Here is a 56,460-nt window from a genome sequence, read left to right as displayed (position 1 = left end):
CGCCGACGATCCCCGCACCGCCGCCGTCGCACTGCACGTGGAGTCGGTGGCGGACGGTCCCCGGCTGGTCGCGAGCGTGCGCCGCCTCACCGCGACCCGGCCGGTCGTCGCCCTGGTCGTCGGCCGTCACGACGTCGGGGCCTTCGCCGAGTCCCACACCGGGGCGCTCGCGACCTCGTGGCGCACGACGCGCGCGGCCCTGGCCCAGGCGGGCGCGGTCCTCGTCGACGACGAACGCGAACTCGTCGACGCCGTCGGCGCGCTCGCGGTGACCCGGGGCCGTCCCCACGCCGTCCCGGGGGTCGGCGTCGTCACCGCCCAGGCGGGTCCCGGCCTGCTGCTCCTCGACGACCTGCGAGGTCGCGGGGTCCGGGTGCCCGAGCTCACTCCCGGCACCCGCGAGACCCTGGCCGGGCTGCTGCCGCCGCTGACCTTCCAGCGCAACCCGGTCGACACCGGCCGTCCCGGACCCGAGCTGGGAGCGGTGTTCGCCGCCGTCGGCGCCGATCCCGGCGTCGACGTCCTCGCGGGCTACGTCCTGCACGAACCGGACGCGGTCGACGTCGTCGCCGCGCTCACCAACGGCATGACCGCGGACGTCCCCGTCGTCCTCGGCCTGGCGGGCGTGGGCGAGGAGGTCGTCCGCGACCGCCGAGCCCTGCGCGAGTCGGGCGTCGCCGTGGTCGACGACGCCCGTGGCGTCGCCGCGGCCACCGCCGCGCTGCTGGCCGACGCCCGAGCGCGTACGGCCCGCCCCGCAGTCTCCACCCCGTGGGCGGCGCCGACCGGCCTGGCCGCCCGATATGACGAAAACGCGGGCAAGGACCTGCTCGAACAGCTGGGTGTGGCGACCATGCCACGCCACGCCTGCGCCGACCGGGCCGCGGCCCACGCCGCGTTCGACCTCGTCGGGGCTCCGGTGGCCGTGAAACTGCTGGACGCGGACGTCCTGCACAAGACCGAGATCGGAGGCGTGCACCTGGGCGTGTCCTCCCACGCCGACCTGGACGCCGCACTCGACGAGTTGGACGCGGCGGGCGCGCGGCGCTACCTGGTCGAGGCCATGGCGCCCGCCGGGATCGACCTGATGGTCGGCGCCCGACGCGACGTCGTCTTCGGACCCGTGGTGCTCGTGGGGCTGGGCGGCACCGTGGCCGAAGCCCTGGCCGACGTCGCCATCAGGCTCGCCCCGGTCTCCTCCGGCCAGGCAGCCGGCATGCCGTCCGAACTGGCCGGGCGGGCCCTGCTCTCCGGGTGGCGCGGCGGCCCCGTCCTCGACTCCGACGCCCTCGGCACGATCGTCTCCAGGCTCGGCGACCTGCTCGTCGCCAATCCGCTCATGGAGGAGATCGAGGTCAATCCGCTACGGCTCACGCCACAAGGTCTCATCGCGCTTGACGCCGTCATCCTCACCAGGAAGGCCGACGATGCCCACACCGATCACTGAGCACACCGTGCCCTGGCCCGAGGCCGACGTCACCCGCTTCACCGAGGAGGGCCTCTGGGCCGGGGCCGCGATCGGCACCCTGCTGCGGGAGGTCGCCGACCGCGACCCGGACGCCACGGCGCTGACCGACGGCACCGGGCTCCGCCTCACCTACGGCGAGCTGGCCGACCGCGCCGACGCCGCCGCCGTACGCCTGCGTGGCCTCGGCATCGCCCGGGGCGAGCGGATCGTCATGCAGCTGGGCAACTCGTGGGAGTTCGTCGTCCTCCTCCTGGCGTGCCTGCGCGCGGGCGTCGTGCCCGTGATGGCGCTGCCCGCCCACCGCCGGGCCGAACTCACCTATCTGGCCGTCCATTCCGAGGCCGTGGCGATCGCCGTCCCCGACCGGACCAAGGACTTCGACAACCAACGGCTCGCCCACGACCTCGCGGCCGACGTACGCGCCGCCACCGGGGCCGGATGGCGGGTGCTGGTCGCCGGGGACGACATCGAACCCGGAAGTGTGGACCTGCGGAGCCTGTGCGGCCCGCCGACCGACCGGACCGGCTTCGACATGCCCTCTCCCTCCTCCCGGGACGTGGCCCTCTTCCTCCTTTCCGGGGGCACGACCGGCATGCCCAAGCTCATCGCCCGCACCCACGACGACTACGCCTACAACGCCCGGGCCAGCGCCGAGGTCGCCGGGGTCACCTCGGAGTCGGTCTACCTGGTCAGCCTGCCCGCCGGGCACAACTTCCCGCTCGCCTGCCCGGGGATCCTGGGCGTACTGCTCGCCGGAGGGCGGGTGGTCATGCTGCCCTCGCCCGAGCCGGTACGGGCCTTCGCCACGATCGCGGCGGAAGGCGTCACGCACACCGCGGTGGTGCCCGCGGTCGCCGGCCGCTGGCTGGAGCGGGCGGCCGAGCACGGTGCCGGGCAACTCGCCAGTCTGCGGGTCATCCAGGTGGGCGGCGCCCGCCTCGCGGACGAGCTGGCGTACAAGGTGAAGCCCGTGCTCGGGGCGACGCTGCAGCAGGTGTTCGGCATGGCGGAGGGGCTGCTCAACTTCACCCGCCTTGACGACCCCGTCGAGACGGTGTGCACCACGCAGGGCCGTCCCCTGTCGCCTTTTGACGAGATCAGGATCGTGGACGAGCAGGACCGGGACCTGCCGGACGGTCAGGCCGGGCTCCTGCTCACCCGCGGGCCGTACACGCCTCGCGGGTACTACCGGGCGGCGGAGCACAACGCCCGCTCCTTCACCGACGACGGCTGGTTCCGTACGGGTGACATCTGCCTGCGCACGCCCGAGGGTGACCTCGTGGTGGCCGGTCGCGACAAGGACATGATCAACCGTGGCGGGGAGAAGATCTCCGCCGAGGAGATCGAGAACCTCGTGTACCAGCTCCCCTCGGTGAGCCAGGTCGCCGCCGTGGCCATGCCTGACCCCCTGCTGGGGGAACGCGTGTGCCTGTACGTCGTGCCGCGGGCCGGGGAGACGGTCACTCTGGAGGAGATCCGCGGGCAGATGGAGAGCGCGGAGGTCGCCCGCTTCAAGTTTCCCGAACGGCTCGTCGTCGTCGAGGAACTCGCCTGGACCAAGGTCGGGAAGATCGACAAGAAGGCCCTGAGAGCCGACATCGCCGACCGCCTCAAGGCGGAGCTTCCGGGCGGCGTCTGAGCGTCCGGTCGTCTCCGGGGCTTCTCGGTAACCCCTGAGCGGCCGGCCATCTGCGGAGCTTCTCGGTAACCGTAACCCCTGAGCGGCCGGCCGTCTCCGGCGTGCGGAACCCGGTCCGTGACGACGCGGTCCGGGGCCGGTTCGGCTTGTCAGGCGCGGTCGTGGAGGGTGACGTGGTAACCGTCGGGGTCCGCGAAGGTGAACGTCCGGCCGAAGGGGCCGTCGATCGGCGCGGAGACGACGGTGTGACCGTCGGCGACGAGAGCGTCGTGGATGGCCTGGACGTCGGTGGCGTGGAGCCAGATCGCGGCGCCGATGCCGGGCCGGGCGACGGACGCGAGATCGGTGCCGGGAACGACGTCGCGGAGCGCGAACGCGATCGGCTTCGTCTCGAAGACGACGGCGTGCGGCGGCCCGGCCTGCGAGCGGACGAGGCCGAGGTACCGCTCGTAGAACGCCCGTGAAGCGTCGAGGTCGCGCGCCTGGAGTGAGATGAAGTCGGGGCCGGTGACGGGCATGGTGGTGCTCCTTCTCTCCGTGTCAGATTCCTGACACGGAGCAATGTATGTCAGAATTCTGACATGAGTCAAAACGGCCCCGGCGTTGACCTGGACAAATCACTGGGCTACCTGCTGAAAGAGGCTTCGAGCGCCCTGCGCGTGGCCATGGAGGAGGTGCTGCGGCCACTCGGGATGAGCGTGACGCACTACTCCTGCCTCGAACTGCTGGCCCAACGACCGGGCCTGTCGAACTCCGAGCTCGCGCGGGGCGCGTTCGTGACACGGCAGTCGATGAACGTGCTGCTCCAGGCCCTGGAACGGGACGGCTACGTGACCAGGCCCGCGGAGGCTCCCGTCGGGAAGGTCCTTCCCACACGGCTCACCCCTCGCGGCCGGCGGAGCCTGGAGAAGGCGACCGTGGCGGTCCGGGCCGTCGAGGTCAGAATGCTGGCCGGCCTGACCGAGACCGAGCAGTCAGCCGCGTTCCTGATCCTGCGGAGCATGATCCACTCCCTACGCGACAGCGACGGCGACGCAGGTTGCGCCGACGGACGTGGTGCATGAGTTTCCCCGGCCAGATGACATGGCGCCGCGAATGAGGACGGCCATCGCATGATCCTTCGGGATGGCGCGCCTCGATGTGAGCGCACGCCGGAAAGGGGTCGGCTCGCGGCCGGGTTCTCCTTCACCACATGAACGGACAGGCGACACGGCACGGAGGCGTCGACGTCAGTCGCTCCTTCCCGGCCCCGGTCCCGTTGATCATTCTCGACCGAGGCCGGGCCGCGCCCCCCCTCAGGAGCAGAAGGCGGAGTCGATCATCTTGCTGAAGGCGGCCATGTCGGCCGGGGACTGCTTCTGGTTGACGGAGAGGGCCATCTTCGTGCGGCCGTCCAGGGTGGTGAAGGCGCTCGTGAGATAGCCCGGGATGCCTCCGTTGTGACCAATGATCTTCTGCCCGCACGAGGTGGACATGGAGATCAGGCCGAGGCCGTAGTCCCCCGGCTGGATCTTGATGGGAACGGTCTTCCTCATCTCGGTGAACTGGGCGGGCTTGAGGAGCTTGCCGGTGACCAGGCCGTTGAGGAAGGTCGTCAGGTCCGCCGTGGTCGTGATCATCGCTCCCCCGGCGCCGGCGATGCTCGGGTTGAGCCGGGTCACGTCCACGTACTCGCCGTTGCTCTTGTTGAGGTATCCGTGGGCGTGCGGCCCGGGGATGGTCGTGGAGTACGTCGGCGCCGAGGTGCCGCGCAGCCCCAGCGGCTTGATGACGCGCTCGGTGACCTCACTCTGCCAGCTGTGGCCGGTCACCGCCTTGATCAACATCCCAACCACCACATAGCCGGTGTTGGAGTAGGAGAACTTCGTGCCGGGCTCGAAGTCCAGCGGCCTGGTCAGCGCGGTCCTCACGATGCCCTCGTCGGTGAACCGGTTGAAGCGCAGCTTCAGGTAGGCGTCACCCGATGTCGGGAACTCCTTCATGCTGGTGTAGTCGGGTATCCCGGCGGTGTGCTGTAGGACCATCCGTACGGTGATGTCGTTCTCACGCGGCAACAGGCCGGGCAGATACTTGCCGATGGGGTCGTCCAGTCCGATCCGGCCTTCGCCGACCAGCTGCAGCACGGTCACCGAGGCGAAGGCCTTGGTGACGCTGCCCATACGGAACGACCCGTTGGTCGGTACGGGACGCCCGCCGTCGACCGTGGCCGTTCCCGAGCGCAGGACGCTCTGCCGGTCTCCCTCGCTGAGCCTGGCCTGCACTCCGACCGCGGTACCGGTACGCACCATCGCGTCCATCGACCTCTGGAGCGAGGCCGTGGTGCTCGGGGCGGGCTTCTGCCCGGCGTGCGCCGGGACGGAGAAGAGAGCCAGACCCGTGGTGGCGAGGGCGAGAGCGGCGGCGGCTTTGGACGGGGTGGTGCGCATGAGGAGGTTCTCCCGGTAGGTTCTCGCGCCACGTCGGCGCTGGTCACAACGCTAGGAGGGCAGACCTCGGCGAACGATCCCGCCAGGGAGACAGTAAGGGGGGAGGCGGACCGGTCCGCGACGGTAGGGACGTCCCTACCCGGGGGGGCCGCCGGGGCCCCCCCCCCCCCCGCCGCGCCCCCCTCCCGTGGGGGGGGGGCGCGCCCCCCCCCCGCCCGCGCCGGGGCGTCCCCCCGCCCGCCCCCGGCCCCGGCGGAGCCAGCGCGCCCTGCGGACCGGCAGGAGTGGGGCGGCCTTCTCACCGCCGCGTTCGCCGACCAGACCGCCCACGCCTCGTACGAGATCGCTCAGCGCGCGGTGCCGTACACCCATGGCCATCACCGTGGCGGCATCTCTGTCGATCCCGGTGGGGCGAGGCCCTCGCTTTCTCCTGTCCTTGGGCCGGTCACTCCGGTTTCCGCCGATGGCTGAGTCATCGGCGCCGGCCGTACGGACTCCGAGGATCCAATCTTCACGGTCCCGGCCAGTCCGGTGCGCCAGGAGATGCTGCGACTGCCGCACTATGAGGGCCCCAGCCCGTCCAGCAACTCGCCGGTCGGTCCGACATGGCCCGGCCCGGCTTCTCGGAGATCGCCCTCAGGCCATTCCAGACGGTTCAACCCAGGTCAGAGGGCATGTGTGGTCCCCTGAACGGCTCTGAACACCCTGTGCTGCGATCCGAAATACTGGTGACCATTGATTCCCTGACGCAGCGTGAAGATCAGCGGATGCGTGTCGAACGCCGACCGAGGATTGTGCTCCGGCCGGCGAAAAGGATGACGTCAGAGATCACCGGATATTCAACGGCGATGGGTGAAATCTCGCTTGCCGGGATCTGCGAGGCGGGAGACACTGCGGCATGCATCCCTACGAGCAGGACGATGAGTTCGACCAGGCCGTCGAGGAGTTGAGCGTCCGCGTCTACACGGCGTTGCGCGACGGTGGTCTCGATGCCGGGCCTCTCGTCGAGCTGGCCCGCCTGGTGGAGGAGTGGGACATGCCCACTTCCGTCACCCGGGAGCTCCTCGAACGCCCCGCCGCCGAGCTGACGGACGCCGGCCTGGCTCGGCTGGGCAAGGCCTTCCTCGACGACATCGGCTTCGCGCCGACCTTCGCCCTGAAACCGGACCTGCTGGTGCCGCTGGAGGAGGCGCTGAAGGTCGTGGAGCGCGACGTCCGCGCCGCGGGGATCACCGGGACGCTTCGGATGGTCGTCCCCGACCGGGACGCCATGGGGCTGGCACGGGTGGAGTTCCGGGGCATCTGCCACGGCAGCGGCCTCGGGCCCGGCGGGGACGCCCAACAGGTGCTCCAGTCTGTGGCCGACGCCACCCAGGACGTGGTCGTGGAGGCGACGTGGAAGATGTGGCCCGCCTGTCCGGTGCACGATCGGTGCCTGCTCGCCGAGTTGGAGAACGAGATCGCCGTGTGGCGCTGCACGAGCGGCGGAACGCACACCGCCGCACCGGTGGGCGAACTACCGCCCCAACGCCGTTAACGGCCCGCTGATCCGCTGGCTTTTCCCAACAAAGCATCCCCGTCGTAGCTTGCGGCCGTCGGCGTCGTGAGAGCAGACTGGTGGCTCAGCAGCCTGAGAGGGCTCGCGATCAACCACCCCTCGCGGCCCGGCCTTATTCTCATCACCCCTGAGGGTTCGTGACATGTCGACGGGGGCCAGCAGCACCAGGGTGGCGTCTGAGGTCCTTATCACCCTTGCGAGGGTTCGCAACTAGGCGAACGCAAGCATCTACGCCACCGGGTTGCGTCCTCATCGCCCCAGAAAGGAGCCGCAACCCGGCAGGCGAGGCACCGCCCAGGCAGACCCGCCGAGGCCTCATCACCCTGCGAGGGGTCGCAACCTGGTGCGACCATGATGCCGCTCGCCGCCGACGTTTCCATCAAGGTCATCCCCGATGATCCTCGGCCACGCGACCGCAGCCTTCACGAGCGATGTCCACCCCTCAGTGGCCGAGGAACGTAGGAACAGGCGACATGGGCGGCCGCCGCGTTCGTGCCATCAATGTGGCCGGAGGCCAGTGGTGATCTATGAAATGACGAAGGGAGCCCGTGATCTCTCACGAACTCCCTTGTCACAGCGGAGGCTCGGGGATTTGAACCCCGGATGGGCGGTAAACCCAAACCGCATTAGCAGTGCGGCGCCATAGACCTGACTAGGCGAAGCCTCCTGGTTGCCGAGTGGCTCAGCATAGAGTACCGGCCATCAGGCGAGGCAGCAAAGCGGTTCCCGCAGACGCCGTGTCGGGGAGGCGTGTACCGGTTATCCACTCCTGTGGATAACTTTGTGCACACCTGTGGACGATCAGCGATTCTCGCAGGCAGACACGGCTGTGAGTCTGGGGATTCCCGCCAGACGAGACGTCCGGTACCACCTGACGGAATATCAACTTCCCGGGAAAGCCGGAGGGTACTGCCCCGACCACACAGGCGGGCGCCGGACCCCAAGCCCAGCCGTGCCCAAAGGCCACAGGAGTGATCTCACCGGAAAATCCACAGGCTCCCTCCCGAACACCGGAAAGGAGCCTGTGGACAACGAATCCCGAACGCCGGGAGGGAACCTGTGGACGACGGCTATCGGGCGACGAAGGTCACGACTCCGGGCAGGCGGCGAGGACCACGACACCACGCGGGCCCATCGACCCTCCCATGACGATCGTCAGGCGGCGGGGTTGGCCTCGCCCTCGATCTCGATCTTGATCTTCTTGCCGACCAGGACGCCACCGGTCTCCAGGGTCTGGTTCCAGGTCAGGCCGAACTCCTCGCGGTCGATCTCGGTCGTGATGGAGAAGCCCCACACGGACTGGCCCCAGGGGTTGGTGCCCGCGCCGCCGTACTCGACGGTGAGCTCGACCGGCTTGGTGACGTCGCGGATGGTGAGGTCACCGAGGACGGTGAACTCGTCGCCGGAGTGGCCGACCACGCGCGTGCTGCGGAAGGTGATCTCGGGGAACTTCTCGGCGGCGAGGAAGTCGTCGCCACGCAGGTGGCCGTCGCGGTCGGCGACGCCGGTGCTGATGCTCTCGGCCTTGATCGTCAGCTCGGCGGAGGACTCAAGGGGGTTCTCGGCGACGGTGACGCTTCCGGCGAACTGGTCGAAGTGACCGCGGACCTTGCTCACCATCATGTGCTTGACCATGAAGCCGATCCGGGTGTGGGCGGCGTCGAGGTTGAAGGTACCCGCGGCGGGGAGCTGAAGGTTCTCCCAGGTCCGAGTGGTCATGACTACTCCTGAAGAGGTGCTTGCAGTGCGGATGTTTGCGTCAACAGATTTCTACATGAGGAATATTCCCCACGTCAACCATCATCGGTTAAAGTGGAACGGTGACCTCCTTTGACGACTCCCGGTTAACGGCCATGGGCCTGTTCGCGGAAGCCTTCGGCGGCCTGCTGGCGAAGACCCACACCTCCTTCGCCGAGGCGGGGCTCTCGGACATCGACTTCGAGACCCTCATCCGGTTGGCACGTTCCCCGGGCAGGCGCCTGCGCATGAGCGACCTGGCCGCGCAGACCAGCCTGTCCACCAGTGGGGTGACCCGGGTCGTGGACAGGCTGGAACGTGAGGGACTGGTCGCACGGCAGGCGTGCGCGACCGACCGCAGGGCCTCCTACGCCGTGATCACCCAGGCGGGCACGGACCGGCTCACCGCGGTGCTCCCCCGGCACCTGGCGGACATCGAGGAGTGGTTCACCGGCCTGCTCCCCCCCGAGCAGCTCGATGTCTTCCTCGACATGCTGCGGACGATCCGCGACGCCGTACGGCCGTGCGCGACGGCCGGGGCGGAGTCCGGGGAGCCTAGCGCTGGGGCTGCGGCTGTCGCTGCTCAGGAACCGTGAGATCGCCGCGTAGCCGCGCCATCGCCCTGGAGACCGTGCTCTTGACGGTGCCGACGCTGATGCCCAGCGCCCTGGCGATCTCCGGCTCGGTCATGTCCTCGTAGTAGCGCAGCACGACGGCGGTCCGCATCCTGGTCGGCAGCCGGTCGAGGGCCTGTTCGACCTGCTCGGGCAGATGGCCCGAGCCGCTGACGAGGACGGGCTCGGGGATCTCCTCGGCGGGATACTCCTCCAGCTTGCGCCGCCGCCACCAGGAGATGTTGATGTTGACCATCGCCCGGCGCACGTAGGCGTCGAGCGCCGCGCGGTCGTGGATGCGGCCCCAGGCCAGATAGGTCTTGAACAGGGCGGCCTGGAGCAGGTCCTCGGCGTCACTGGGATGCCCGGTGAGCTGACGGGCCGCGCGCAGCAGTGTCGGACCGCGAGCAACGACGTACTCGCGGAACTCCTCATGGATTCCGCCGCTCACCGCGATCACCAGCCTGTGGTCAGGTGTGCCTCGTGGCCAGAATCGCAGCCAGAGCCCCTAAACCGGCTGAACCGGAACCTATATTTCGTTCCGTCAACAGCAAAGAACGCCTCCCCCAGGCAGAGGTGTCCCAAGTCGGAGTCAGGTACTGGTTTGCCCTAGAACGGGGAATGACGCGTTCCACCGGGAGGGGGAATTTTGCTACCCCGCCACCCCACCGACAGGATTATTGGCCGAAGCGAACGGCGAGACTCCCGTGAGCGTGTGACGCTGACCGGGAGACCTTCGCGAAACATGGGAGTGACGATGCCGTATCGCAGCGCCGACCGCCGCCGCGTGCTGGCCGCCGCCGTGCTTGGCAGATCCCTCGACTCCCCCGGCTCCCCCGACGAGCGGGAGCCGGACCCCGAGGCCGACTCGGAGGAGGGGGAGCCCCTGCGTTCGATCACCGGCGAGATCCTGGACGTGAGCCCGCACCTGATCGTCGTGGAGACCCCCGAGGGGGAGGAGGAGCGGCTCGTCATCGCGCCGTGGGCGACCGCATGGCGCGGTGAGAACGTCTCCCCCGCTGACCTGCCGGTCGGCGCCCACGTGATCGTCAGGGCCCTGCAGGGCGGCCGGGTCGTCGACCGGATCTGGGCCGACATCACCCGCATCACCGGCGTGATCCAGTCCGTCGGCAGCGGCCGCAGGGACCTCACGGTCGAGCTGTACTGCGGGCCCCACCGGGGGCGGCGCACGATCGTCATCCCCTACGGCGCCTCGGGACGCCTGCGGGTACGGCACCCGCAGTTCGAGCCCGGCTACCTGTTCGACGCCATCGGAATCCGCGAGGACGGTGTCGCCCACGCCCGTCTGCCCGCGACCTCCCAGCCGCCCTACCGGTGGACCTCCGTGCCGAAACCGCCTCCCGGGTACGGCGCGCAGGCCCGTATCTCGGGCACCTCGACCTGGTCCGACACCTTCGACTGGGGTGAGCGGGGCGTGGCCTATCCCATGCTGGAACACGCCGACAGCGACTGCCAGGACGCCGGCGTGTCCTGTACGGCGCTGCCGTACCTCGCGCTGGGTTCCGCGCTCAGCGTGCGCAACGTGTGCGCCGGGCGGACCTCGGTGCTTCCGATCGTGGCCTGCGGCTGCCTGGCGGGCCGGTTCTGCGACCGCTGCCTGGAATGCGGCACCTCTCCCCGTGGCCGGATCGTGGAACTGTCGCCGGTCTCCTTCGTGGAGCTCGGCGGGGAGCTGACCAAGGGGTGTTTCAACGCCCGGGTCGGATTGGGGTGACACAGATGCTGACGATGATCGCCGCCGCGCAGCTTCCGGTGCTGAGCGCGCTGCTCGTCGCGGGAGCGCTCGCCAAGGTGTGGACGGCCAGAGGCGAGGCGGAGCCGGGCGTGCTGAGCAGGCTCGGTCCCGCGGTGCTGGTGGCCGACCGCTGGCGCGCGCCCGCCATGCTCGGCTGCGCGGCCGGTGAGGTGGTCCTGGTCGCCGGGCTGGTGACGACGGGCCATCCGGTGTTCCGCTGGGGTACGGCCGCGTTCTTCGCCGTGTCCACCTACGTGCTGTGGGAGCTGCGGCGGCGCCGTCCGGACGTGGGGTGTGGCTGTTTCGGCGAGGTCAGCGCGGTGCCGGTCGGGCTGCGCTCGCTGGGGCGCACCATGGTGCTGACCGCCATGTCCCTCGGGCTGGTCTGGACGCCGCGGATTCCGGGCTGGGCGCTGTTGTCCGGTATGAACTGGACGCAGGCGGTCGCCGCCCTGGGCGGGCTGCTGGTGCTCGCCGTACTGTCGCCGGAGATCGAGGAGGCGGCGGCGCGGCTGCGGTATCGCGCGCCGTGTGAGCAGCGCCCGCTCGACCCCGCGCACGCCCTCGGCCGGCTGCGGGCGAGCGCGACCTGGCGCTCACACGTGAAGCTGCTGTCGAGCACCGAGCCCGTGGACAGCTGGCGTGAGCTGTGCTGGCGGTTCTTCGTCTACGAGGGGCGCGGTCACACGGGTGAGCCGGTCGAGGTGGTCTTCGCGGTCTATCTGAGCGGGCGGCACCCGGCGGTGCGGGTGGCGATGGTCGGCTTCGACGGACAGCCGGTCGAGGAGATGTCTCTGCTGGAATCTATGCCCGTATCGGCTGGACGCTAGAGAGCTCTAGATCTTTCTAGCGGTTCCATACAGCTCTATACGGCTCTCTAGCTTCCCCACTAGAGAGCCGTATAGAGGGCTAGGGCCCCGTGTAGACCGTGACATCACTATATCGAACATGTGTTCAAACGGGCTGGGAACGCAGGAACTTTCCGAAGTGTGGCACCGTGAACGCGATGAATCCGCGCTCGGCGCTGTAGATCAGACCCTTCTTGATGAGGCTGTCACGGGCCGGGGAGAGGCTTGAGGGCTTACGGCCCAGCCCCTCGGCGACCTCCGCGGTGGCCACCGGCTCGTCCCCGATGGCGGCCATCGCGTGCATGTAGTCACGCTCGGCGGGTGTCGCCCGCTCGTATCGGCTGCCGAAGAAGCCGACCGCCAGCTCCTCCTCCGCCTCGGGCGCGGAGACCTTGATGTCGTCGGCGGTGATCGGGCTGCTCAGCGCCAGGTCCCAGGCCACCTTGCCGTAGGCCTGGACGAAGTAGGGGTAGCCGTCGGCCGCCTCGTAGAGGGCGTCGAGGGCCTCCTGGGTGAACTCGACCCCCTCGCTCTCGGCGGGGGCGATGAGCGCCAGGTCGGCCGCCTCTCGGTCGAGCCGGTCGATCCTGGCGTAGCGGAACAGCCGTTCGGAGTAGCTCTTGCTGGCCGACAGCACGCCGGGCAGGTGCGGCAGGCCCGCGCCGACCACGATCAGCGGGCCGCCGCTCTGGGACAGCTCGTGACAGGCGGCGCAGAGCGCGGAGACGTCCGGCGCCTGCACGTCCTGCATCTCGTCGATGAACAGGGCGATGCCGACCCCCAGGTCGGTGGCGACCCCGGCGGCGTCGACGAACAGCTCGGTGAGGTCGATCTCCAGGTCGCCCGAGTCGGCGCGGCCCCGGCTCGCGGGCACGTCGATGCCCGGCGACCAGTGCGAGGTGCCCTTGGCCGCGCTCGGGTCGCGCATCGCGAAGGCCTTGAGCACGCCGAGGAACTCCTCGATGCGCTCCGGCGCGCGGTGCCGGGGGGCGAGCTCACGGATGGCCAGGTGCAGCGCGGCGGCGACCGGGCGCCGGATCGACTGGTCGGGCCTGGCCTCGATCTTTCCCGTGCCCCACAGCCGCTGCATGGCCATGGACTTGAAGGTGTTCAGCAGGACGGTCTTGCCGACGCCGCGCAGGCCGGTGATGACCATGCTGCGCTCGGGACGGCCGCGGGCCACCCGCTCCAGGACGATCTCGAACTGCTGCAGCTCTCGGTCACGCCCGGCGAGCTCGGGAGGGCGCTGCCCCGCGCCGGGGGCGTACGGGTTGCGCACGGGGTCCACGGTCTCGGACTTTATGACGGGATATAGCGGCCGAGGTAGATTTCCGTAGAAAGGGCTACGGCGTGTCGCACGAGGCCGTGCGCAGGGGTGCGTCGCGGGGATATGGGGTGTCTCGGGCACCGCGAGCATCGCCATGACACACCCCCATCTGGGCAGACACCGCCCGAACCCGTGTTCGATCCGGTGCGACCGACTGTAGCGCCCCTTCGAACACCTGCGCGGGATTTTCGCCAAAAACCTCGGCCAAGGAACGTCAGGGCGCGGGCGACCGTACGGGGCGGTGGGGCGCGGCGGCTACCCTTTGTCACGTCAGGTGGCCGGACGACTACCACGGTCCGCCCGGCGTGCGGCGACGACAAGTGAGAGGCTCACGACTCGTGATGCGTAGTATCCAGGCGACGCTCGCGGTGGCCACCGCCTGTCTCACGACCGGTCTCGCGACGGCGTGCGGCACGACCACCGCCCAGCGGCCCGCCTCCGGTTCCCCCGTCTCCCAGACCTCCGCGGCCGACGAGACGGCCCAGAAGACGGTCCAGGAGACGGCACCCCCGGCTCCGGGCTCGACCCCGAGCCGTACGGCCCCGCCGAAGTTCTCGGCCACGGTCTCCAAGGTCACCCGTGAGCAGGTCAAACACTCCTGGCGGCCGGGTTGCCCCGTCCCCCTCGACGGCCTGCGGATGATCACGATGACCTACTGGGGCTTCGACGACAAACCCCACACCGGCAAGCTGGTCGTGAACAAGGACGCGACCGAGGCCATCACCAAGGTCTTCGGCCGTCTGTACGACTGGCGCTGGCCCATCTACAAGATGGAGCCCGTCGACGCCTACAAGGGCGACGACTTCGACTCCATCGACGCGAACAACACCTCGGCGTTCAACTGCCGCGCGGCGACCGGGTCGAGTCACTGGTCCCAGCACGCCTACGGCAGGGCCGTGGACATCAACCCCCGCGAGAACCCCTACGTCTCGGCCGACGGCTCGGTTGCGCACAAGAACGCCAGGAAGTTCGCCAAGCGCCCGGTGGACGCCCCCGGCGTGGTCAACCCCGGCGACCGGGTCGTCAAGGCCTTCGCCCGGGTCGGCTGGGGCTGGGGCGGCGACTGGTCCGGCATCAAGGACTACCAGCACTTCTCCGCGGGCGGAAACTGAGCGCCCGCCCCGCGATCAGAAGCGGCCGGAAGAGGCGGTGCGATGATGGGGGCATGGCGGCCAAGGACGGGGACGGGTGGGTCGAGTGCGCGCTCGGCCATCGGCACTGGGGGGTGTACGGCGCGGCCGGACTGCTGGCCGTGCATCATGACGACGCCGGCACCCCGCGTGTGCTGATGCAGGAACGTGCCGGGTGGAGCCATCACGGCGGCACGTGGGGCCTGCCCGGCGGCGCGCTCGACAGTCACGAGAACCCCGTGGCGGGCGCGTTCAGGGAGGCGGGCGAGGAGGCCGGGCTGGACGGCGACGACCTGCGGATCCAGGGCGTCTACGTCGACGATCACGGCGGCTGGTCCTTCCACACGGTGATCGCCGCGACTCCCCGGCTGCTGGACGCCCTGCCGGCCAACGACGAGAGCGTCGACCTGCGCTGGCTCACCCCCGACGAGATCCCCGACAGGCCGCTGCATCCCGGTTTCGCGGGAAGCTGGCCGGTGATCGGGCGGGCGCTCGGTCCCGTGCTGGTCGTGCTCGACGCCGCGAACATCGTCGGCGCCCGTGCCGAACACGGCTGGTGGCGTGACCGCGCGGGGGCCACCGCCAAGCTGGTCTCCGAGGTCGGCGCCCTGGCGGCCAGCGGGGTGCGCGCGCTGCCCGCCAGGACACCCACGCTGACCAGGTGGTTCCCCAGGTTCGCCGTGGTGGTCGAGGGGGCGGCCCGTGACGTCCCCGGGGTTCCCGGGGTCACGATGATCTCCGCGCCCGGCAGCGGTGACGACGCCGTGGTGCGGGCCGTACGGCAGGCGCCGGGGTGGGAGCACGTCCTGGTCGTCACCGCGGACCGGGGGCTGCGTGAGCGGGTCGTCGCGCTGGGCGCGGACGTGACCGGTCCCAGGTGGCTGTTGTCCCAGCTGTGATGGACCGTAGGGATCTGACACGATATGGATCATGTTTGGGTCCCGGAGTGGCTGGGATGACGAGGGGGTTCTGCCGCCTGACTCGTGGGGGCGGGGCACGTCGCGACTGCCGTGGGGGTTCGCGTTCGTCGTCGTCCTGTTGGTCGTGGGCAGGCTCACCCTCACTCCCCACCTGACCTCGCCCGCCCTGCGGACCTGGGCGACGGTGTTCGTCGCCGTGTGCGTGCAGGCGCTGCCGTTCCTGGTCTTCGGGGTGGCGCTGTCCGCGGCGATCACCGCGTTCGTCCCGGCGTCCTTCTGGACCAGGGCGCTGCCGAGGCGTCCTGCCGCCGCGGTGCCGGTCGCGGGCCTGGCGGGCGCGGTGCTGCCGGGGTGCGAGTGCGCCTCGGTGCCGGTGGCGTCCGGCCTGATGGCGCGGGGGGTGACGCCCGCCGCCGCGCTGGCCTTCCTGCTCGCCTCCCCGGCGATCAACCCGGTGGTGCTGGTCTCCACGGCCGTCGCCTTCCCCGGGCAGCCGATGATGGTCCTGTGCCGGTTCGGCGCGTCGCTGGCCGTCGCGGTGCTGACCGGCTGGCTCTGGTTGCGGTACGGCCGTCACGAGTGGCTGCGCGTTCCCTCCCCTCCACACGGTGCGGGCGGCAGGCTCGCGAGGTACGGCGAGGCGATGCGGCACGACCTGCTGCACGCGGGCGGATTCCTTGTCGTGGGAGCCCTGGCCGCGGCCACGCTCAACGTCGCCGTCCCCCGGGAGTGGCTGGACGCGGTCGGTGGGGTGCCGTGGCTGGCCGTACCGGTGATGGCCGTGCTCGCGGTGCTGCTGTCGATCTGCTCGGAGGCGGACGCGTTCGTCGCGGCCTCGATGACCGCGTTCCCCGCGACCGCGAAGCTGGCCTTCCTGGTGGTCGGGCCGATGGTCGACCTGAAGCTGATCGCCCTGCAGGCGGGCACGTTCGGCAGGGCGTTCACGGTCAGGTTCGTCCCGGTGACGTTCGCGCTCGCCGTACTGGTGAGCGCCCTGTTCGGAGAGGTGCTGCTGTGAGCCGCGTGACCCAGAGCCTCGTCCTGGCGCTGCTCGGCGGCGTCGTGTTGTGGATCTCGGGGTTCTCCACGAGCTATCTGAACTACGTCAAACCGGGCTTCCGGCCGTTCCTGGTCGGGGCGGGGGTCGTGCTGGTGGTTCTGGGCGTCGCGGGGCTGTTCACCAAGCGCAAACATGACCATGATCATGATCACGGACATGGGCACGGGGTCGCGTGGTTGTTGTGCCTGCCGGTCTTCGCGATCCTCCTGGTGGCGCCGCCCGCGCTCGGCTCCTTCGCCGCGGCCAGGTCGCAGGCGCCCGCGCTGCCCAAGCGGGATCCCGGCGCCTTCGCTCCGCTGGCCGGGGGCGGTCCCGTGGACATGCCGATCGGCGAGTTCATCGGCAGGGCGTGGGACGACGACAAGAAGTCCCTCACCGGCCGTGCCGTCCGGCTGACCGGCTTCGTCGTCCCGGCCAGGCGCGGGGGCGAGTGGTACGTCACCCGGATGCAGATCGCCTGCTGCGCGGCGGACGCCTTCGCGCTGAAGGTCCTGGTCAAGGGGATCAAGGCACCGCCGAGGGACACCTGGGTCGAGGTCACCGGGACGTGGGTCCCGCACACGTTCGGCAAGATGCCCAACGGGTTGATCTACCCCGAGTTGGCGGGGACCGGGCTGGCGAGGGTACCGGCGCCCGCGGAGCCGTACGAGTAGGGCCTCCTAGACGGAGGACGGTGCCGTCTCCGACGGCGTGGTCTTCTCCAGGTCGCGGGTCGCCCGGTGGAACAGCCAGTAGCTCACCGCGGCGACCACCGGGAAGAAGAGCTTGACGCCGCCGGGCAGGTCGAGGATGAGCAGGCCGTCGTTGAGCGAGTGGAGTACGGCCGCCGCCGCGAAGGCCGCGGTGACCGCGCTGGTCAGCACGACCCGTCTCCTGGTCTGCCACACCCCGAAGGCGACCGCGCAGACCAGGCCGGTCCAGGCCAGGTGGCTGAACGGGGTGGTGAGCCCCCGCATGAACAGCACCATCCCCGCCTCAACGGCGCTGTCGTGCCTGATGCTCTTCCAGGCGTACGACATCGACTCCATGATGGCGAAGCCGGTCGCGCAGGACAGGCCGAGCGCGACGCCCGCGGGCTTGGTCAGGTGCGCCCCGGTCAGCGCGACCGCGAGCAGGGGGACGAACTTGGCCGCCTCCTCGATCCAGCCGACGCGCAGGATCGTGGGGTTGTCCTTCTCCGAGATGAGCAGGGCGTCGAAGTAGCCGCCGAGCAGCAGGGCGACACCCCCGCCGAACAGGAACATCCCCACCAGCGTGGTGCCCGGCACGCTGTCGCCGATGCGGGTGCGGTCGTGGATGGCGAGGAGGAGAGCGGCCGGACCCGCGGCGGCGCCGTAGAAGAAAGCCGCGGGCATCACGGCGCGGTTGCCGACCATTTCCATCATGAAGATCAGGGAGGCGGACAGCGCCATCATTGCGATCCACACTTTGAACCATCTATGGCGATAGAACCGTAAATGTCCTCGCATGTGGAACTATTCCCCATTCGAGGCCGTGCAAATTCGGACGAATGGTGCATTATTCGCTAAAGAGCGTGCCCGCCAGGATGGTCACACCGATCACCATGAAGATCACGGGGACGAGCCACCGCCCCCACCGGTCGACCAGGTCGATGACCCTTCCGTGGGAGCCGAGCCAGGAGGCCGTGACACACCAGAGCGCCACGAGCACCGCGAAGACCGCGACCGTGACGAGGCTCGCCGCGGTGCCGGCCGTACGGAACAGCGGGGTGTAGACCGAGATGTTGTCGGCGCCGTTGGCGATGGTCACCCCGGCGATCGAGGCCACCCCGGAGGCGACCGGCCGCTCGTCGTCCGCCTTCGCCAGGAGTCCCCGCACCCCCAGGCCGAACGGCACCAGCCCCAGCAGCCCGACCCACCGGTCCGGAACCACGGTCAGTCCGAGCGCCGCGACGGCGGACACGGCCACCAGCGCCGCGATGCCGGTGTACTGCCCCGCGACGATCTTCCACGGCCTGGGAGTGGCCTTCGCTCTCGCCGCCAGGAACAGTACGGTCAGGATGACGATGTCGTCCACGTTCGTCCCGGCGAAGACGACGGCCGCCGTACCGATCGTTTGCCACACGTGGGCATTATGTCGGCTGGGGTGGCTCCGGATTCGGGGGTTAAGATCGATTTAGTCGCGACTGTGCCGTACCGCCCGTTCCATACCGGTCCCATCGGCCCCCCGGAGGTTTCGCGTGGCCCACCCGCCGCCACAGTACGGCAGGCCACAGCGGGGCGAGACGGGCCGGGGCGTCGCGGCCATCCTGACCATGGTCATCGGCGTGCTCATCGCGGCGACCATCGCGCTGGTGATGGTGCTCAACCCCGTCTCGACGCCGAAGGACACCTTCCCCACCCAGGGGGCCGAACGCTCCGAGTCGTCGGCGCGACAGGCCGCCCAGCTCGCGCTCGACACCTACTCAAGCGGGTCCTACGGCGACTTCTGGGACCTGTGGAGCACCCAGTCGCAGACAGTGATCAAACGGGAGGACTACGTCAGGCTGTTCCAGCTCTGCCCGCCCCTCGTCCAGGACGGCCGGTTCACCATCTCCAGCGTCGCGGTCGAGGGCGACCACGCCACGGTGCAGGCGACCGGACCCGGGGACCAGAGCGAGTTCGGCTTCGTCTTCGAGGGCGGCGAGTGGCGGTACACGCCTCCCGCGCAGCAGGAGACCGACTACCGGACCAAGACCGTGGACCAGCTGGCCCAGGAACGACGGACCGCCGGCGGCTGCGGCAGGGCCTCGGACCCCTCCGCCGCCCCTTCTGCGACCCCTTCGCCCAGTCCCTCCTACGGCGCCCCGACTGATCCGTCCGCGACCCCTTCCTACGGCTCCCCTGCCGATCCGTCCGCCGTTCCCTCGTACGTCCCCTCGACGGCCCCGGACCCCAGCTCCGTGCCGACGTCGTTCCTCATGCAGGGCTGACCGTTCCGCATGGGATCCGTTCTCCTCTTCCCGGCTTCAGCTCTTAAACCCAGAAAAGCCCAGGAAAAGCACCGTAAAGGCTTTCACAGCCTGGGCGGAAAATGGGCAACCATCCCGATAAATCGCTGAAGACGGCCTATCGCACCCCCATCTCGCAAATCATCAGTCAACTCTGTGGCATCGCCGGTATGTCACGAATATTGTGAGATCGTATGCCTTGCCGCGCAGCCGATTCTCATGCCGACGACCAGTGACGGAGGCCGGGCCTGATGAATGTGCACACCGGGATCGCGACGCTGTTCGCCTTCGCGACCGGAGCGCTCGGGCTGTACGTGCTGGCGACCAACCGGCTCCCCCGCTGGATCCGCAGCCGCGACGAGGGCCAGGCCTCCGCGTACGGCTGGGCGAAGCTGCTGATGGCCGTGTTCATCATCATGATCGTCGTCCCGCAGGCGATCGGCCTGCCGTACGGGCTGGTGGTCGGGTCGATCCTGCTGGGCCTGGTGGCCGCGGCGGCGTCCTGGTGGCTGACGCTGCGGCGAATCCGCTGACCGGCCGCTTTCCTGCCGGGCATTCCCCGAAATAGCCGACTCCATGGCAGAGTTTCAATGCGTGACACAAGTCTCGTTACCATAGAAATACGAAACGGACACACTTTCGTGTTTTCCGCCCGGCCTGCCCCGGGGAAAGCCGTCCACGGGCCGTTCAGCCCGGCGAGAAAGGTCACAAAAAATCATCACGCATATGTCAGATGCGGCCGGTTCGATATATTGACGATGTGTCGCCCAGCGAACGTCCTCTGTCCGCCGATGAGCGGGCCGTGATCCTGGCCCTTCTCGCCCGGGACTTCCCGGGTGCGGAAGACCTCAGGAGACAGGTGCCCTCGGTGGTCGTGACCAGAAACTGCGGGTGCGGATGCGCGACGATCGACTTCCGCACCGAGGACGAGCCTCCCACCCTGGGCAAGGAGCTGGTCTCCTCCGCCTACGTGCGTGGGCGCGACGACGGCGTTCTCCTCTTCGTCAGGCACGGGCGCCTGTCCCACCTGGAGGTCTACTCCAGCGACGGCGACCCGGCCCCGCTGCCACGCGTCGAGGACCTGGTCATCGACCCGCCCGACACCTGGGAGTGAGGACTCCGTACCCCCGCAATGTGAAGGCTTGACCATGTCCTGACACGGGAAAAACCAACTCCGTGATCAAACTGTGCCCGAAGGACTACAAAGAGGCCCTCCACGTCGGCCACTACTTCCGCACCGGCAACCCCGTGGTGATGGACCTCACCGGGCTGCCGGACAGCGAGGCCAGGCAGTTCGTGGACTTCGCGGCGGGTCTGGTCTTCGGCAGGGGCGGCGCCCTGGACCGCCTGTCGCACAAGGTCTTCCTCCTGATGCCCCGGGGCATGACCAGGACCCCACCCCCCGAAGGCGCCTGACCCCACGGAAAACCAGCTGAACATCGCTCCGTGAACCACGACAATCCTTGATCATGGCCACACATCAGGCAGTCGAAGGTCTACGGCGCGCGCTGGAATCCGGCAAACCTGTGCGGATCATTCGCGACATCGACGGCGCCGACCGGCTCGACGCCTACGTGGTCGGGCTCGGACGCAAGTGGGTACTGCTCCACACCATCTCCGCCGGGTTCCACCTCGACGGCCACTCGGTCGTACGGCTCCGCAACGTCGAGCACGCGACACGTTCCAACTGGAAGGCCGCGCGGGTCGCCCACCGGGCCCTCCGGCTGCGTGAGGAGCGTCCCCGGACGTCGCCGGGCATCGACCTCGACACGACGACCGGTCTGATCGACACGCTGACCAGGGCGTTTCCCCTGGTGAGCGTATACACCGAGAAGATCGACCCGGACGTCTGTTATATCGGCCGCGCCCACGGGGTCACGAAGCAGAAGAACCTGCGGCTCCAGGAGATCAGCCCCCGGGCGGTCTGGGGATACGACTGTTGCAAGTACCGGACCACGGACATCACCAGGTTCGACGTCGGGGACGGCTACATCGACGCCCTGCACGCGGTCGGCGGGAATCCACCGGACCTCTGAGCAGGCCGTTCACCCCCGGGAGCCGGTCCGGGGGCCGCTGTACTCGGTGTCGCTGACGTGTTCGCGCCAGGAGACGTCGTCGTCCTCCCACAGCGCGAGATGGGACATGAACCGGTCCGGAGCCGCGCCGTGCCAGTGTTCCTCACCCGGCGGGGTGTGGACGACGTCGCCGGGACGGGCCTCGATGATCCCGCCCTTGCGTGCCTGGATCAGCGCGACCCCCTCGACGATGAGCAGGGTCTGGCCCAGGCCGTGCGAGTGCCACGCCGTACGGGCTCCCGGGGCGAAGCGGACCATGTTGGCCCGCATGTGATCGCCCCGGTAGACCACGTCCGCCCAGACGTCGCCGGTGAAACACGCGGCGGGCAGCTTCGTGGTCGGTGGTCGCCTCAGGATCTCCATCAGGCACCCCCCTTGCGCTCTCGGGGGTATGTTCCCCGGTCACCGGGGTTCAGAGCAGGCCGTACCGCTCCAGCTCACCACGCAGGGCCGCGGCGTCGGTGAAGAGGATCGCGCCCATGCCGACGGCTTCGGCGCCCCTGACGTTCGCCGGGCTGTCGTCGACGAACAGCGCCCGCTCGGGAGAGAGGCCGAAACGATCGAGCGCGTACCGGTAGATCTCCGGATCCGGCTTGATCATCTTCAGCTCTCCTGAGACGACGATGTCCCTGAAGACCTTCAGGACCGGATAGCGGTCCACGGCCAGCGGGTACGTCTCGGCCGACCAGTTCGTGATCGCGTACATCGCCGTCCCCGCCCGCTGGACCTCGGCCAGGATCTCCGACGTGCCCGGGACGAGGCCGTCGAGCATCTCCGGCCACCTGCTCCAGTAGGCCTCGATCAGCTCCCGGTGGTCGGGATGGCGTTCCACGGCCTCCCTGACGCCTTCGGCGAAGGGACGGCCGCGATCCTGCTCGGCGTTCCACGGGCCGTGGCAGACCTCGGTGAGGAACCACTCCATCCGGTCCTGGTCCTCGATGAGCTTGCGGTAGAGATGCCGGGGGTTCCAGTCGACGACCACCCCGCCGAGATCGAACACGACCGCCTCGTAGCGCTGCCCCATCGTTCCCCCTGTCGTGGTCAAACGTCATGGTCAAACCAGGATCACCTCGACCCCGGCGGCTTCGATCTTCCCGATCTCTCCCGGCGGGGCGCCGTCGTCCGTGACGACCGCGTCCAGCTCGCCGATCGGGCAGACATGGCCGAGCCCGGTCATGCCGAACTTCGAGGCGTCGCACACCGCGATCTTCCGCTGCGCCGCGGCGATCGCGGCCTGCTTGACCGGCACCTCGGCCAGGTCGTGGGCCGTCAGCCCGTGCCCTGCGGAAAGCCCGCACACCCCGAGGATCACGGTGTCCACCCGCAGGGCGCGCAGCGACATCTCGGTCAGGTGCCCGGTGAACGACGACGTCCTGGGCAGGACCTGCCCGCCGGGCACCAGCAGTCTCACCTCGGCCGCGCCGCTCAGCGCGTTCACCGAGTGGAGGTCGAGGGGCATCGCGGTGATCCTCCGGCCGGCCAGCGCGCGGGCGACGCGCAGCACGGTCGTCCCGCTGTCCAGCACGACGGACTCCCCGTCGGCAACCAGCTCGTCGATCTTGGCGGCGATCCGCCGCTTGACGTCCACGGCCTCGCGCTCACGCACCGCGAACGGCGGCGCCTCCCCGCGCAGCATCAGGCTCACCGCGCCGCCGCGCACCCGGCGCAACACCCCCTGCTCGGCGAGCTGGTCGAGGTCACGGCGGATGGTCATCTCCGAACAGCCGGTCCGCTCGGCCAGCTCGCCGACCGTGACCCGCTCCGCCGTACGCAACCAGGAGATAATCTCCAGCAGCCGATTCGAACCCTCCACATGTGCTAATAAACGTGAATGATGTGCGAAAGTCAACCTTCCGCTCGTTCGGCCCGGCTCCTTGCCGACGGCGACCATGCCGAAGGAGTCGTGGACGGGCGCCGTGTACTCCCTCATCGCGGCCCATGTGATCGTCTGGGGACTACTGGATGGTCAGGGGTGGTGTGGTGTCGCATGGGCGGTTCCGCGAGCACATCGACGAGATCGTCGCTTCGACGCCAGACCAGTAGTGGGGCGGGTCCAACGATGTCTTCCATGTCGTGGTCATTGGGACACCACAGCACCTGGAGCAGGTCTTTGCCCTCCGGAAAAGGGATCTCGGGAATGTCACGCGCGTAGAACTGCGCGACCCCGACCATGGGCACCGGGCTCTCGGGAAGGTGATCGCGCCGATCCAGCCAACCGGGCTGCCCAAAGGGCGCGACCTGTATTTGGACGACCCGGTCACAGGCGGGCCACGGTTCGGCGACCGGCCAGATCAATGGCCCTCCGATGTGACTGTCATGGATGGTCGGCTTTCCCGGGCGTGGATGAAGCCGGACGGCCGTCCTGGCGTAGGCGTTCATCCAGGGGAACCTCTCGACGAGATCGATCGGAGGGTCAGGGGTCGTGAAGGTCATGGCCGGGAAGCTTAGGCAACGGAACCGACAGACCGCCTCCCAGAAAAGAATGACCGGTTAATCCAGCAAACGAGGAAAATTCGGTTTTCGGAGGAAGTTAAGCATTGACCGTAAACGGTGGTATGCGTACGTTCCGGGAGGGTCGTCGCTGTGGCGCCCGGAGCCGAGAGGGGCACCATGGCCACCGATTCCATCCCGAACGACATTCCGAACGACATTCCGAACGACATCGTCCCCGGGCCGCTGGGCACCCCGTCACCCGAGTACGCGCGACGCCACGAGGAGGGGCCGCTCGATCCGGCCGTCATGCCGAGCGGGGACATGGTGCCGGTCGCCGTCAGATACGAGGACGTCCGGACCCTGCTCGGCTCGGCGGCCTCAAGCCGTAACCTGCGCCTTCCCGGCCTGCCCCGGCTGGTGAGCGGCGTGGGCATCGACGACGACCCCGACGCGCTGATCAACCAGGACCCGCCGGAGCACACCCGCTACCGGCGGATCATGTACGGAGCATTCACGCCCCGCCGTACCGAATCGTGGCGGCCGTGGGTCGCGGCGATCGCCGGTGAGCTGCTCGACGGGGTCGGCGAGGAGTTCGACCTGGTCGAGGCGTTCGCGGTGCGGTTGCCCGGCCGGGTCATCTGCCGGTTGCTGGGTGTCCCCTATGACGACTACGACCGGTTCGTGGCCTGGACGGACATGTTCCTCACCACCTCGACCGCCACCGAACAGGCCCGGTACCAGGGCTACACCGAGTTCATGGCCTACGCCCGGGAACTGGTGGCCCGCCACCGCGCCGAACCCGGTGACGACCTCATCGACCTGCTCGTGCAGGCCCGTGACGAGGAGGACCGGCTGAGCGAGGGTGAGCTGGTCAACACCGTGTTCGCGCTGATCACGGCGGGGCACGAGACCACCGCCTCGATGGTGTCCAAGGGGGTCTTCCGTCTCATGCTCCATCGTGGGCAGTGGGACGAACTGGTCGCCCGGCCGGAGCTCGCGGCGACCGCGGCCGAAGAGATCCTGCGTTACGACGGGCCGCCCGCCAGCGCGTTCATGCGCCGGCTGACCGAGGACGTCGAACTCTCCTGCGGCGTGCTGAAGGCGGGGAGCGTCGTGATGCCCGACCTCAACGCCGCCAACCACGACCCCCGCGCCTTTCCCGAACCGGGACGGTTCGACATCCACCGCTTCGAAACGCAGCCGCCGCATCCGCACCTGGCCTTCGGGTACGGCCCGCACCGCTGCCTGGCCGCCGCGCTGGCCAGGGTCGAACTCACCGAGGCCCTCAGGGCGCTGGCGACCCGGCGGCCGGGGTTGCGCCTGGCCGTACCGGCCGAACAGGTCGAGTGGAGTGAGGGGCTGACCCGTCGTCCCGTCGCACTACCGGTGACCGCGGCCCGCCGTGACAACCGGACAGACCGGGTGGAGTGACCACCCGGTCTGTCGGCTCGCGACGCTGCCAGAGGCTCACGCGTCCTGTCCCCACCCCCGCGAGGACAGGACGCGTCCCCTGATATCCCCTGGCCGCGCGGCGCCGTCACGGACTCCGTCTCACGACGGAGACACGCCCTACTTCTCCTCGTACGGCGCGGGCGGGGCCAGCGGGGCGCACTTCTTCTGGGCCTTCTCCCAGGCGTCCGACTTGGGCTTGACCTCCTGGAAGTCGGCGGGCTTCTGCTCGTCCGTTTCGATGGGCTGCCAGACGCCGTTCTCCCGCAGGCACTTGGCCCACGTGGCGAACTTGGCGTCCTCCTCGGGGGTCGTCGGCCCGCCGCCGAGGATCACCCAGTCCCACTCCTTGCACGCCTTCATGGCGGCGGTGAGCTGGGCCTGGGTGCTGTCGGTCACGGCGCTGGTGTCGAGGTCCTGGCCCTTGGCCGGGTCCGGGATCTTGATCTTGTTCTCGCGCATGCATCCGGCGAACTTCACCGCGGCCTCGTGCCAGCTCAACGTGGCCGGAGCGGCGGAGGGAGCCGTGGCGGGCTCGGCGGAGGTGGCGGCCTTCGCGCCGGAGTTCGCCGTGCTGGCGAAGCTCTGTACCCCGCACGCCGTACTCAGCGCCAGTGTGGGAAGGACGGCCAGTACGGCGAGACGCCGTTTGGTGATCAACACGGTTCTCTCCAATGGGTCGGTTGACTGCCCATCACCTTGGCCCGTCCATATGAGCGACCTGTCCACACCATGTCATGAACGTGTAATAGCTTCCGAGACCGGACAAATCGCAAGTCATGGCCGTCGATACTGGAACGCATGGCACGCGTGTTGCTGGTCGAGGATGACCCGAGCGTCAGAAACGCCCTGACGATCGCCCTCAAGGGCAGGGACCACGAGGTCGAGTCGGCGGCGTCCGGGGAGGAAGGACTGGCGCTGCTGGCGCACTTCGCCGCCGACGTGGTGGTGCTCGACCTCATGCTGCCCGGTATCGATGGGTTCGAGGTCTGCCGCCGCATCCGCGCGACCACCTCGACCTCCATCATCATGCTCAGCGCGCGGGGCGACGACTTCGACGTGGTCGGCGGTCTTGAGGCCGGGGCGGACGACTACGTGATCAAACCGGTGAGACCCCAGGTGCTTGAGGCCCGGATCAGGGCGGTGCTGCGCCGTACGGAGAGTGTGCCCTCTCCGGTCGAGACCTACGACACGCTGCGCATCGACCGCGCCTCCCTGACCGTGAACAGGGACGGGCGGCGGATCGCGCTGCCGCCGATGGAGCTGCGCCTGCTGCTGCACCTGTCGGCCGTGCCCGGGCAGGTCTTCAGCAGGCAACAGCTGCTTGAGTCGGTGTGGGACCACGACTACCTGGGCGACTCGCGGCTGGTCGACGCGTGTGTGCAGCGGCTGCGTTCCAAGATCGAGGACGTGCCGGGCGAGCCGAGATACGTGCAGACCGTGCGCGGGTTCGGTTACCGCTTCGGGCCGGTATGACCTGGCTGCGAGGACTACGGGCCCGGCTGGTCATCACGTTCGTGCTGGTCGGCGGGCTGAGCGCGGTCGGGGCCGCCGGGCTGACCTACTACAAGGCGCAGAACAACCTGCTGGCCGGAGCGCAGAACCGGCTGCTGAAGGACTTCAGGTACCGGGTGCTGCTGCTCTCGCGTGACGTCGCACTGCCCGCGAACGACGAGGTCCTCGACCAGCTGGCCGAGGACCTGGAGGTCGGCAACCGCGACGTGTACGTGGTCAGGGACGGCGAGGTCCCCTCCGACAACCGCATCACCGGTGAACTGCGTGCGAGAGTCCTGCGGCGGGACGAACTGGTCTGGCAGCGGGTGGTGGACGAAGGCGTGCCGTACCTCGTGGGCGGCAGCAGGGTCATGTTCGGCGCGGGCGGCGAACCATCGGGTATCACCGTCTATCTCGTCGAATCGCTCTCGCAGACCGCCACCGACGAGACGGCCGTACTGCGCGCCGCCCAGACCGCCACGCTGCCCGCCGTGCTGCTGGCGGTGCTGGCCGGACTGCTGGCCGCGCGTGGCGTGCTGCGCCCGGTCGCCGACCTGGACCGCGCGGCCCGCCGGCTGGGTGAGGGGCGGCTTGAGACCCGCCTGCCGGTGCGGGGCGGCGACGAGCTGGCCCGGCTTGCCGGGCAGTTCAACGCGACCGCCGCCGCACTGGAGCACTCCGTCGGCGAGCTGCGTGAGATGGAGGCCAGGTCACGGCGGTTCGTCGCCGACGTCTCCCACGAACTGCGCACCCCGCTGGCCGCCGCGACCGCCGTCACCGACGTCCTGGAGGCCGGAGCCGACCGGCTCGACCCCAACGCCGGAACCGCCGCCCGGCTGGTGAGCGCCGAGATCTTCCGGCTCACCAGGCTCGTCGACGACCTGATGGAGATCTCCCGCTTCGACGCGGGCGCCGCCGTCCTCAACCTCAACGACGTGGACGTCGGCGCCGCCGTGGCCGCCTGCCTGCGCTCACGCGGCTGGGGCTCCGAGGTCGTCGTGGACCTGCCGCCGGACATCGTCGTCCCCCTCGACCCACGCCGCGTGGACGTCATCATCGCCAACCTCGTCGGCAACGCGCTGCGGCACGGCGAACCGCCCGTCACCGTCCGGGTGCGCGCGACCGACGACATCGCGACGGTCGGGGTCTCCGACCATGGCCCCGGCCTTTCCGCCGACGTCCTTCCGTACGTCTTCGAACGCTTCTACAAGGCCGACGCCGCCCGTGCCCGCTCGGAGGGCAGCGGCCTCGGCCTGGCCATCGCCCGCGAGAACGCCCTCCTGCACGGCGGCGACCTGACCGTCGCCCCCGGCCCTGGCGCCGTCTTCACCCTCACCCTGCCGAGGAAACGCACATGAGAGCCCCCCTTCTCACGATCTGCGCGGTACTTCTCATGGCCTGTACGGCCTGCGGCATCGGTCCCAGCGAAGTGATCGGCGCCGGAGAACCCGCCCGTGGTTTCATCCAGGGCACTCCCCTGTACTTCGTGCGGGACGGCGATCTCATCCTGGTCAGCCGTCCCGACGCTCCGTTCGGGGCCTCCGAGGCCGTCGAACTGCTGCTCGGAGGGCCGACCGATCGGGAGCGGGAACTCTCCCTCGGCACCCGGCTGCCCGATGGCCTGGCCGTCAAGGTGAGCGACCACGGGTTCACGCTGGACACGAGCGGTTCGAAGATGAGGAAACGCCTGACACCGACGATCCAGCCACGGAGCAAGGGCGTTCCGGCGATACCGGACCGCCGGTTGTCGACCCTCGACCTCGACCTGGTGGAAAAGCCGGAGGACCGGGCCGGTCTGGAGCCGCGGTCGTTTCCGACGGTCGGCCACCTCTCGCGGCTGGCCACGGGACAGCTCGTCTGCACGATCGCCACCGCCACGGCCACCAGGAACCACATGAAGGTGAACGACGTGCGGGTGACCGTACCGGGTGGAAAACAGACACGCTGCAAGGACTTCATGTGACGTCCGGCCCGCACCGGCCGGTCGTCGAACGGAAAGCGCTTCCGAAAACCCCGTCCACGGCGAACTCCGAAGCGCCTCTCGAACGCGCCGCCTCGGTCCTCCCGAGCACGGTGGGAGATCAGTCCCAGGGGGTGTCGACCAGGGAAACCGACGGAAGAGGGCCGGCGCAGGCGGCGGTCGCGGCATAAAGCAGGGTGGCGGCGGTGACGATGGTGGTGATGACCAATTTCCTGACCGGCATGGTTACGGCCTTTCGCCTCGGTTGAACTCGCTGACTGCGACAGCAGGAACGTAGAGAGAAAGTCCTTTGCGGCCCTATCCCGCGCCTTACTCGCCCGGACGAGCCACCCGCGATAGAACGGCGATAGAGCCATGACAGCCGCCTGCTCATCATGGAACCTGAAAGGGTTGCCACCGGCAGGAGGCGAGACATGGTGCGAGAGGCGGGCGGTCGGTCAGCGGAGCGGACACGCGCGAGGACGAGCCGGTCCACCGGCAGGGCGACGCGCTTCGGCTTCCTGGGAGCCGTGGCGTTGTGGAAGGAGGACGGGGAGGTCAGGCTCTCCACAAGACGGGCGAGGACGGTCATGGCCCGGCTGCTTCTCTCCCCGGGCCAGTTGGTGAGCATGGACGCCCTGGTGGACGGGCTCTACGGCGAGCGTCCTGTCAAGAGCGCGCGCAACCAGATCCACCGAGGGGTCGGGGAACTCCGGCAACAGGGCGTCCTCATCGTCGAGCAGGACGGTTCCTACCTGCTCAGCACCCCCACCGAGGTGATCGACGCGTGGCGGTTCAAGAGCCTGACCGAGTCCGCCAGGACCGCGGCGCACCCCCGGGACAAGGTCAGGCTCCTGCAGGAGGCGCTGAAGGTCTGGCGTGGCCCGGCTCTGGCCGGGTTGGACAGCCAGGTGTTCAGGGCAGCGGCTGAGGAGTGGGAGGAGCGGCGGCTGACGGCGATCCAGGAGCGCTTCGGAGCCGACCTGGCCCTCGGCAACCACAACGACCTGATCCCCGAGATCCGGCGCCTGACCAGCGAACACCCGATGCGTGAGCACTTCTCCTGGCAGCTCATGACGGCCTGTTACCGGGCCGGTAGGACCGGGGAGGCCATCGCCGCCTTCACCAGGCTCCGTGAGGAGCTCGCCGAACAGCTGGGCATCGACCCCTCTCCCGAGTTGCGGCACCTGTACGAGCAGATCCTCCGCCAGGAACCCGTACCGACAGAGGACGCGCCGGTTCCCCGGCAGCTCCCGCCCCGCCCTCTGAAGATCACCGGCCGGTCCTGGGAGTTGGAGCGGATCCGGACGGCGCTGGAACGGGGCAGCCGCACGGTGGCGATCACCGGAGCCAGTGGCTCGGGCAAGACGACGCTGGCCCTGGAGGCGGCCCACGGTTCGGCGGAGCTCTTTCCCGACGGGCAGCTCTACAACACCGAGCCGGACGACGTGCTGCCCGGCATGCTGCGCGCGCTGGGCGACACGAGGGTGCCGAAACGGCAGGACGAACAGAACGGCCGCCTGCGCACTCTCCTGGCCAGTCGGCGCATCCTCATCGTGGTGGAGAACGTGGCCGGCGCGGCGCAGGTCCGCTCGTTCCTTCCGGCCTGCCGGGAGTGCGCGCTCATCGTCACCAGCCGTTCGTCCCTCTCCTCGCTGCGTGAAGCCGTACAGATCACGCTGGGCGGTCTGTCCGTCGATGACGCGTGGGCGCTTCTCGCCGACGGTGTGGGGGCCCATCGCCTGGCGGCCGAGCCCGAGGCCACCCATCGGGTGATCGAACTGTGTGACGGCCTGCCTCTGGCCGTGGACATCATCGCCGCGAAACTGGCCGCCAGACCGCACTGGGACATCGCCACCCTGGCCGCCCGTCTGGAGGACCCCGGCAGAATCCTGTCCGAGCTGCGCCATGACGACCTCGACATCCGCGCCGCCCTCGACAGCGGTTACCTCTCGCTGTCCCCTGAGGCCAGGACGCTGCTCAGGAAGATCGGCTACTCCGGAAAACAGGATGTCTCGGTCCAGGACGCCTCGTGTTTGGAGAAGATCTCACCGGCCGAGGCGGAATGGCGGATCGAGGCCCTCGTCGATGCGCGGATGCTCACGGTCTCCGGAATGGAAAGCGGTGGGCGGTTCACGTATCACTGCCCTCCGATGGTGCTGGCGCACTCAAGGGAACGGGCCCTGACCGAAGATCAGATCACCGAACTCGACGCGGCCGTCAGCCGCGTTCTCACCGGGATGGAAGACTCGACAGGTCGCCATTGATCTCCAAACCACAGGGGGGCAGAGTGCAGAACTGTGCGGCGTAGGCGTTTCGGCGGATCCCGGACCGCGGACTGCCTGGTCATCCTGTTCGCCTGGATACTGTCCTCCTCCGGCGCGAGCGGGACCGCTCTCATCGTTCAGGCGCTCATCGGCGGTCTGGCCTCGGTCGCCCTGTTCCGGCGACGGACACAACCCGTCCCGGTCCTGGTCGTCAACCTCGTGTGCGCCCTGGCGACACAGCTCCTGGTATCGCATCCGGTGCTGCCCGGGGCGCTGGCGGTGGCCCTGTACGCCGTCGGCAGGCACGCTCCGCCCCGCGTCTCCTGGACGGCGGCGGTGATCGCCGGTCTGGTCTACGGCGGCACGCTCGTTGTCCTGCACGCCCTCGGCTCCCCGATCCTCAACCGGGACGCGGACGGACAGCTGTCCGTGGCCTTCCTCGTCGCCGCGCTGCTGCTGTGTCCGCTTTTCCTGCTGGTCGCCTTCGGGTGTCTGGTGCGGCTACGCCACGAGCTGAGAGAACGTGAACGGTCCGAACTGGAGGCGACGGCCGTACGGGCCGAGCGGGCGCGTATCGCGCGGGAGCTCCACGACGTGGTGGCCCACCACATCAGTACGGTGAACGTCCTGCTCGGCGCGGCACGGACGATCCTGCGCAAGGACCCCGACCGGGCGGAGACGGCGCTGGCCACGGCTGAGCGGAACGGTCGCGACGCCATAGCGGAGCTGCGGCACCTGTTGCACGTGCTGCGCGCCGAGCAGACGCACAGACCCGAGAGTGAGGACCACGCGACGGGGGTCGCCCTTCTGCCCTCTCTCGTGGAGCGGGCACGGGGCGCCGGGCAGCGGGTCCGGCTTGAGGTGACCGGAGATTCGTTCCCGCTGGGGGCCACCGTGGACAACGCGGTCTACCGGATCGTCCAGGAGGCGCTGACCAACTCCCGCAAACACGCCGCCGGAGCCGCGGCCACCGTCACGGTGGCCTACCTTCCCGGGGCTGTCGAGGTGGAGGTGAGCGACGACGGCCCGGCCGTACAGCACACGTCGGAGACGAACGGCTTCGGCCTGCGTGGAATCACCGAGCGTGTCACCCTTTGTGGCGGGGAACTGCAGATCGGGTCCGTTCCAGAGGGAGGTTTCCGTGTCCGTGCACGCATCCCGGCCGATCAGGGTGCTGATCGTCGATGACCAGGCGCTGATCCGGGCGGGTTTCGGGATGATCCTTGAGGCCCAGGAGGACATCGTCGTGGTGGGCGAGGCCGAGGACGGCGACGCGGCGTGCCGGATGTGCGCGCGGTCGGCTCCGGACGTGGTGCTGATGGACGTCCACATGCCCAAGGGCGTCGACGGCATCACCGCCACCAGGCGCATCACCGCCGAGCATCCCGGCGTCCGGGTGGTCGTGATCAGCACCTTCGACCTCGACGAACATGTCATGGAGGCGCTGTACGCCGGGGCGTCCGGTTTCGTGTCCAAGGAGATCCCCCCCGAGGAGCTGGTGCGAGCGGTACGGATCGCTCACGAGGGCGAGTCCGTGGTGGCCCCCCGGCTGCTGACCAGGCTGATCGAGAACTTCGTCCGCTCACCGCCGCCACGCCACCGTCCCAGGCTGACGGGCGTCACCGACCGCGAGCAGGACGTGCTGGTGTTGATCGCCCGCGGCCACTCGAACGCCGAGATCTCCGCCGCTCTCAAGGTCACCAGATCGACCGTCAAGAACCACGTGACCAGCCTCTTCGCCAAAACCGGGGTACGCGACCGGGCCCAGGCGGTGATTCTGGCCTACGAGGCCGGACTCGTGAAGCCGGGGGACCAGGCCCCCAGAGCGGCCGGCTCGTAGGACTCGGGTCCCAGGGCGAGGACCCTCTTGGAGGGGGAGGAAACCCCGCAGGTCAGCGGCGATCCTGAAGAAGTCCGCAGAACACGGCTTCTTCATGGAGAGCACCATGAAACTGCTGGCCGCCGGTTTCCTCATGACCGCGACGACCCTGTACACGGTGACACCCGCCTCCACTGCTCCCATGATCGACTGGAGGCCCTGCCCGAACGACGTGGCCGCGCAGTGCGCGAGTCTGCGGGTTCCCGTGGACTGGGCGCGTCCAGAGGGCCGGACGATCGCACTGCGGCTCATGAAGCTGCCGGCCCTCGCGCCGGACAGGCGCATCGGCACCCTGTTCGACGTCCCCGGCGGGCCGGGGGAAAGCGGCACGGAGGCGCTGAAGCGCCCCTCTGAGCTGCACAAAGCGCTGCGTCAGCGGTTCGACGTCGTCGGCTACGACCCGCGTACCGCCGTGGCCCTGTCGGCTCTTCCCGCCTCGTGCACCCGGACCTGGTCCACGCTCACCGACCCGCGCGACCATGCCGCCTACGCCGGACAGGTCAGGGCCCTGAGCAGAGGGGTCGCCGCCTGCAGGCGCGACGATCGCACCGGCCTGCTCACCCACCTCGACTCGATCTCCGCGGCCAGGGACATGGAGGCGGTCCGCCGAGCCCTCGGCGAGACCCGGCTCACCTTCACCGTCAGGTCGTACGGCGGGGTGCCGATGACGGCCTACGCCCGCCTGTTCCCCGAGCGCGTCCGCGCCGCCTACCTCGACGGGGTTCCCGACCACGTTGACGCGTGGACCGGCAGAGGCAGGGAGTGGCTCACGGGCACCGAGCAGGCCTTCGACCGTTTCGTCTCCTGGTGCGCCGCCACCACCGCGTGCGAACTGCACGGCAGGAACGTCAGGTCGCTTTGGCGCCGGCTGGTCCGCCGGGCCGACGCGTTCCCTGTCCCCGTGCTGAAGGGGGCCTTCGCCGGGCGCGAGCTCACCGGCTGGCACCTCAGGATCTCCGCTCCCGTCCTCCTGCTGCCCGGTGTCGCCGGCGACAGCTCCTGGCGTGCCTTCGCGGCGTCCGTACGGGGAGCCCTGCGGGGGGACGCCTCGGGGTTCGCGATGCCGAGCCTCGGAAACCTGCGGCACTGGACCAGGCCGGTGGTTCTCGCCCTGCAGTGCCCGGACGGCCTCTGGGGCAGGACCGGTTACCCGGCCCTCCGCGGAAACCGTGGGCTTCTCGAACGGCTCTCCCCCGACTTCGGTGCCCTGTCCTATCCCAACCTGGCGTGTACCGGCTGGACCGTCCCCCTTGCCAATCCGCCCCGGCCACTGCCCGCGAGGAGGCTTCCCCCCTTCCTCGGAGCGGGAACCCACCCGGGCGACTACACGCCGACCCGCCGCCTGCTCAGGCACATCCCGGGCTCGGCGACCGTGCGCTACGACGGCCCGGGTCACGTCATCTACCTGGGCGGAATGCCGGGCGCCCACTGCGTGGTCGAGCACGCGGTGCGCTACCTGACCGACCTCACCCTGCCCTCGGGTGCCGTCTGCCGGGCGAAGAAGTGACGAGGAAGCGTGCGGGAAACGGGGCCTGCGAGAGTTTCACATGTCAGCAAGGACGGGGCGAAACAAAAAACGCCCCGGCCGTTAAAACTAAAAAACACGCGAAACGCGTTTTCGAAAGGAAGAAACATGAACGAGAAGACCTTCGTCTACGAGGTTCCGGCTCTGGTCGAGGTTGGCGACTTCTCCGAGCTCACCCAGCTCACCAACCGCGGCAAGTGGGCCGACAGCATCTGGGGCTACTACTTCGACTAATTCGAAGAGTAACTAGCCGCGACGGTGTCCGGCGGCGGCGCCGCCGGACACCGTCTCCAACACGGAAAAGGAGGCCGGGATGAAATTCATCATTTTTCCCGACAATCCGGAAGCGGACAGGATCAGGAGTATCCTTCCCACCGCGCTCGGCGAGAAAGTGTTGACGCATCGTTCCGGCCGACCGTGGCTTCTGGGCCAGTGGCCCGACTTCGACATCGTCCAGGCTGAGTCGGCACACGCCAGGGTCGCCCTTCTGGGAACGGTGGACATCACCGAGACCGCCCTGGCCGAACGGCTCCGCCGGGTCCGCTCCATACGTGACCTCGACGCCCTGGCGAGCTCGATCGCGGGGTCGTTCCACCTGATCGGCTCCGTGAACGGCACGGTAAGGGCACAGGGCAGCATCTCGACCGCCCGGCAGATCTTCTACGGCACCGTCATGGGCGTCACCGTCGCCGCGGATCGCCCGCAGAGTCTGGCCGAGCTCACGGGGGCCGGGATCGATGAGGAACGTCTGGCGCTACACCTGCTCACCCCGTTCGGAGCGCCGTGGCCGTTGAACGAGGTGAGCATGTGGAAGGGCGTCCGCGCCCTGACACCGGGGTGCTACCTGGAGATCTCCGCCAACGGCGCCGATCGCCAGGTGCCCTGGTGGACGCCTCCCGAGCCCACGGTCCCGCTGGCCGAGGGAGCGGTGAAGGTCCGCGAGGCCCTGGACGCCGCGGTCACGGCCAGAAGCCGGGGAACCGGCGTCCTCAGCTCGGACTTCTCCGGCGGAGTGGACTCCACCAGCCTGTGTTTCCTCGCCGCCGGGAAGAGCAGTGAGCTGGTCACCGTCCACTACGAGGCCTCGGGCAGCCTGAACGACGACAAGCACTGGACCGACCTCTGCAGAACCGACCTGCCGCACGCCCGGCATCTGACCGTACCGCGCGGCACGGGCCCCGCCCTGTACTCCCCTTTGGCCGAGGCCCGGCTCGACCTTGAGGGGCCTGCTCCTCTGGCCCGCCCCCGCGCGCGCATCGAGCACGTGCTGCGGCTGGCCGCCGAAACCGGTGCCACCCGACACATGCAGGGAACGGGGGGCGACGAGCTGTTCTTCGCCACCACCACCTGCCTGCACTCTCTGTCACGCCAACAACCGCGACGGTCCATGCGGCACATCAGGGCCGCCGCGTCACGATATCGCTGGAACCTGGCCACCACGGTGCGCCAGATGTCCGCCATCAAGCCCTACGCCCGCTGGCTGGCCAGGAGCACCGACCAGCTCACCGACCAGCGGGTCTGGGGATACGAGACCGGGTGGGAACCGTCCCTCCGCATGCCACCCTGGGCAACCGAGGAGGCCGTGCTGACCGCGCGCAGGTTGATCCGCGAGGCGGCGGCCGCGGGCCCCGAACCGTTCTCCCCCCTGCCGGTCCAGCACGAGATGATCCGCGCCGTACAGGCGAACGGCTGGATCATCCGCGGAGTCTCCCGGATCGCGGAGCAGTTCGGCATCCTGCTGGAGGCTCCGTACACCGATGACCGTGTCCTTGAGGCTGCGCTCTCCATCCGCCTTGAGGACCGGATCTCGCCCACCCACATGAAACCCGTCCTCGCCACCGCGATGCGAGGGCTGGTCCCCCATGTCCTCGACCGCCAGACCAAGGCCGACGGAAGCACCGACTTCTACGAGGGGTTGCGCCGGCACCGGCACGAGCTCTGGGCCATGTGCGAGGACTCACACCTGGCCAGGATGGGTCTCATCGACCCTGAGGCGATCCGCCCGGTCCTCTTCGGAGAGCACGCGGACGCACGGCCGTTCATGCCGTTCGACTCCACGCTGGGTGTCGAACTCTGGCTTCGATCCACAGCCGACCGTGAAGGAGCACCGTGATGGCCTGGCGTCTGCCCGCGCATGTGACGTTCACCGAAACCGACACCGGGGCGGTCCTTCTGGACAACCGCCGCGGCAGATACTGGCAGACCAACGACACCGCGGCGATCGTGCTGAAGTGCCTCATGGCCGAGGGGGACCTCGAATCGGCGGTCGCGGTGCTGCGTGAACGGTACCCGGACGCGGCGGACCGGGCCGCCGACGACGTCCAGCAGATGATCGAGAAGCTGGCCGCGGCCAAGCTGGTGACCCGGTGAGTCCCAAGATGGTGGCGCTTCAGCAGGCCACCGCGCCCCCCTGGCGGCTACGCCCCGTCGTGCTGGCCGCCATCCTCCTGGCCTGGCCGCTGGCCCGTTGCGCCCCCTACCGGTTGCACGCCGTACTCCGCTCCCTGAGCAAAGGGGCCAGGGCGGCGACCGCGGAGGAGGCGGAGCGGGCCAGAAACGCGATCGTGGGCCTGAGCCTCAGGCACGGTGGCCCGCGCTGCCTCGAACGATCCATCGCGATCGCCCTCATGTGCCGGGCGGCGGGCAGCTGGCCGGACTGGTGCGCGGGTGTGAGCACCCACCCCTTCGAGGCCCACGCGTGGGTCGAGGCGGAGGGGGAGCCCATCGGTGAGAACCCCGACGAGATCATTCATTTCTTCATCACCATGAAAGTGTCGGTCCGCTCATGACTGTGCAGAAGACCTCCGTGGAACAGCGGCTCTCATCCGCCGTGGGTCTGGAGCAGGTGAGTCACGTCTACGGCGCGAACGAGACCACCGTCACCGCGCTGAAGAACGTGACGTGGTCCTTCACGCCGGGCTCCTTCACCGCGGTGATGGGGCCCTCGGGCTCCGGCAAGACGACCTTGCTGCAGTGCGTGGCGGGACTGCTCGAACCCACCGACGGCTCGGTTCTCCTCGGCGAGCACCGCCTCAACGGGATGTCGGAGAAGAAGCTGGCGACCATCCGCCGTGACCTGATCGGCTTCGTCTTCCAGGCCTTCAACCTGATCCCGGCGCTCACCGCCGCCGAGAACATCACGCTCCCCCTCCGGCTGGCGCACCGTGCCACGGACCAGGCCTGGATGAACGAACTCGCCAGTCGCGCCGGCATCGCCAACCGCCTGAGCCACCGGCCGCACGAGCTGTCCGGCGGGCAGCAGCAGCGGGTGGCCATCTGCCGGGCGTTGATCACCAAGCCACGCGTCCTCTGCGCCGACGAACCGACCGGTGCCCTGGACAAGGCCTCAAGCAAGGCGGTGCTGTCGGTGCTGCGCGACGCCGTCACCGAACTCGCCCAGACCGTGATCATGGTGACCCACGATCCGGTCGCCGCCGCCCACGCCGACCAGGTGCTCTTCCTCGTGGACGGAAGGATCGTCGACGTCATGACGGCGCCCACCCCCGAGCGGGTGGCCGCCACCATGACGCGTCTGGCAGGTGAGGACTGATGCTGTCCATCGCATGGAGCACGCTGCGGCGTCAGCCGGGCGTGCTGCTCGGGGCGTTCCTGATGATCGCCATCGGGTCCGGCCTGATCAACGCGTTCGCCGTCATCCAGTACTCGGCGACGCACGCGGAGGCACCGGTCGAACGGTACTCGGCCGTCCCCGTCGTGGCGGGAGGGGGCACGGGGCTGTTCACCCAGGAAGCGGTCAAGCGGGTCCGGGGGCTTTCCTCCGTCCGCGAGGTCGTGCCGGAGCTGACGTTCACCGCGATCGTGCTGGACAGGCACGGGCAGCCGGTGCTTCCGCTCACGAGAATCGCGCAGTTCGGTCACGCCGCGGCGAGCGCGAAACTCACCCCCTTCGCTCTCCGTGAGGGCCGGTGGCCCGCCGGCCCCGACGAGGTGGTGCTGGACCGGGAGCTGGCCGAGGCGGCCGGGGTGTCTCTCGGACAGCCGGTGCCGGTGCTCGTGGCCGGCGCGAGCCGTACCTACCGGCTGGCCGGGACGGCGGAGCCCGGATCCTCAACAGGGCCGCTGCCCTACCAGCGCACGCTCTTCTTCGCCGACGAGCGCGCCGCCGAGCTGGCCGGACGCGGCGCCGGACGGGTGGACGCGCTGGGGATCTCCGTCAACTCCGGGTTCAGCCCCGCGACGGTCGCGGCGGAGGCCGAATCCCTGCTGAGCCAGACGGTCCGGGGTGACGCCCCGGGACCGGCGGGGCTGCCGACCCTGCGCGTGGCCGCGGGAGCCGACCGCGGCGTACTGGAGGGAAGCCTGCCCGACGACCGGGCGACCGGACAGACCATGAGCATGCTGACCGCGATCGTCGCCCTCATGGCCATCACCGTGATCAGCGGCGCGCTGATCACGTCGATCCGCCGCCGTTCCCGGCAGCTCGCCCTGCTCAGGGCGGTCGGCGCCACCCCGGGTCAGGTCAGGTCCCTCTGCCACGCGGAGGCACTGATCCTCACGCTGGTCGGCGGAGTCGTCGGAGGTGTCCTGGGGCTGGGGATGGCCGAACTGCTCGTTGTCGCCCTGCGTTCCAGGGAGATCTTCAACCCGGCGTTCCGGGTGAGCTACAGCGCGCAGCCGATGGTTCTGGCCCTCGTCGCCACCATCCTGGCCGGCCAGGTGGCCGCCTGGCTGACGGCACGCACCGCGTTGAGAATCAGGCCCGCGGAGGCTCTTGCCGACTCCGTCGCGGTGACCGAGCAGACCGGGAAGAGCACTCTCAAGATCGTGGTGGGTGTCCTGGCGCTGGCCGGCGCGGGCACCGTCCAGGTCCTTGGCATGACCGGTCTGATGCCGCCCGCCCTGCGTGGCGTCTACGGCGTGCTGGCGAGCGGGCTGGTCATGGTCGGCATCGGGTTCATCGGTTCCTGGGTGGTCTACGGACTGGCCCGGGCCAGCCGTGCCCCCATCACCGCGCTCTCCTCGGTCAGCGGCTATCTGGCCGCCGCGAACGTACGGTTCCAGCACCGCCGGTACGCGGGGGTCGTGGCACCGCTCGCTGTGGGAGTGGCGATCGCGGGGTGGGCCCTGAGCAGCCTCCCGCTCTACACGCTCAGCACGACGGAGGAGGCGGCGGAGCGGATCAGCGCGGACTACATCCTCAGGACGCCGCTGATCCGCGACGCCTACATCGGGCTCAGTGAGAAGACCCGGCAGGAGGTGGCGGGCATCGCCGGTGTCACGGCCACCGTCGGCCTGTGGGACGCCTGGGCTCAGGCCACGCCCGTACGCACGGGATCGGCCGGGGGGATCCAGGACACCGCCGCCACCTACGCGACCGTGACCACCGGCAAGGTCGACGGGCTGCTCGACCTCCAGATCCAGCAGGGCAGACTCTCCGACGAGGGAGTCGCCGTGGGCCACTCCTACGCGCAGCAGCGTGGCATCTCGCTCGGAGACCGGGTGGAGGTACGCATCACGGGCGCGTCGTCCCCGGTCGTCCTGCCGGTCACGGCCGTCTTCGGCCTGGACAAGGGCGGCCAGGAGGGTCTGCTGCTGCCCGGCCGTGCCCTCTCGGGCCATGTGGCCACGCCCGCCTACAACCGGATCCTGGTCCAGGCCGAACCCGCCGCGCAGTCGCGACTCCACGACGTCGCCGGAGGGAGCGGACTGGTCAAGGTCGAGTCGACGGGGGAGTTCCGTCAGCGGTACGTGGCGGAGCGCGCGGCCGGCACCTCCAGCATCGGCATCCTCGCCGTGGTTCTGGTGGGCGGCTTCCTCCTGTTGGCCGCGGTCAGCGCGCTGGTGCTGAGCGCGGTGGACCGCGCAGGGGAGTTCAACTCCTTCCGCCAGATCAGCGCGGCCCCGCGGCAGATCATCGTGATGGTCGTCTACGAGATGGTGCTGACGGTCGTCCCCGCCTGGTTGCTGGGGGTGATGGCGACCGCGTGGATGGCCTTCCTCATGGCGGGCGGAGACGTCGCGGCGGCCGTACGGGCGATGCCCGTGGGCACCCTCGCCACCTTCGGGCTGGTCGGGCTGGTCACCGCCGTCGCCGGATGCCTGGTGGCCTCGCGTACGGCGATGAGAAGCCTCAACCGATTCGAGATGGGCTGATGAACGCCACGACGGGAGACATCCGGACACGCCTGCCCGCCTGGCGGCTCCTGGCGAGCCACAGCCTTCCACACCGCGGGCCGCTCCTGGCGGGCGGTGCCCTGAACCTCGTGGGAACCGCGGCCGGACTCGCCCAGCCACTGGTCGCCAAGCAGGTCATCGATGCGATCGGCGTGGGAGGGACGTCGTGGAGCCCGGTGCTGGCACTCGTCGGGCTCGTCGTCCTCAGCGCGCTCTGCGCCGCGTGGGGCACCTACCTGCTGGAACGGGTGGCGGCGTCCGTCGTGTGCCGCGCCCGTGGCAACCTCATCACGAGGATCATGCGTTTACGGGTCGACGCGCTGGACCGCCCCGGCGACCTGATCTCACGGGTGACCTCCGACACGACGCTTCTGAGCGGCGCCGCCTCGCAAGCCCTGGTGGAGCCGCTCAGCGGCGCCCTCATGCTCGTCGGCGGCATCACGCTGATGGCCCTGCTCGACCTTCCGCTGCTCGCCGTCACCGCGGGCATCCTGATCCTCATTCTGGGAGTGGTCGGCCTGGCCATGCCCAGGATCTCGCGCGCCCAGCAGGGTGTGCAGCAGTCGGTCGGAGAGATCACGACGGCTCTGGAACGGGCGCTCGGCGCCTTCCGCACCGTGAAGGCGAGCGGTATGGAGAGCGCCGAGATATCCCGGCTGGGAACCGCCGTCGACCAGGCGTGGCGGCATACCGTCGGCGCGGCGAAGTGGGCCGCGCTCGCCCGGGTCTCCTCGGGGCTCGCCATCCAGGTGGCCTTCCTCACCGTGCTCGGGGCCGGGGCCGCCCGGGTCGCGTCCGGTGATCTCCCCGTGTCCTCGCTGGTGGCGTTTCTGCTGTACCTGTTCAACCTGGGCCAGCCGATCGCGACCCTCGTGCAGGGCGCCACGGAGATGCAGGTGGGCCTGGCCGCCGTACGTCGCATGCGCGAAGTGGAGGACCTGCCGGTCGAGGCGGAGGGGCGGCCCACGGCCACGGTGGACAAGCCCGTCTACCGGCAGGCCACGGCCGCCTTCCAGAAGGTCTCCTTCGGCTACGGCGAGGAGCCCGTCCTGCGCGAGGTCAGCTTCACCGTCGCCGGCGGCGAGGTCACGGCGGTCGTGGGCGCGTCCGGCGCCGGAAAGACCACCCTCTTCTCCCTGCTGGAGCGCTTCTACGAGCCGTCGTCGGGGATCGTCACGCTCGACGGCAAGGACGTGCGGCAGTGGCCGCTGGCCGAACTGCGTCAGCAGATCGGTTACGTCGAGCAGGACGCCCCCGTTCTGGCCGGCACGCTCAGGGAAAACCTGTGTTACGCCACGCAGGAGGTCTCCGAACAGGAGCTGGAACACGCGCTGGCCAGGACGAGGCTCACCGAGTTCGTCGCGAACCTGCCCGACGGTCTCGAAACGCGGATCGGCCACCGGGGCACGACGCTCTCCGGTGGACAGCGTCAGCGGATAGCCATCGCACGTGCCCTGCTGCGTCGTCCGCGGATCCTGCTGATGGACGAGGCGACCTCCCAGCTCGACGCGGCCAACGAGCTCGCGCTGCGGGAGACGATGACCGCCGTGGCGAAGACGACCACGGTCGTCATGATCGCCCATCGGCTCTCCACCGTGGTGGGGGCCGACCGCATCGTGGTGTTGGAGGGCGGGCGGGTGCGTGCCAGCGGAACCCACGAGGAACTGCTGGCGGCGGACGGCTTCTATCGGGAACTCGTCGGCAGCCAGCTCCTTTCCGGCCGGCGCGCCTGAGGAATGCCGTGATCGACGAGATACGCTCACGCCCCGCCGGCCCTGTCCGGGTGAAGGTCCCGGTGAGGCTCTACGGAACCCGTTACGACCAGGTCCCTTTCTGCGGGCTGGTGGAAAGGTTCGCCGACCGTCACCGAAGCCTCCTGAGAGCGAAGGCCGCGGCCTTCGAGGACGTCCTCACCGAGGACGCCTGGGACTCCCTGACGGCGAACCTGATCGACGGCCTGGTCTCCGTCAGCCACCAGACTCTGATCTTCGAGCTCAACGAGTCACGGACCGGCGGGCTGCTCACCGGAGAGACTCCCGAGGACAGATATCGCCATTACAACGACCACCTGCTGGGTGACCCGTCCTACCTCGCCGCTCTTTCCGGCAGGTACCCCGGGCTCGGCCGGGCTCTGCTGAGCCATGCGGAGAACTGGCTGACGAACTCCCTGGAGCTGCTCTCCCGGCTCACCACCGATCTTCCTCTGCTTCGGCGGCATGGATGGATATCGGAGGGCACGACGACGGTCGACGCGCTCCGCTGCGGCCTCGGGGATCCGCACGACGGCGGCCGATCCGTCACAGAGGTGGCCTTCCACGGCGGAGTCCGGGTCATCTACAAGCCCCGGCCACTCGACGCCGAGGAGCTGTACGGCCAGGCCGTCACGTTGCTCAACGACCTGAACGGTCTCGGCGACCACGGCGACAGGGCCGAACTACGGGCGATGCGGGTCATCAACCGGGGCCGGTACGGCTGGTGCGAGTTCATCGGTCACAGTCCCGCCTCCGGTCGCGAGGCAATCAGCAGATTCTACCGCCGGATCGGCTCCTGCGCCGCGCTGCTGACCTGTCTGGCCGCCACCGACATCCACATGGAGAACCTCAGGGCGGCGGGCGAGTTCCCCGTTCCGATCGATCTCGAAACCGTTCTCCAGCCCTCGCCCTCCTCCTCGGCCGTCGCGGACTCCGCCGCGGACAGGGCCTTCGCGTCGCTCTCCCGAAGCGTCCTGGCCACCGCGATGGTCCCCGGACGGCAGCTCCCCCTGGAAACCAGTGCGATAGGCGGTGGGCTGGGCGGTCCGAGGTCGCTGAGAAGGCTCGCCCTGGTCGCGCCGTTCACCGACGTGATGCGGACAGGGCTGATACCCGCGACCCTGGAGAAGACCGGGAACCTTCCCTTCCTGAACCACGGGCGGGTTCAGCCCGCGGCCCACGTCCCCGATGTCGTCCGGGGATTCCTGGAGGCCTACGACGCCATCGCGGCGAACAAGCCCGCCTTCCTCGCGCTGGTCCGCCGGTTCCGCGACGCCGAGATCCGCTATCTGCCCCGGCCGACCCAGGTCTACGGCGTGCTGTTGGGCGAGCTCCATCATCCTCGTCGTTTTCGAGAGCCCCTGGAGACGGGGGAGCTCTGGCCCGAACCGGCCGAGGCGGAGCGGGACCGGTTGCTGGCCGAGGCGGAGCGAGGCCAGTTGCTGGCCGGGGACGTTCCCCGCTTCTTCACCAGCGCCTCGTCGACCTCGCTCCGTTTCGGGGAGGGCGGCGAGATCGACGGCTTCTTCCACGAGACGGGCTGTGAGGCGGTCGAGCGCAGGCTGCGGATGTTCGGCGCCGAGGACCGTGCCGCCCAGCTGGACATCCTGACCTCCGCTCTCAGCACCCTGCCGCACTCCTCGCCCCCCTCCGTCCTCGCCTCCTCCCGCCCGGCTTCCGGGCGGAGGAGCCTGCGGGACAGCACCCGTGAGGCCGTCGACGCGCTGGCCGACGAGGCGATCCTCGGAAGAACGGACTGTACCTGGATCGGTCTGGCCGGAGACAGCGCGAGCGACGAGCCACGCACCTATGGGGCACTTCCCACAAGGCTGTACGACGGGCTGTCCGGTATGGCCCTCATGTTTGGCTACGCGGCGAAGGTGTACGGGGATGATCGTTATCTTGGGCTGGCGTCACGGAGCATGCGTCCGGTTCTCGCCGAACTGCGGAACGAACGGCTGGTCGGCGCGTACACGGGAATGGCGGGTACGTTCTACGTCCTGGCGCACCTGGCGGTGCTGACCGCCGACGAGACCCACCTCGACGTCATCGACCACTGGACCCCGCTCTTCATCAGGAACATCGGTGAGCGGTGGGAACCCGGCCTGGTCTCGGGGCTGGCCGGGGCGGCCGTGGTGGCCTGCGACCTCTACGAACGACATGGCCTCTCCGGGCTGAAGCCGGCGATCGCCCTCTGCGTCGAGCGGCTGACGGGCTCTCCGTGGGATGACGTGGACGACGGCTTCGCCAACGGGAGGGCCGGAATCGGCTGGGCGCTGCTCAGGTCCGGCCGGGCCCTGAAGGATGCCGGAGCAGAGGAGGCGGGACTCCAGGCCCTGGCCTCCGGCCGGGGCATGACGGCCTCTGAGCCCCACTGGTGCAGCGGCGCCGCGGGAACGGGAGTCTCCCGGCTGCTCGCCCACCGCCTGCGGCCCTCCCCGGCGTTCGTCGAAGAGGTGGCCGGAGCCCTGCCCGTGGTCACGAGGAAAAACCCGCCCGCCGACCACGGTCTCTGCCACGGGGGGCTTGGTGGTCTGGAGTTCCTCCAGCTCACAGCCGAACGCCTCCCCCGGCTGGGGCGAGAGCCGTACCGGCGGATGAGGCGGGATCTCGTGGCGAGCGGCGCCGTCGTCGCACACGCGCACGGCGGCCGTTTTCCCGGGCTGCTCACCGGAAGGGCCGGAGCCTGCCTGTCCCTGTTGCGGCTGGTGGCCCCGGAAGAGGTGCCTTCTGTGCTCTCCCTAGAAGGGGCAAAAAAGACATGAGGGATTTTTCATTATGAATACTGACAATCGCGTACGGCGTCGCGAGCTCTTCAACAAGGACGCGGACGGCTACCGTTCATCGCGGCCCGGCTACCCCACCCGCGCCTACCGGCTTCTTGAGGAGGCCGGCGCACTGCGCCCCGGCGCCAAGGTCCTGGAGATCGGCGCGGGCAGCGGGCAGGCCACCCGGGAACTGCTGGACCGGGGCGCCGATGTCTGCGCCGTGGAACTGGGGGCCGACTTCGCGGCCCGGCTCCGTGCCGAGTTCCACGACCGGCCGCTCACCGTGATCGAAGGTGACTTCGACGCGCTCCCCGACCTCAGCGGGGACTTCGACCTTGTGGTGTGCGCCTCAAGCCTGCACTGGCTGGACAGGTCCACCGCTCTGCGGAGGATCGCGTGCCTGCTTCGCCCCGGTGGCTGGATCGCGGCGTGGTGGACCGTCTACGGAAACCCGGCAAGGCCCACTCCTTTCCGCAGCGCGCTCAACGCCGTTCTTCGCCACCACCGCCCTGCGGGAGTCCTGGATGTTGTCGGACCGTTCGACCGTGATGTCTGGATCGAAGCGTTGGGCGCCGCCTCCTTCGAGGGCATCCGGACGGAGGTGATCCAGTGGCCGATGACGATGTCGGCCCAGGAGCTCTCCCGGCTGTACGCCACCTTCGCCGCAGTCCGGGAACTCTCCGAACCGGTCAGGGACGCCCTTCTGCGGGACATCGAGGCCACCGCGGAGGCGCTCGGCGGCCGGGTGACGGAACACTGCGTCACCGTTGCCTACCTGGCCCGGCGAAACCTGCTGGGCTGACCCTCGTGCCGCACGACGAACAGCCCCCTGGAAGCGTCCGTAGCGCCCACCTGGCGACCATGGCCGCCGACCACGCCCAGCTGAGCTACGAGTATCTCAATTCCGGTGACATCGACGCCTACACCTCTCTCTTCGAGAAGGACGCCGTGTTGCACCGCCCGGAGCTGACCATCTACGGAAGAGAGGAACTGGAACGCTACCACCAGCGGCACGCCGGTCTCCGCCGTTACTCGGTGAGCAGGATCATGGTCTCGGCCTGCGGGGAGCACGTCGTCGTCATCGGCAGCACGACGGAGACGACCGCCGGCGAGCAGACGGGTTTCGCCGACGTGTTCACCGTTTCGAGCTGCGGCCTGTTCATCTCTCAGCGAGCCTTCCACTTCGCTCTCGGACGACGAGGTCCGCGATGATCCTCCCGGCCTCCCTTGTCCACTGCGTCGCCTCCCGTTCCTGGAACAGCGCCTGAGCCTTCTCCGCCAGCTCCCGCGCCTGGACGACGTCTCCCTGGACGGCCAGGACCCGAGCCAGGTCGAGCCGTATCTGAGCCGCGCCGAGATCGTCCATGACGCTTTCCCGGATCTCAGCCGCGTGACGCAGGGCCCGCTCGCTCAGATCGAACTTCCGGCGATGACCGTAGACGACGCCGAGACTGTGCAGGGCGTAGCTCTCGCCGATGATGTCGCTGTTCTCCCGCACCATTCGCAGAACGGCGCTCCCCACCTCTTCGGCCTGCTTGTAGTTCGCGCTCAGAAGATGCGCCTTGCCGAGCTTGTGCATCACCTGGGCCTCCACCCGGAGGCTGCCCGTCTGTCTGGCGATGTTCAGCGCATGGCCCAGCTGCGCCTCCGCCTCCGCGTACCGTCGCCCGTCGAGTTCGATCTGGGCGAGCTTGGCCAGGACGTGGGCCTCCCCGACCAGGTCGCCGACCTGTTGGAAACCGGTGAGCGCCTGCCTGTACAGGTGTTCTGCCCTGTCCGGTGAGCCCTGGCGGTATTCGAGCATCGCGAGGTTCCGCAACGCCAGCGCCATTCCGTGCGTCTCGCCGAGCTCCTGGAACCGGGTGAAGGCCAGCTCCAGCAGGGGCCGTGCCAGGGCCGGCCTCTGCTGGTTGAGGTGCATCGAGCCGAGTGAACACATGAGCGCCGCCATCCCTCGCTCGTTACCGGCCAGCCGAGCGGCGCTGAGGGCGCTCTCGTGAGTGTCCTGCCAGTCCTCGAAGTAGCTGCGTGTCTCGAAGAGGGTGACCAAGGTGACCGTCAGGTCCCAGCACACCTCGACCAGACCGTGTTCTCCGGCCAGGACCACCGCCGCGCAGAGATTGGCCCGTTCCTGCTCCAGCCAGTCGAGGGGACGCGTCAGGAGGCGGTCGAGCTGGTCCTCGGGCAACCTCCAGCGCGGCGCGTCCCCGTGCAGCAGGGTGTAGTCACCGCCGTACAGCCGCCGATGCGCCTCCTCCGCGAGGTGCAGCCAGCAGCCCAGCACGCGTTCGAGAGCGGCCGTCTTGCCCGTGTCGTCCTCGTGCTCGTCCAACCTCTCCCGTGAGAAGGCGCGGATGAGGCCGTGGAACTTGTAGCGCGGGTAACCACCGCCGTCGATGCCCGCCACGTCCAGCAGCCGGGCGTCGACGAGCTCCTCAAGGCGGTCCATGGCCCGATACGTCTCGCCGTCGAGTACGGCCGCGGCGAACCAGTAGGGAATCGTCTCGCCTTCCGCCAGGCCGAGCAGGTCCAGCAGCCGACGGGCCGTCTCGCCCATCCCGTCGTAGGTGAGTGACAGGCTCTTCCTGACGACCATCTCACCGTGGGCCAGCTCGTCGAGGCGATACCGTTCGTCGGTCAGCCTTCGCACCATCGAGGCCAGCGACCAGTGGGGGCGGGCGGCCAGCCGGGCCGCCACGATCCGCAGGGCGAGCGGCAACCCTCCGGTCATGTGGGTCAGGGCGGAGGCGGCGTTCGGCTCGGCCGCCACCCGGTCGGCTCCGATGACCTTGGCGATGAGCGCCAGGGAGCTGGCCTCCTCCATGACGTCCACCTCAAGCTGCAGCGCGCCGGGCAGGCCGGTCAGGCGGGCCCGGCTGGTGATGATGACGGCGCAGCCGCCGCTGCCGGGAAGCAGCGGCATCACCTGGGTCTCGCTGACCACGTCCTCAAGGACCACCAGCATCCGCTTGTCGGCCAGCAGACTGCGGTACATGGCGATCCGCTCCTCCACACTCCCGGGTACGGCGGGGCCGTGGATCCCCAGCGAGCGCAGGAAGGTGCCGAGCACGTCCGCCACGGGCGCGTTCTGCTGCTGACTGCCTCGCATGTCCCGGTAGAGCTGGCCCTCGGGGAAGACCTTCGCGAGACGGTGCGCGACGTGTACGGCCAGGCAGCTCTTCCCGGCACCGGCCTTGCCGGTGATCACCACGACCGGCGTCGCGGTGTTGCCACTGACGCGCAGGAACTCCTCGGCCGCGTCCACCAGGTCGTCGTGGCCGGTGAAGTCCTGGATGTCGGCGGGCAGTTGGTGCGGGGGAATCCGCAGGGAGGGCGCCGGCTGATCCGGTGTGAGCGTGACGGCCTCCCTTCCCGAATCGGCGAGCAGCAGCGAGTCGTCGCCCTGGAGGATGGCCGCCTCCAGCCGCTGCAGCTTCTCCCCCGGTTCCAGGCCGAGTTCGCCCACCAGCAGGGCTCGCCCCATGCGGTAGACCTCCAGCGCGTCGGCCTGCCGTCCCGACCTGTGCAGGGCGAGCATGAGCTGACCGCGCAGCCGTTCACGCAGCGGGGTGTGCTCCACCAGGTCGGTCAGCTCACCGACCAGTTCACGATGCCTGCCCAGGCTCAGCTCGATGTCTATGCAGCACTCCAGCGCGGCCTGCCGGGCCTCGTCCAGCCGCAGCGCCTTGCCCTCCAGCAGGCGGCTGACGACACCGCCGAGAGCGGGGCCGCGCCACAGGGAGAGCGCCTGCCGTAATGTGGCCGCCGCCTCGGCGGCATCCACCTGCGCCAGGTGGTCGGCCTCCCTCACCATCGTTTCGAAACGGTAGGAGTCCAGATCTTCCAGCGATATCTGCAGACAGTATCCGGGCGAACGCCGAATGATTTCTCCCTTGGCCGGGATGAGGGCCAGCAGCCGCCTCAGTGCTGAAATGCAGATCTGTACCTGGCCGCGCGCGCTCGGCGGGGGGTCCTCACCCCAGACGGCGTCGATGAGGTGCTCGGTACTGACGATGTGATTGGCCTGCAGCAGCAAAGCACCGAGGATGATCGGTTGCCTGCCGGGTGAAATGGAAATAGGTACTTCACCGTCGTGCAGATCGATAGGGCCGAGGATACGGAATGGAGCCGTCGCGCCTGTTGCCATAGCTCACCTTTGCATTGCAGCAAACAACCCAAATGGATTAGGAAACTTTGCGCATCCCCAGAACCTCATAGGCTCTCCAGCCGATTACATCAATGTATATCGAGATATAGCGAAGGTCGAGAGAATTCCCCCGGTCACACCGTTTCCCTCACATCCCGGCCACCCGGACAGGGAGTCAGGCACGAGAACCCCCGACCTCCTCGTCCGCACATCAGACCCACCGGAAGGCGCACGGAACCGGTACGACGTTCACCGCATCATCGGCAGCGACCGGGCCGACCGTCGGCGGGCCATGCGACCGACACCGTCCCGAGAGATTTCTCCCGCGTTCCCCTGCCCGCGGAACCGATCAATGTCGTCACCGGTTGTTCCCCACCGCCCCCTCCGAGGAAATACGCATCTCCAGCATCGCCTCACAGAGCCGGCAACCGTTCCGGGAGAACCGGAGTCACCCCCAAGATCCACCTTCAAGTCCGTCCGAAGAAAAACGCGGCAACGGTGAGGCGGCCGCCCTGGATCACACACGTCCGCACCCCCTAAAAAACGCCCCTGCGGAGAAACGCCCCATCCGACATGTAGACGACCGGGCACGCAGCGTACATGTGCGGGAACAGTCGCGTTTGGTCGATGAAGCGGTCACGGCATCCCACCGAACAATCCCCTCGCCCCGATCTCGTTCGGCCGGACGACGGATCCCCCGATCACAGCCGCCAGGGGGCAGCACGCCGGCCTGAATCAGCAAGCTTCCGGGATGCAGGAACGAACAGCCACGCACCCCAACACGTCAGTTATGCCAATAAATTTCCATATCTGGCACGTTATGAACGTATCGAAAGTTTGCACGGCGGTACATTCGGTGTCAAGCTTGCGTGAGGCATCCGAGGGGGACATCACTTTCCAGTGCTACGAGAAGCCTCACTCTCAAGTACTACGACCGGAGGGAGCCATGTCTGCGAGGGCCTATCGCCAGCCACTGGCGGAGCTAGTTGACCACCTGTTTCTGACCGTCCTTCAGCAAGACGGGACCTCTTACAGCTACGAACAGGTGGCCAGGGAGATCACAGAGCGAGGCACCCCGATCTCACACACGACACTCTGGCGGATACGGACCGGCAAGACCGACGACCTGTCGGTCTCCCATCTGGCCGGTATCGCCGACTTCTTCGGCGTCGACTTGGCGTACTTCTTCGACGAAGCCTATGCCGCCAAAGTCGACGCCGAGTTGGAGCTGCGAATCGCGATGCAGAACGTAGGTATACGCAAGGTCGCGATGCGAGCCGTGGGGTTGTCGTCGATGGGGGTGGAGAGTCTCACCAAGATCGTCAATGTGATCCGTGAGATGGAAGGCCTGCCGCCGTTCGACTCCGAGGCCGAACCCGATGCCCAACCGTAGTCAGCGACACATCCCGTTGTCACAGCAGAAGGCCGTCGCGCCTTCCGCATGGTCGTTGACGGTTGCACCAGGGTTCCGACGGTAAACCGCCGGGAGCGACACCACCACCCACAGCCATCACGCGATCTTCGGATGCCCCCGGGAACTCCGAACGGTCACGTGGTGGCCGTCCACCCGTGGCCCCGGCCGGCGAAGCGCGGTTCAGACCTCCACCGCGGGATCGAACGCCGTCTCCCCCGTTCCCTCGGCGGGTTCCAGGCGGAAGACAGCGGTGCGCACGGTATGAGGAACGATCGTCTCCAGACTGTCGCCCGCGCCGAACGGAAACGCCTCGGTCGCGAAGGGAAGGTCCAGAACGGACAGATACGTTCTGATGACCCGGGCCGCCTCCTCGCCTTCGACAAGAAGAGTTCGCGACGGCCCCCTCTCCTCACCGTGAACGTGACACTCGCCAGAGGCGAGGAGATTTTTCACCCACTGTCGTTGCCTGTTCGGCGCGACCAGGTAATGTTCACCGGAAAGCTGGACAACGGCGATAGGCGTCCGGCGGGGCTGCCCGGTGTGACGACCTCGCGTCTGGATGACACGCAACGCGTATGCCGCTTCACGATAAGGCTGAAGGGGCATGTGCAAGATCTTCTCGATCATCGTGGCATTGATGTCACGCGGGTCCGTACTCGGACTGTTCATAATTCCCCGTTTACCTGTGGTCAGCAGCGATTCCCGGACCGGATCTTGGAGGAGTCTAGTGGCTTCCTCCCACACTGTGTAGTTCTGCGTCAATGAGGAAGGCGCCGAGATCCGCATCCAGCGGGATGACCTGGCCCCTGGATCGGCACGGACAAGACCCATGCGAAAAGCGGCGGCCCGCGCCTGCGTGGCTTCGTGAACTCCCGGCCGCCGGAACATTGCAACGGGCTGGGACCGGTGGTTCGCCCTGCCGCCACCACTTGCGGGAAACCAGGAATCCTCACCTTATGACGACGACGCCTGCCATGGCGTTGAACGGGGCAGCGGACGGGTCGGTCACAGGACTCACCTGACCATCGGGATTCGCCGCCGGCGTCAGATGCGCGGCAAAAATTCTCAGGAGCAGTTGAACAAGGAAATCCACCGCCGGACCGATGTCATGGGAGTATTCCCCAACGGGGAGATGATCGTGTGGCTGGTCGGTGCCGTTCCAGCCGAGGCGTGGGAGAGGCCGGGCATTGCTCTCGATCCGAGTTTCGGAAAGGAACAAATCTGCCTTTCGGACGGTGCCACTCACGCCACGGGTGCCCGCGACAATCACCATGGCCGGGAAAGGCCCGGCTTCGTCACCAGGACGCCGCCGGTGTACACGGGCAGGAGACCACCGGTACGCGGACCAGGTTCGGGCGGGAGAAGCCGCCCCGGCCCCGAACCTCCCGCCGCTGGTCAGCGGCCTCGGGAAAACATCTCCGCACTCTCGTGGAAGCCGTCGGAGAATCAACATCAGAACCTACGAGAACGGCACCTCTTATTGGTCACGGGAAACAGGGTGGACACGGGGAGCGATATGCGGGAAAGCACAGTGCGACGAAGGTGCCGCGAACTGCTCCGACAGCTCGACATCCGCCCTCCGCTTGACGTCGCCGACCTGTGCAGAAGATTCGGCGAATGGCGCAACCGACCGGTCAGGCTCGTGCCCCACCCTTTCGAGGTACCGGGCCCCTCGGGGTTGTGGGTACAGACCGAATCAGCCGACTACATCTTCTACCAGGAGAGGACCTCCGCACCCCACCAGGACCATATTATTCTGCACGAACTGGGCCACATCTTCGCCGACCACCCAAGCGACGAGCTGAACATCGCCGGTCAGGAACCGCAGACGTCGAGCTCGTTTCCCCCCGCCACGCGAATACTACGGCGGACGTGCTACGACACGGACCACGAAAGGGAAGCCGAACTCATCGCCACCATCATCCTTGAATGGGCCAGCGTCCTCAAAGCCACGCACTCTCTCCTTCTGGACGAGAACGCCCCTCAGGGAAAACAACTGAACACGTCGTTGGTCAACCACCAGGGATGGCTGTGAGCATCTCCTTCGTACTCTCCGTCATCACCCTCGTCGTCTTCGCGATCCTGGCCATCAAGGTCATCCAGGTACGCCGCGCCCCGGAGGACCTGCCGCTGCGCGCCGTCACAGCCGGGGTGGGCTGCCTCTTCCTGTCCGTCTTCGTGAACCTCCCGGGCGTCAGGACGGCTCTCGACGGCGTACAGCTCGGGGCTCCGAAGCTGTTCGTCAACCTCATCACACTTCTCGGCACATATTTTGTGCTCGCATTTTTCTTCTATTCGATATACGGGCAGAACGCCATTCGCCGTATGCGCCGTGAACGCGTTCTTCTGCTACTGACGTGCGGCGTACTCGTGACCACCTGGTTCATCGCCTCGCCCACGGTGCGTGAGGCCCCCGCGGATCTCCGGAACGGTTACGACCTCCAGGCCAGAATCTTTCTCATCACCGCTCTGGCCTACATGACGTACACCCTCACGAGGTCGCTGGAGCTGGTGAGGAAGTACACTCGTGCGGCGGCCGGCCGCCACGTGCGCCTCGGGATGAGAATCTTCCACGCCTCGCTCCACCTTCTTATCGCCGGAGCGTTCCTCAAAATCGCCGTCCTGCTGCTTCAGAGCTTGGGAACGACGGTTGACTCGCCTCTGCTGCAGATCCCGAACACCGGTTATCTACTGCTGGTCGGAATCGGAATCGCCGGCTTCGCACTGGGGCTCGGCTACCCCCTGGCCGCAGGAATGATCCTGGAGATACCCGTCCGGGCCCGGCACAGAGGCCTGTACCGACAGCTGGAACCCTTGTGGCTCGTTCTCCACGAGGAGTTCCCCGATCTCTCCCTGACCGCGAGCAAGACGTCACGGTGGCGCGAGGTGCTGCGATGGCAGAGCGTTCATCGCAGCTACTACCGCCGTGTCATCGAAATCCGCGACGGTCTCGTCCTTCTCGCCCCCTACTACGACCACGAGGTCGCGCGGCAGGCGCAGACGGCCGGAGCAGGGAAGGGGCTCTCCGGGTCTGAGCTGGAAAGCTTCGTGCAGGCCAACCTCATCGTGCACGCCCTGAAGGCCAAGGCGTCCGGAAGCCAGTCGAGGGACTCCGACCTGATCTCGCTGGACGGCGGTCACAACCTGGATTCGGACTCGGAGTGGCTGGCCGGACTGTCCGGGTGGGTCCAGTGGCTGACGAGGGAATCCACATCCTGACCGGCCCCGTTCACCGGGTCCCCACCATGACCGGCCCTGGAACCGCGCGGCGTCCGTCCGACCGCCCACCAGAGTTGACCTCAACTCAAGTCGAGGTTGGAGACTGCTCCGCACCGAGCCGAGTGCGGGGAGAGTGGTCGACATGCGGGTTGTACGGGTGACACGTTTCGGAGGTCCCGAGGCATTGGTCCCGGGTGAGGCGCCGGACCCGGTCGCCGGCCCCGGCCAGGTGGTGGTCGAGGTGTCCGTCGTGGGCGTGACCTTCGTCGAGACCCAGATCCGGCGCGGTGTCGACAGGTGGCACAACAGGCCCGCACTGCCGTACGTGCCGGGAGGTACGGTCGCCGGACGGGTGAGCTCGGTCGGAGAGGGCGTGGATCCGAGCTGGTCCGGGCGGCGTGTCATCTCCGACCTCGGGATGACCGGGGGCTTCGCCGAACGCGCGGTGGCCGACGTGGGGAACCTGATCCCGGTGCCCGAGGAGTTGGGGTTGCCCGAGGCCACCGCCCTGCACACCGACGGCAGCACCGCGTTCGGACTGGTCGAGGGGGCCGGGATCCTCCCCGGGGAGTGGGTACTCGTCGAGGCGGCGGGCGGCGGTGTCGGCACCCTGCTGACCCAGCTGGCCCGGGCGGCCGGTGCCAGAGTCGTCGGGGCGGCGCGCGGCGCACGGAAACTGGACCTGGTTCGCGAGCTGGGCGCGGACGCCGTGGTCGACTACTCCGTCCCCGGCTGGGCGGAACAGGTGCGCGAGGTGACCGGTGGTGCGGGCCCCGACCTGGTGTTCGACGGGGTCGGCGGGGAGATCGGCCGGACCGCGTTCGAGCTGACGGCGGACGGTGGCCGTTTCTCCATCCACGGCGCCGCCAGCGGCGAGGTCACGGCCGTCGACCCCGCCCAGGCGCGACAGCGCGGGATCAAGGTGATCGGCGTCGAGCAGCTCTTCGGCTTCGGCCCGAAGATGCGAGGCTGGGCCCGGCAGGTGATGTCGGCCGCGGTCACGGGCCGGATCAGACCCGTCATCGGCCAGACCTTCCCCCTGGAGCACGCCGCGGACGCCCACGCCGCGATCGAGTCCCGCGACGCCCTGGGCAAAACCCTGCTCCTGACCTGACGGCGCGCCTGCGCCGTCACGACGTCGTTCCAGCCCGTGACCCCGCTTCTGTGAGAAGGCACAAGAGGCGAATCCGTCTCCCACCCGTAGATCGTGCGCCCTTGATGTCCCCGCCGGCTCAGGGAGACTGTCCTCGTGATCCTTGAGACAGTTCGTCCCCTCACCTACGACGACGTCCGCCACGTGGGCCGGTACTTCCGTGAGGGCATTCCCGTCGTGATGGACCTCACCGCGGTCGCCGACGACGAGGCGGAACAGTTCGTGGACTTCGCCGCGGGCCTCATCTACGGACGACGCGGCGACATGGAACGCCTCAGCCCCAAGGTCTTCCTGCTGGTCCCTGCCGGGACAGCGGTCACGGCTCCCCGCTGAGGCGGTGCCGCCGGATCACAACCAGTCCAGCGGCGTCTTCCACAGGCCGTACGCGGCGGGAAACAACCCAATCACGACGAACGGACCGAGCAACAGGGCCACCGAGGCCGACCAGTACGGCTTCGCGGGCAATCTCGAAAGTGCCCGGACCGCGAGATTGAGCGCCGCCCACAGGGCGATGAAAATCCCCACACCGCCGAGCAGGATCAGGTGCGGCAGGATTCCGTCATTGTCGGTGGGGTCCCGTTCGGTCAGGCCCAGGGCGGCCAACGGGTAGTTGGCCAGGAAGTACCAGACGAGCCCCAGCGGAAGAGGCGCCAGGTAGCCGAACAGGGCGTTGACAACGAACGGGACCAGCCACACGATCCGCTTCGGAGGTGCGCTGGTGTCGGCCATGGCCTCTTCTATAGCAGCGCGCCGTACCGGACGCACATCGTGGAACCACCGGGCGCCCTCGATCGGTCGGCGCTCGGACCACACCGCCGGACGGTACGGCTTCGCGCCTTCCGGTGGCAGCGGTTCCAACACCACCGATCGACCGCCGATAAAACGCACCTGGAGACCCGGCGTCGCCAAGCAGGTCGTACCGAGCCGCCGGACTTCACGCGCCATCCGCTGTTCCGCCCCTTCGGCGGCCGCCTTGGCCAACCGAGGAATTTCGGCAAGAAACGTCGAGGGGCACCCTCATTGTGCGCCATGGGTTTTCGTCACCTCGAAGTCGGTGGATGGACCCTGACCATCAGGATCTGGCGTGACGCGCCATGAGGGCATGTTCGGGTCGTACGAAGCACATGCGGTTGATTCGCCACCGCCCTACCACCGGCGAGCCGGCATGGATTAATGCCTTTTGGAGGGCATCACCACTTCTATACAGTTTGGCACTGTGCATATCCCCCGTATCCTCCTGCTGGCCGGGGCTCTGGCCGGCTTAGACCGTGACTCATTTGGCCGTCAGTCGTTAGACCGTTCGTGGATGCGTTCCTTCAACGACTGGTGCCTGACGAGCTGTGGGAGCTGTTCCAGCG

General features: G+C 68.7%; 55 protein-coding genes, 1 tRNA gene and 1 pseudogene (1 of these 57 only partly in view). 40 read left to right on the top strand and 17 right to left on the bottom strand.

What is annotated here, in order from left to right:
* Positions 1-1,447 carry the 3' portion of an acetate--CoA ligase family protein gene (locus tag ABZ463_RS37445; protein WP_362784026.1) on the top strand. It extends 602 nt beyond the left edge of the window, so the window shows 1,447 of its 2,049 coding nt (coding positions 603-2,049); the start codon falls outside the window, past its left edge; its stop codon occupies positions 1,445-1,447.
* Complete coding sequence (locus ABZ463_RS37440; protein WP_362784023.1) at positions 1,428-3,107, top strand: AMP-binding protein; 1,680 nt, start codon at positions 1,428-1,430, stop codon at positions 3,105-3,107. The genes ABZ463_RS37445 and ABZ463_RS37440 overlap by 20 nt, the downstream gene beginning before the upstream one ends.
* Positions 3,108-3,256: 149 nt before the next feature.
* Here ABZ463_RS37440 and ABZ463_RS37435 read toward each other — a convergent pair whose 3' ends face one another.
* Positions 3,257-3,625, bottom strand: a complete 369-nt coding sequence (locus tag ABZ463_RS37435; RefSeq protein ID WP_352014830.1) for a VOC family protein — start codon at positions 3,623-3,625, stop codon at positions 3,257-3,259.
* Between the two features lie 63 nt (positions 3,626-3,688).
* On the opposite strand from ABZ463_RS37435, the gene ABZ463_RS37430 reads away from it, so the two are divergent.
* Positions 3,689-4,171 carry a MarR family transcriptional regulator gene (locus tag ABZ463_RS37430; protein ID WP_362784020.1) on the top strand — a complete coding sequence of 161 codons (483 nt, stop codon included), beginning with the start codon at positions 3,689-3,691 and terminating at the stop codon, positions 4,169-4,171.
* 231 nt (positions 4,172-4,402) lie between these two features.
* Here the strand turns inward: ABZ463_RS37430 and ABZ463_RS37425 are convergent, their stop codons facing one another.
* A complete protein-coding gene (locus ABZ463_RS37425; RefSeq protein ID WP_362784017.1) occupies positions 4,403-5,533 on the bottom strand; it encodes a serine hydrolase domain-containing protein in 1,131 nt (376 codons plus the stop codon).
* Positions 5,534-6,431: 898 nt separating this feature from the next.
* Between ABZ463_RS37425 and ABZ463_RS37420 the strand changes: the two genes are divergently transcribed.
* Complete coding sequence (locus tag ABZ463_RS37420; RefSeq protein WP_362784014.1) at positions 6,432-7,070, top strand: hypothetical protein; 639 nt, start codon at positions 6,432-6,434, stop codon at positions 7,068-7,070.
* Between the two features lie 598 nt (positions 7,071-7,668).
* Here ABZ463_RS37420 and ABZ463_RS37415 read toward each other — a convergent pair.
* Positions 7,669-7,758, bottom strand: a tRNA-Ser gene (locus tag ABZ463_RS37415).
* A 488-nt stretch (positions 7,759-8,246) separates the two neighbouring features.
* A complete protein-coding gene (locus tag ABZ463_RS37410; RefSeq protein WP_352014836.1) occupies positions 8,247-8,810 on the bottom strand; it encodes a YceI family protein in 564 nt (187 codons plus the stop codon).
* Between the two features lie 101 nt (positions 8,811-8,911).
* On the opposite strand from ABZ463_RS37410, the gene ABZ463_RS37405 reads away from it, so the two are divergent.
* Positions 8,912-9,424 (top strand): MarR family transcriptional regulator, encoded by a 513-nt coding sequence (locus tag ABZ463_RS37405; protein ID WP_362784011.1) that lies wholly within the window; start codon positions 8,912-8,914, stop codon positions 9,422-9,424.
* Here ABZ463_RS37405 and ABZ463_RS37400 read toward each other — a convergent pair.
* Positions 9,384-9,893: a SigE family RNA polymerase sigma factor gene (locus tag ABZ463_RS37400; RefSeq protein WP_352014838.1), complete on the bottom strand. Its 510-nt coding sequence runs from the start codon at positions 9,891-9,893 to the stop codon at positions 9,384-9,386. The genes ABZ463_RS37405 and ABZ463_RS37400 overlap by 41 nt on opposite strands.
* Positions 9,894-10,199: 306 nt before the next feature.
* On the opposite strand from ABZ463_RS37400, the gene ABZ463_RS37395 reads away from it, so the two are divergent.
* A complete protein-coding gene (locus tag ABZ463_RS37395; protein WP_352014839.1) occupies positions 10,200-11,177 on the top strand; it encodes a hypothetical protein in 978 nt (325 codons plus the stop codon).
* 5 nt (positions 11,178-11,182) lie between these two features.
* Positions 11,183-12,028 (top strand): MauE/DoxX family redox-associated membrane protein, encoded by an 846-nt coding sequence (locus tag ABZ463_RS37390; protein ID WP_352014840.1) that lies wholly within the window; start codon positions 11,183-11,185, stop codon positions 12,026-12,028.
* 124 nt (positions 12,029-12,152) lie between these two features.
* Here the strand turns inward: ABZ463_RS37390 and ABZ463_RS37385 are convergent, their stop codons facing one another.
* Positions 12,153-13,334 carry an ATP-binding protein gene (locus ABZ463_RS37385; protein WP_352014841.1) on the bottom strand — a complete coding sequence of 394 codons (1,182 nt, stop codon included), beginning with the start codon at positions 13,332-13,334 and terminating at the stop codon, positions 12,153-12,155.
* Between the two features lie 380 nt (positions 13,335-13,714).
* On the opposite strand from ABZ463_RS37385, the gene ABZ463_RS37380 reads away from it, so the two are divergent.
* The 4 genes from ABZ463_RS37380 to ABZ463_RS37365 are packed head-to-tail and all read left to right on the top strand — an operon-like array spanning position 13,715 to position 17,136.
* A complete protein-coding gene (locus tag ABZ463_RS37380) occupies positions 13,715-14,485 on the top strand; it encodes a M15 family metallopeptidase (RefSeq protein WP_352014924.1) in 771 nt (256 codons plus the stop codon).
* A gap of 53 nt (positions 14,486-14,538) precedes the next feature.
* Complete coding sequence (locus ABZ463_RS37375) at positions 14,539-15,402, top strand: NUDIX hydrolase (protein ID WP_362784006.1); 864 nt, start codon at positions 14,539-14,541, stop codon at positions 15,400-15,402.
* Between the two features lie 31 nt (positions 15,403-15,433).
* On the top strand, positions 15,434-16,441 hold the full coding sequence (locus ABZ463_RS37370; RefSeq protein WP_362784004.1) for a permease: 1,008 nt from the start codon (positions 15,434-15,436) through the stop codon (positions 16,439-16,441).
* A complete protein-coding gene (locus tag ABZ463_RS37365; protein WP_362784001.1) occupies positions 16,438-17,136 on the top strand; it encodes a TIGR03943 family protein in 699 nt (232 codons plus the stop codon). Before ABZ463_RS37370 ends, ABZ463_RS37365 begins: the two co-directional genes overlap by 4 nt.
* Before the next feature lie 6 nt (positions 17,137-17,142).
* On the opposite strand, the gene ABZ463_RS37360 is transcribed toward ABZ463_RS37365, so the two are convergent.
* Positions 17,143-17,910, bottom strand: coding sequence for a PrsW family glutamic-type intramembrane protease (locus tag ABZ463_RS37360; RefSeq protein ID WP_362783998.1), 768 nt, complete (start codon positions 17,908-17,910; stop codon positions 17,143-17,145).
* A 91-nt stretch (positions 17,911-18,001) separates the two neighbouring features.
* Entirely contained in the window at positions 18,002-18,568 is a 567-nt protein-coding gene (locus ABZ463_RS37355; protein WP_362783996.1) for a cadmium resistance transporter, read from the bottom strand.
* Positions 18,569-18,683: 115 nt separating this feature from the next.
* Here ABZ463_RS37355 and ABZ463_RS37350 point away from each other — a divergent pair, with 115 nt between their 5' ends.
* From ABZ463_RS37350 to ABZ463_RS37330, 5 genes are all read left to right on the top strand, one after another.
* Positions 18,684-19,415, top strand: coding sequence for a hypothetical protein (locus ABZ463_RS37350; RefSeq protein ID WP_362783993.1), 732 nt, complete (start codon positions 18,684-18,686; stop codon positions 19,413-19,415).
* Between the two features lie 269 nt (positions 19,416-19,684).
* Positions 19,685-19,966 (top strand): hypothetical protein, encoded by a 282-nt coding sequence (locus ABZ463_RS37345; protein WP_352014848.1) that lies wholly within the window; start codon positions 19,685-19,687, stop codon positions 19,964-19,966.
* Between the two features lie 227 nt (positions 19,967-20,193).
* On the top strand, positions 20,194-20,547 hold the full coding sequence (locus tag ABZ463_RS37340) for a hypothetical protein (protein ID WP_352014849.1): 354 nt from the start codon (positions 20,194-20,196) through the stop codon (positions 20,545-20,547).
* Positions 20,548-20,609: 62 nt separating this feature from the next.
* Positions 20,610-20,849, top strand: a complete 240-nt coding sequence (locus tag ABZ463_RS37335) for a cell division protein SepF (RefSeq protein ID WP_352014850.1) — start codon at positions 20,610-20,612, stop codon at positions 20,847-20,849.
* Between the two features lie 53 nt (positions 20,850-20,902).
* Positions 20,903-21,469, top strand: a complete 567-nt coding sequence (locus ABZ463_RS37330) for a hypothetical protein (RefSeq protein ID WP_362783988.1) — start codon at positions 20,903-20,905, stop codon at positions 21,467-21,469.
* Between the two features lie 9 nt (positions 21,470-21,478).
* On the opposite strand, the gene ABZ463_RS37325 is transcribed toward ABZ463_RS37330, so the two are convergent.
* The 4 genes from ABZ463_RS37325 to ABZ463_RS37310 all read right to left on the bottom strand — a co-directional run bounded on the left by ABZ463_RS37325 (position 21,479) and on the right by ABZ463_RS37310 (position 23,941).
* A complete protein-coding gene (locus tag ABZ463_RS37325; RefSeq protein ID WP_352014852.1) occupies positions 21,479-21,871 on the bottom strand; it encodes a cupin domain-containing protein in 393 nt (130 codons plus the stop codon).
* A gap of 49 nt (positions 21,872-21,920) precedes the next feature.
* Positions 21,921-22,532, bottom strand: a complete 612-nt coding sequence (locus tag ABZ463_RS37320; protein ID WP_362783985.1) for an HAD family phosphatase — start codon at positions 22,530-22,532, stop codon at positions 21,921-21,923.
* A 30-nt stretch (positions 22,533-22,562) separates the two neighbouring features.
* Positions 22,563-23,321: a DeoR/GlpR family DNA-binding transcription regulator gene (locus ABZ463_RS37315; protein WP_352014854.1), complete on the bottom strand. Its 759-nt coding sequence runs from the start codon at positions 23,319-23,321 to the stop codon at positions 22,563-22,565.
* Positions 23,322-23,434: 113 nt separating this feature from the next.
* Positions 23,435-23,941, bottom strand: coding sequence for a hypothetical protein (locus ABZ463_RS37310; protein WP_362783981.1), 507 nt, complete (start codon positions 23,939-23,941; stop codon positions 23,435-23,437).
* A gap of 177 nt (positions 23,942-24,118) precedes the next feature.
* Here ABZ463_RS37310 and ABZ463_RS37305 point away from each other — a divergent pair, with 177 nt between their 5' ends.
* Entirely contained in the window at positions 24,119-25,372 is a 1,254-nt protein-coding gene (locus ABZ463_RS37305; protein WP_362783978.1) for a cytochrome P450, read from the top strand.
* Positions 25,373-25,510: 138 nt separating this feature from the next.
* On the opposite strand, the gene ABZ463_RS37300 is transcribed toward ABZ463_RS37305, so the two are convergent.
* A complete protein-coding gene (locus ABZ463_RS37300; protein ID WP_362783976.1) occupies positions 25,511-26,053 on the bottom strand; it encodes a hypothetical protein in 543 nt (180 codons plus the stop codon).
* Positions 26,054-26,191: 138 nt separating this feature from the next.
* Here ABZ463_RS37300 and ABZ463_RS37295 point away from each other — a divergent pair, with 138 nt between their 5' ends.
* The 3 genes from ABZ463_RS37295 to ABZ463_RS37285 are packed head-to-tail and all read left to right on the top strand — an operon-like array spanning position 26,192 to position 28,847.
* A complete protein-coding gene (locus ABZ463_RS37295; RefSeq protein ID WP_352014858.1) occupies positions 26,192-26,866 on the top strand; it encodes a response regulator transcription factor in 675 nt (224 codons plus the stop codon).
* The gene (locus ABZ463_RS37290; RefSeq protein ID WP_362783972.1) at positions 26,863-28,242 is read left to right on the top strand and encodes a HAMP domain-containing sensor histidine kinase; all 1,380 of its coding nucleotides are present in this window, start codon (positions 26,863-26,865) and stop codon (positions 28,240-28,242) included. Before ABZ463_RS37295 ends, ABZ463_RS37290 begins: the two co-directional genes overlap by 4 nt.
* Positions 28,239-28,847 carry a hypothetical protein gene (locus ABZ463_RS37285; protein WP_362783969.1) on the top strand — a complete coding sequence of 203 codons (609 nt, stop codon included), beginning with the start codon at positions 28,239-28,241 and terminating at the stop codon, positions 28,845-28,847. The genes ABZ463_RS37290 and ABZ463_RS37285 overlap by 4 nt, the downstream gene beginning before the upstream one ends.
* A 118-nt stretch (positions 28,848-28,965) precedes the next feature.
* On the opposite strand, the gene ABZ463_RS37280 is transcribed toward ABZ463_RS37285, so the two are convergent.
* Complete coding sequence (locus ABZ463_RS37280) at positions 28,966-29,088, bottom strand: hypothetical protein (protein ID WP_362783966.1); 123 nt, start codon at positions 29,086-29,088, stop codon at positions 28,966-28,968.
* Positions 29,089-29,278: 190 nt separating this feature from the next.
* Between ABZ463_RS37280 and ABZ463_RS37275 the strand changes: the two genes are divergently transcribed.
* The 14 genes from ABZ463_RS37275 to ABZ463_RS37210 all read left to right on the top strand — a co-directional run bounded on the left by ABZ463_RS37275 (position 29,279) and on the right by ABZ463_RS37210 (position 46,381).
* Positions 29,279-31,111: a BTAD domain-containing putative transcriptional regulator gene (locus tag ABZ463_RS37275; protein ID WP_362783964.1), complete on the top strand. Its 1,833-nt coding sequence runs from the start codon at positions 29,279-29,281 to the stop codon at positions 31,109-31,111.
* A 33-nt stretch (positions 31,112-31,144) separates the two neighbouring features.
* Positions 31,145-32,299 (top strand): sensor histidine kinase, encoded by a 1,155-nt coding sequence (locus tag ABZ463_RS37270; protein WP_352014862.1) that lies wholly within the window; start codon positions 31,145-31,147, stop codon positions 32,297-32,299.
* Complete coding sequence (locus ABZ463_RS37265) at positions 32,253-32,951, top strand: response regulator transcription factor (RefSeq protein ID WP_352014863.1); 699 nt, start codon at positions 32,253-32,255, stop codon at positions 32,949-32,951. The genes ABZ463_RS37270 and ABZ463_RS37265 overlap by 47 nt, the downstream gene beginning before the upstream one ends.
* 106 nt (positions 32,952-33,057) lie before the next feature.
* Positions 33,058-34,497: an alpha/beta fold hydrolase gene (locus ABZ463_RS37260; protein ID WP_362783960.1), complete on the top strand. Its 1,440-nt coding sequence runs from the start codon at positions 33,058-33,060 to the stop codon at positions 34,495-34,497.
* 126 nt (positions 34,498-34,623) lie between these two features.
* Complete coding sequence (locus ABZ463_RS37255) at positions 34,624-34,749, top strand: lasso RiPP family leader peptide-containing protein (RefSeq protein WP_352002374.1); 126 nt, start codon at positions 34,624-34,626, stop codon at positions 34,747-34,749.
* Positions 34,750-34,828: 79 nt separating this feature from the next.
* Positions 34,829-36,628 (top strand): asparagine synthase-related protein, encoded by a 1,800-nt coding sequence (locus ABZ463_RS37250; protein WP_362783957.1) that lies wholly within the window; start codon positions 34,829-34,831, stop codon positions 36,626-36,628.
* Positions 36,628-36,885 (top strand): lasso peptide biosynthesis PqqD family chaperone, encoded by a 258-nt coding sequence (locus ABZ463_RS37245; protein WP_352014866.1) that lies wholly within the window; start codon positions 36,628-36,630, stop codon positions 36,883-36,885. The genes ABZ463_RS37250 and ABZ463_RS37245 overlap by 1 nt, the downstream gene beginning before the upstream one ends.
* Positions 36,882-37,304, top strand: a complete 423-nt coding sequence (locus tag ABZ463_RS37240; protein ID WP_352014867.1) for a lasso peptide biosynthesis B2 protein — start codon at positions 36,882-36,884, stop codon at positions 37,302-37,304. The genes ABZ463_RS37245 and ABZ463_RS37240 overlap by 4 nt, the downstream gene beginning before the upstream one ends.
* Positions 37,301-38,065, top strand: coding sequence for an ABC transporter ATP-binding protein (locus ABZ463_RS37235; protein ID WP_352014868.1), 765 nt, complete (start codon positions 37,301-37,303; stop codon positions 38,063-38,065). The genes ABZ463_RS37240 and ABZ463_RS37235 overlap by 4 nt, the downstream gene beginning before the upstream one ends.
* Complete coding sequence (locus tag ABZ463_RS37230) at positions 38,065-40,629, top strand: ABC transporter permease (RefSeq protein ID WP_362783952.1); 2,565 nt, start codon at positions 38,065-38,067, stop codon at positions 40,627-40,629. The genes ABZ463_RS37235 and ABZ463_RS37230 overlap by 1 nt, the downstream gene beginning before the upstream one ends.
* Positions 40,629-42,383: an ABC transporter ATP-binding protein gene (locus ABZ463_RS37225; protein ID WP_362783950.1), complete on the top strand. Its 1,755-nt coding sequence runs from the start codon at positions 40,629-40,631 to the stop codon at positions 42,381-42,383. The genes ABZ463_RS37230 and ABZ463_RS37225 overlap by 1 nt, the downstream gene beginning before the upstream one ends.
* A gap of 62 nt (positions 42,384-42,445) precedes the next feature.
* The gene (gene lanM, locus ABZ463_RS37220; RefSeq protein ID WP_362783948.1) at positions 42,446-45,166 is read left to right on the top strand and encodes a type 2 lanthipeptide synthetase LanM; all 2,721 of its coding nucleotides are present in this window, start codon (positions 42,446-42,448) and stop codon (positions 45,164-45,166) included.
* 13 nt (positions 45,167-45,179) lie between these two features.
* Positions 45,180-45,971 (top strand): methyltransferase domain-containing protein, encoded by a 792-nt coding sequence (locus tag ABZ463_RS37215; protein WP_352014872.1) that lies wholly within the window; start codon positions 45,180-45,182, stop codon positions 45,969-45,971.
* 5 nt (positions 45,972-45,976) lie between these two features.
* Positions 45,977-46,381 carry a nuclear transport factor 2 family protein gene (locus ABZ463_RS37210; RefSeq protein ID WP_362783946.1) on the top strand — a complete coding sequence of 135 codons (405 nt, stop codon included), beginning with the start codon at positions 45,977-45,979 and terminating at the stop codon, positions 46,379-46,381.
* On the opposite strand, the gene ABZ463_RS37205 is transcribed toward ABZ463_RS37210, so the two are convergent.
* Positions 46,329-49,205, bottom strand: coding sequence for a BTAD domain-containing putative transcriptional regulator (locus ABZ463_RS37205; RefSeq protein WP_362783942.1), 2,877 nt, complete (start codon positions 49,203-49,205; stop codon positions 46,329-46,331). The genes ABZ463_RS37210 and ABZ463_RS37205 overlap by 53 nt on opposite strands.
* Before the next feature lie 1,057 nt (positions 49,206-50,262).
* Here ABZ463_RS37205 and ABZ463_RS37200 point away from each other — a divergent pair.
* On the top strand, positions 50,263-50,709 hold the full coding sequence (locus ABZ463_RS37200; protein ID WP_352014875.1) for a helix-turn-helix domain-containing protein: 447 nt from the start codon (positions 50,263-50,265) through the stop codon (positions 50,707-50,709).
* Between the two features lie 201 nt (positions 50,710-50,910).
* Here the strand turns inward: ABZ463_RS37200 and ABZ463_RS37195 are convergent, their stop codons facing one another.
* Positions 50,911-51,357, bottom strand: coding sequence for a nitroreductase/quinone reductase family protein (locus tag ABZ463_RS37195; RefSeq protein WP_352014876.1), 447 nt, complete (start codon positions 51,355-51,357; stop codon positions 50,911-50,913).
* A gap of 442 nt (positions 51,358-51,799) precedes the next feature.
* Here ABZ463_RS37195 and ABZ463_RS37190 point away from each other — a divergent pair.
* The 5 genes and pseudogenes from ABZ463_RS37190 to ABZ463_RS37170 all read left to right on the top strand — a co-directional run.
* Positions 51,800-51,898, top strand: a pseudogene (locus tag ABZ463_RS37190) (transposase); the annotation flags it as partial.
* A gap of 348 nt (positions 51,899-52,246) precedes the next feature.
* Positions 52,247-52,765 (top strand): hypothetical protein, encoded by a 519-nt coding sequence (locus ABZ463_RS37185; protein ID WP_362784046.1) that lies wholly within the window; start codon positions 52,247-52,249, stop codon positions 52,763-52,765.
* The gene (locus ABZ463_RS37180) at positions 52,756-53,949 is read left to right on the top strand and encodes an MAB_1171c family putative transporter (RefSeq protein ID WP_362783939.1); all 1,194 of its coding nucleotides are present in this window, start codon (positions 52,756-52,758) and stop codon (positions 53,947-53,949) included. The genes ABZ463_RS37185 and ABZ463_RS37180 overlap by 10 nt, the downstream gene beginning before the upstream one ends.
* A 142-nt stretch (positions 53,950-54,091) precedes the next feature.
* Entirely contained in the window at positions 54,092-55,063 is a 972-nt protein-coding gene (locus ABZ463_RS37175; RefSeq protein ID WP_362783936.1) for a zinc-binding dehydrogenase, read from the top strand.
* A gap of 135 nt (positions 55,064-55,198) precedes the next feature.
* The gene (locus tag ABZ463_RS37170; RefSeq protein ID WP_362783934.1) at positions 55,199-55,435 is read left to right on the top strand and encodes a cell division protein SepF; all 237 of its coding nucleotides are present in this window, start codon (positions 55,199-55,201) and stop codon (positions 55,433-55,435) included.
* A gap of 15 nt (positions 55,436-55,450) precedes the next feature.
* On the opposite strand, the gene ABZ463_RS37165 is transcribed toward ABZ463_RS37170, so the two are convergent.
* The gene (locus ABZ463_RS37165; RefSeq protein ID WP_362783931.1) at positions 55,451-56,083 is read right to left on the bottom strand and encodes a hypothetical protein; all 633 of its coding nucleotides are present in this window, start codon (positions 56,081-56,083) and stop codon (positions 55,451-55,453) included.
* Positions 56,084-56,460: the final 377 nt, after the last annotated feature.

This window comes from Streptosporangium sp. NPDC020145 (assembly GCF_040631275.1).
Taxonomy (GTDB): Bacteria; Actinomycetota; Actinomycetes; order Streptosporangiales; family Streptosporangiaceae; genus Streptosporangium.
Note: the sequence above shows the minus strand (reverse complement) of the source record. Positions and strands in the feature narration are given on the sequence as shown.

Excerpts from the sequence above, each read along its gene's own strand:
- ABZ463_RS37440 (WP_362784023.1), top strand. The coding sequence starts at position 1,428 with ATGCCCACACCGATCACTGAGCACACCGTGCCCTGGCCCGAGGCCGAC.
- ABZ463_RS37435 (WP_352014830.1), bottom strand. The coding sequence starts at position 3,625 with ATGCCCGTCACCGGCCCCGACTTCATCTCACTCCAGGCGCGCGACCTC.
- ABZ463_RS37430 (WP_362784020.1), top strand. The coding sequence starts at position 3,689 with ATGAGTCAAAACGGCCCCGGCGTTGACCTGGACAAATCACTGGGCTAC.
- ABZ463_RS37425 (WP_362784017.1), bottom strand. The coding sequence starts at position 5,533 with ATGCGCACCACCCCGTCCAAAGCCGCCGCCGCTCTCGCCCTCGCCACC.
- ABZ463_RS37420 (WP_362784014.1), top strand. The coding sequence starts at position 6,432 with ATGCATCCCTACGAGCAGGACGATGAGTTCGACCAGGCCGTCGAGGAG.
- ABZ463_RS37410 (WP_352014836.1), bottom strand. The coding sequence starts at position 8,810 with ATGACCACTCGGACCTGGGAGAACCTTCAGCTCCCCGCCGCGGGTACC.
- ABZ463_RS37395 (WP_352014839.1), top strand. The coding sequence starts at position 10,200 with ATGCCGTATCGCAGCGCCGACCGCCGCCGCGTGCTGGCCGCCGCCGTG.
- ABZ463_RS37390 (WP_352014840.1), top strand. The coding sequence starts at position 11,183 with ATGCTGACGATGATCGCCGCCGCGCAGCTTCCGGTGCTGAGCGCGCTG.
- ABZ463_RS37380 (WP_352014924.1), top strand. The coding sequence starts at position 13,715 with ATGCGTAGTATCCAGGCGACGCTCGCGGTGGCCACCGCCTGTCTCACG.
- ABZ463_RS37375 (WP_362784006.1), top strand. The coding sequence starts at position 14,539 with ATGGCGGCCAAGGACGGGGACGGGTGGGTCGAGTGCGCGCTCGGCCAT.
- ABZ463_RS37370 (WP_362784004.1), top strand. The coding sequence starts at position 15,434 with ATGTTTGGGTCCCGGAGTGGCTGGGATGACGAGGGGGTTCTGCCGCCT.
- ABZ463_RS37345 (WP_352014848.1), top strand. The coding sequence starts at position 19,685 with ATGAATGTGCACACCGGGATCGCGACGCTGTTCGCCTTCGCGACCGGA.
- ABZ463_RS37330 (WP_362783988.1), top strand. The coding sequence starts at position 20,903 with ATGGCCACACATCAGGCAGTCGAAGGTCTACGGCGCGCGCTGGAATCC.
- ABZ463_RS37325 (WP_352014852.1), bottom strand. The coding sequence starts at position 21,871 with ATGGAGATCCTGAGGCGACCACCGACCACGAAGCTGCCCGCCGCGTGT.
- ABZ463_RS37320 (WP_362783985.1), bottom strand. The coding sequence starts at position 22,532 with ATGGGGCAGCGCTACGAGGCGGTCGTGTTCGATCTCGGCGGGGTGGTC.
- ABZ463_RS37310 (WP_362783981.1), bottom strand. The coding sequence starts at position 23,941 with ATGACCTTCACGACCCCTGACCCTCCGATCGATCTCGTCGAGAGGTTC.
- ABZ463_RS37305 (WP_362783978.1), top strand. The coding sequence starts at position 24,119 with ATGGCCACCGATTCCATCCCGAACGACATTCCGAACGACATTCCGAAC.
- ABZ463_RS37295 (WP_352014858.1), top strand. The coding sequence starts at position 26,192 with ATGGCACGCGTGTTGCTGGTCGAGGATGACCCGAGCGTCAGAAACGCC.
- ABZ463_RS37290 (WP_362783972.1), top strand. The coding sequence starts at position 26,863 with ATGACCTGGCTGCGAGGACTACGGGCCCGGCTGGTCATCACGTTCGTG.
- ABZ463_RS37285 (WP_362783969.1), top strand. The coding sequence starts at position 28,239 with ATGAGAGCCCCCCTTCTCACGATCTGCGCGGTACTTCTCATGGCCTGT.
- ABZ463_RS37280 (WP_362783966.1), bottom strand. The coding sequence starts at position 29,088 with ATGCCGGTCAGGAAATTGGTCATCACCACCATCGTCACCGCCGCCACC.
- ABZ463_RS37275 (WP_362783964.1), top strand. The coding sequence starts at position 29,279 with ATGGTGCGAGAGGCGGGCGGTCGGTCAGCGGAGCGGACACGCGCGAGG.
- ABZ463_RS37260 (WP_362783960.1), top strand. The coding sequence starts at position 33,058 with ATGAAACTGCTGGCCGCCGGTTTCCTCATGACCGCGACGACCCTGTAC.
- ABZ463_RS37255 (WP_352002374.1), top strand. The coding sequence starts at position 34,624 with ATGAACGAGAAGACCTTCGTCTACGAGGTTCCGGCTCTGGTCGAGGTT.
- ABZ463_RS37250 (WP_362783957.1), top strand. The coding sequence starts at position 34,829 with ATGAAATTCATCATTTTTCCCGACAATCCGGAAGCGGACAGGATCAGG.
- ABZ463_RS37245 (WP_352014866.1), top strand. The coding sequence starts at position 36,628 with ATGGCCTGGCGTCTGCCCGCGCATGTGACGTTCACCGAAACCGACACC.
- ABZ463_RS37235 (WP_352014868.1), top strand. The coding sequence starts at position 37,301 with ATGACTGTGCAGAAGACCTCCGTGGAACAGCGGCTCTCATCCGCCGTG.
- ABZ463_RS37230 (WP_362783952.1), top strand. The coding sequence starts at position 38,065 with ATGCTGTCCATCGCATGGAGCACGCTGCGGCGTCAGCCGGGCGTGCTG.
- ABZ463_RS37225 (WP_362783950.1), top strand. The coding sequence starts at position 40,629 with ATGAACGCCACGACGGGAGACATCCGGACACGCCTGCCCGCCTGGCGG.
- ABZ463_RS37215 (WP_352014872.1), top strand. The coding sequence starts at position 45,180 with ATGAATACTGACAATCGCGTACGGCGTCGCGAGCTCTTCAACAAGGAC.
- ABZ463_RS37200 (WP_352014875.1), top strand. The coding sequence starts at position 50,263 with ATGTCTGCGAGGGCCTATCGCCAGCCACTGGCGGAGCTAGTTGACCAC.
- ABZ463_RS37195 (WP_352014876.1), bottom strand. The coding sequence starts at position 51,357 with ATGATCGAGAAGATCTTGCACATGCCCCTTCAGCCTTATCGTGAAGCG.
- ABZ463_RS37185 (WP_362784046.1), top strand. The coding sequence starts at position 52,247 with ATGCGGGAAAGCACAGTGCGACGAAGGTGCCGCGAACTGCTCCGACAG.
- ABZ463_RS37180 (WP_362783939.1), top strand. The coding sequence starts at position 52,756 with ATGGCTGTGAGCATCTCCTTCGTACTCTCCGTCATCACCCTCGTCGTC.
- ABZ463_RS37175 (WP_362783936.1), top strand. The coding sequence starts at position 54,092 with ATGCGGGTTGTACGGGTGACACGTTTCGGAGGTCCCGAGGCATTGGTC.